General features: G+C 70.8%; 52 protein-coding genes and 2 tRNA genes (1 of these 54 running past the window's edge). 24 read left to right on the forward strand and 30 right to left on the reverse strand.

Annotation, left to right across the window (positions count from 1 at the left end):
* From ACIQNU_RS35300 to ACIQNU_RS35340, 9 genes are all read right to left on the reverse strand, one after another.
* A partial coding sequence (locus tag ACIQNU_RS35300; protein WP_401374202.1) for a condensation domain-containing protein occupies positions 1-876 on the reverse strand: 876 nt, incomplete at its 3' end.
* A 21-nt stretch (positions 877-897) separates the two neighbouring features.
* Positions 898-1,695 carry an alpha/beta fold hydrolase gene (locus ACIQNU_RS35305; protein WP_401374204.1) on the reverse strand — a complete coding sequence of 266 codons (798 nt, stop codon included), beginning with the start codon at positions 1,693-1,695 and terminating at the stop codon, positions 898-900.
* Between the two features lie 14 nt (positions 1,696-1,709).
* The gene (locus ACIQNU_RS35310; protein WP_401374207.1) at positions 1,710-1,931 is read right to left on the reverse strand and encodes an MbtH family protein; all 222 of its coding nucleotides are present in this window, start codon (positions 1,929-1,931) and stop codon (positions 1,710-1,712) included.
* A 93-nt stretch (positions 1,932-2,024) separates the two neighbouring features.
* A complete protein-coding gene (locus ACIQNU_RS35315; RefSeq protein WP_401374210.1) occupies positions 2,025-3,830 on the reverse strand; it encodes an ABC transporter ATP-binding protein in 1,806 nt (601 codons plus the stop codon).
* Between the two features lie 366 nt (positions 3,831-4,196).
* Entirely contained in the window at positions 4,197-4,898 is a 702-nt protein-coding gene (locus ACIQNU_RS35320) for a response regulator (protein WP_401374212.1), read from the reverse strand.
* Positions 4,895-6,139 carry a sensor histidine kinase gene (locus ACIQNU_RS35325; protein ID WP_401374214.1) on the reverse strand — a complete coding sequence of 415 codons (1,245 nt, stop codon included), beginning with the start codon at positions 6,137-6,139 and terminating at the stop codon, positions 4,895-4,897. Before ACIQNU_RS35325 ends, ACIQNU_RS35320 begins: the two co-directional genes overlap by 4 nt.
* A 127-nt stretch (positions 6,140-6,266) precedes the next feature.
* Positions 6,267-7,382 carry a capreomycidine synthase gene (vioD, locus tag ACIQNU_RS35330; protein WP_401374217.1) on the reverse strand — a complete coding sequence of 372 codons (1,116 nt, stop codon included), beginning with the start codon at positions 7,380-7,382 and terminating at the stop codon, positions 6,267-6,269.
* Positions 7,383-7,466: 84 nt separating this feature from the next.
* Positions 7,467-8,468, reverse strand: a complete 1,002-nt coding sequence (gene gntD, locus ACIQNU_RS35335) for a guanitoxin biosynthesis L-enduracididine beta-hydroxylase GntD (RefSeq protein WP_401374219.1) — start codon at positions 8,466-8,468, stop codon at positions 7,467-7,469.
* A gap of 264 nt (positions 8,469-8,732) precedes the next feature.
* Positions 8,733-9,773 carry an ornithine cyclodeaminase gene (locus ACIQNU_RS35340; RefSeq protein WP_401374222.1) on the reverse strand — a complete coding sequence of 347 codons (1,041 nt, stop codon included), beginning with the start codon at positions 9,771-9,773 and terminating at the stop codon, positions 8,733-8,735.
* 336 nt (positions 9,774-10,109) lie between these two features.
* On the opposite strand from ACIQNU_RS35340, the gene dpgD reads away from it, so the two are divergent.
* From dpgD to ACIQNU_RS35365, 5 genes are all read left to right on the forward strand, one after another.
* Positions 10,110-10,913 (forward strand): enoyl-CoA-hydratase DpgD, encoded by an 804-nt coding sequence (gene dpgD / locus ACIQNU_RS35345; RefSeq protein WP_401374224.1) that lies wholly within the window; start codon positions 10,110-10,112, stop codon positions 10,911-10,913.
* 105 nt (positions 10,914-11,018) lie between these two features.
* Positions 11,019-13,103: an ArnT family glycosyltransferase gene (locus tag ACIQNU_RS35350; protein WP_401374227.1), complete on the forward strand. Its 2,085-nt coding sequence runs from the start codon at positions 11,019-11,021 to the stop codon at positions 13,101-13,103.
* A 117-nt stretch (positions 13,104-13,220) separates the two neighbouring features.
* Positions 13,221-13,610: a cold-shock protein gene (locus ACIQNU_RS35355; RefSeq protein WP_401374229.1), complete on the forward strand. Its 390-nt coding sequence runs from the start codon at positions 13,221-13,223 to the stop codon at positions 13,608-13,610.
* A gap of 69 nt (positions 13,611-13,679) precedes the next feature.
* Entirely contained in the window at positions 13,680-14,222 is a 543-nt protein-coding gene (locus ACIQNU_RS35360) for a GNAT family N-acetyltransferase (RefSeq protein WP_401374231.1), read from the forward strand.
* 168 nt (positions 14,223-14,390) lie between these two features.
* On the forward strand, positions 14,391-14,582 hold the full coding sequence (locus ACIQNU_RS35365) for a hypothetical protein (RefSeq protein WP_401374233.1): 192 nt from the start codon (positions 14,391-14,393) through the stop codon (positions 14,580-14,582).
* Positions 14,583-14,676: 94 nt separating this feature from the next.
* Here ACIQNU_RS35365 and ACIQNU_RS35370 read toward each other — a convergent pair whose 3' ends face one another.
* The 3 genes from ACIQNU_RS35370 to ACIQNU_RS35380 all read right to left on the reverse strand — a co-directional run bounded on the left by ACIQNU_RS35370 (position 14,677) and on the right by ACIQNU_RS35380 (position 16,419).
* Positions 14,677-15,561, reverse strand: coding sequence for a hypothetical protein (locus ACIQNU_RS35370; protein ID WP_401374236.1), 885 nt, complete (start codon positions 15,559-15,561; stop codon positions 14,677-14,679).
* A 10-nt stretch (positions 15,562-15,571) separates the two neighbouring features.
* A complete protein-coding gene (locus ACIQNU_RS35375) occupies positions 15,572-16,021 on the reverse strand; it encodes a papain-like cysteine protease family protein (protein WP_401374238.1) in 450 nt (149 codons plus the stop codon).
* A gap of 324 nt (positions 16,022-16,345) precedes the next feature.
* Positions 16,346-16,419, reverse strand: a tRNA-Pro gene (locus ACIQNU_RS35380).
* Between the two features lie 139 nt (positions 16,420-16,558).
* On the opposite strand from ACIQNU_RS35380, the gene ACIQNU_RS35385 reads away from it, so the two are divergent.
* Genes ACIQNU_RS35385 through ACIQNU_RS35395 form a run of 3 tightly spaced genes read left to right on the forward strand, consistent with a single transcriptional unit; the run spans position 16,559 to position 20,055 of the window.
* Entirely contained in the window at positions 16,559-17,068 is a 510-nt protein-coding gene (locus ACIQNU_RS35385; protein ID WP_401374240.1) for a DUF309 domain-containing protein, read from the forward strand.
* A 37-nt stretch (positions 17,069-17,105) separates the two neighbouring features.
* Positions 17,106-17,891 carry a precorrin-6A synthase (deacetylating) gene (gene cobF / locus ACIQNU_RS35390; RefSeq protein WP_401374242.1) on the forward strand — a complete coding sequence of 262 codons (786 nt, stop codon included), beginning with the start codon at positions 17,106-17,108 and terminating at the stop codon, positions 17,889-17,891.
* Positions 17,892-17,931: 40 nt separating this feature from the next.
* The gene (locus ACIQNU_RS35395; RefSeq protein WP_401374245.1) at positions 17,932-20,055 is read left to right on the forward strand and encodes an MDR family MFS transporter; all 2,124 of its coding nucleotides are present in this window, start codon (positions 17,932-17,934) and stop codon (positions 20,053-20,055) included.
* A 9-nt stretch (positions 20,056-20,064) separates the two neighbouring features.
* Here the strand turns inward: ACIQNU_RS35395 and ACIQNU_RS35400 are convergent, their stop codons facing one another.
* The 5 genes from ACIQNU_RS35400 to ACIQNU_RS35420 form a co-directional block, all read right to left on the reverse strand.
* Positions 20,065-20,859 carry a cobalt-precorrin-6A reductase gene (locus ACIQNU_RS35400; RefSeq protein WP_401374248.1) on the reverse strand — a complete coding sequence of 265 codons (795 nt, stop codon included), beginning with the start codon at positions 20,857-20,859 and terminating at the stop codon, positions 20,065-20,067.
* Positions 20,856-21,614, reverse strand: a complete 759-nt coding sequence (locus ACIQNU_RS35405) for a sulfite exporter TauE/SafE family protein (protein ID WP_401374250.1) — start codon at positions 21,612-21,614, stop codon at positions 20,856-20,858. The genes ACIQNU_RS35400 and ACIQNU_RS35405 overlap by 4 nt, the downstream gene beginning before the upstream one ends.
* 171 nt (positions 21,615-21,785) lie before the next feature.
* Positions 21,786-22,763, reverse strand: coding sequence for a zinc-binding dehydrogenase (locus tag ACIQNU_RS35410; RefSeq protein ID WP_401374253.1), 978 nt, complete (start codon positions 22,761-22,763; stop codon positions 21,786-21,788).
* A 103-nt stretch (positions 22,764-22,866) separates the two neighbouring features.
* Positions 22,867-25,074: an MMPL family transporter gene (locus tag ACIQNU_RS35415; protein ID WP_401374256.1), complete on the reverse strand. Its 2,208-nt coding sequence runs from the start codon at positions 25,072-25,074 to the stop codon at positions 22,867-22,869.
* Between the two features lie 12 nt (positions 25,075-25,086).
* Positions 25,087-25,887, reverse strand: a complete 801-nt coding sequence (locus ACIQNU_RS35420) for a TetR/AcrR family transcriptional regulator (RefSeq protein ID WP_401374259.1) — start codon at positions 25,885-25,887, stop codon at positions 25,087-25,089.
* Between the two features lie 279 nt (positions 25,888-26,166).
* Here ACIQNU_RS35420 and ACIQNU_RS35425 point away from each other — a divergent pair, with 279 nt between their 5' ends.
* The 6 genes from ACIQNU_RS35425 (at position 26,167) to ACIQNU_RS35450 (ending at position 31,268) form a co-directional block, all read left to right on the forward strand.
* Positions 26,167-27,216, forward strand: coding sequence for a helix-turn-helix domain-containing protein (locus ACIQNU_RS35425; protein WP_401374261.1), 1,050 nt, complete (start codon positions 26,167-26,169; stop codon positions 27,214-27,216).
* Between the two features lie 119 nt (positions 27,217-27,335).
* Positions 27,336-27,569, forward strand: a complete 234-nt coding sequence (locus tag ACIQNU_RS35430) for a hypothetical protein (protein WP_401374264.1) — start codon at positions 27,336-27,338, stop codon at positions 27,567-27,569.
* A 101-nt stretch (positions 27,570-27,670) separates the two neighbouring features.
* Positions 27,671-28,243: a MauE/DoxX family redox-associated membrane protein gene (locus ACIQNU_RS35435; RefSeq protein ID WP_401374266.1), complete on the forward strand. Its 573-nt coding sequence runs from the start codon at positions 27,671-27,673 to the stop codon at positions 28,241-28,243.
* 102 nt (positions 28,244-28,345) lie between these two features.
* Entirely contained in the window at positions 28,346-28,888 is a 543-nt protein-coding gene (locus ACIQNU_RS35440; RefSeq protein ID WP_401374267.1) for a TlpA family protein disulfide reductase, read from the forward strand.
* On the forward strand, positions 28,885-30,774 hold the full coding sequence (locus ACIQNU_RS35445; RefSeq protein WP_401374270.1) for an ABC transporter ATP-binding protein: 1,890 nt from the start codon (positions 28,885-28,887) through the stop codon (positions 30,772-30,774). The genes ACIQNU_RS35440 and ACIQNU_RS35445 overlap by 4 nt, the downstream gene beginning before the upstream one ends.
* Complete coding sequence (locus tag ACIQNU_RS35450; RefSeq protein WP_401374272.1) at positions 30,771-31,268, forward strand: S26 family signal peptidase; 498 nt, start codon at positions 30,771-30,773, stop codon at positions 31,266-31,268. Before ACIQNU_RS35445 ends, ACIQNU_RS35450 begins: the two co-directional genes overlap by 4 nt.
* Positions 31,269-31,284: 16 nt before the next feature.
* On the opposite strand, the gene ACIQNU_RS35455 is transcribed toward ACIQNU_RS35450, so the two are convergent.
* From ACIQNU_RS35455 to ACIQNU_RS35470, 4 genes are all read right to left on the reverse strand, one after another.
* Positions 31,285-32,475 carry a thiolase family protein gene (locus ACIQNU_RS35455; protein ID WP_401374275.1) on the reverse strand — a complete coding sequence of 397 codons (1,191 nt, stop codon included), beginning with the start codon at positions 32,473-32,475 and terminating at the stop codon, positions 31,285-31,287.
* 129 nt (positions 32,476-32,604) lie between these two features.
* Entirely contained in the window at positions 32,605-33,039 is a 435-nt protein-coding gene (locus tag ACIQNU_RS35460) for a cupin domain-containing protein (RefSeq protein WP_401374278.1), read from the reverse strand.
* 74 nt (positions 33,040-33,113) lie between these two features.
* Positions 33,114-34,118 carry a helix-turn-helix domain-containing protein gene (locus tag ACIQNU_RS35465; RefSeq protein ID WP_401374280.1) on the reverse strand — a complete coding sequence of 335 codons (1,005 nt, stop codon included), beginning with the start codon at positions 34,116-34,118 and terminating at the stop codon, positions 33,114-33,116.
* 127 nt (positions 34,119-34,245) lie between these two features.
* Positions 34,246-37,995, reverse strand: a complete 3,750-nt coding sequence (locus ACIQNU_RS35470) for a S8 family serine peptidase (protein WP_401374283.1) — start codon at positions 37,993-37,995, stop codon at positions 34,246-34,248.
* A 249-nt stretch (positions 37,996-38,244) separates the two neighbouring features.
* Here ACIQNU_RS35470 and ACIQNU_RS35475 point away from each other — a divergent pair, with 249 nt between their 5' ends.
* Positions 38,245-38,673 carry a cold-shock protein gene (locus ACIQNU_RS35475; protein ID WP_401374469.1) on the forward strand — a complete coding sequence of 143 codons (429 nt, stop codon included), beginning with the start codon at positions 38,245-38,247 and terminating at the stop codon, positions 38,671-38,673.
* A 110-nt stretch (positions 38,674-38,783) separates the two neighbouring features.
* On the opposite strand, the gene ACIQNU_RS35480 is transcribed toward ACIQNU_RS35475, so the two are convergent.
* Positions 38,784-40,142, reverse strand: coding sequence for an aspartate aminotransferase family protein (locus tag ACIQNU_RS35480; RefSeq protein ID WP_401374285.1), 1,359 nt, complete (start codon positions 40,140-40,142; stop codon positions 38,784-38,786).
* A gap of 109 nt (positions 40,143-40,251) precedes the next feature.
* Here ACIQNU_RS35480 and ACIQNU_RS35485 point away from each other — a divergent pair, with 109 nt between their 5' ends.
* From ACIQNU_RS35485 to ACIQNU_RS35510, 6 genes are all read left to right on the forward strand, one after another.
* A complete protein-coding gene (locus tag ACIQNU_RS35485; protein WP_401374288.1) occupies positions 40,252-41,157 on the forward strand; it encodes a LysR substrate-binding domain-containing protein in 906 nt (301 codons plus the stop codon).
* Positions 41,158-41,390: 233 nt separating this feature from the next.
* On the forward strand, positions 41,391-42,146 hold the full coding sequence (locus ACIQNU_RS35490; protein ID WP_401374290.1) for a (5-formylfuran-3-yl)methyl phosphate synthase: 756 nt from the start codon (positions 41,391-41,393) through the stop codon (positions 42,144-42,146).
* An 8-nt stretch (positions 42,147-42,154) separates the two neighbouring features.
* Positions 42,155-43,561 carry an aldehyde dehydrogenase family protein gene (locus ACIQNU_RS35495; protein WP_401374472.1) on the forward strand — a complete coding sequence of 469 codons (1,407 nt, stop codon included), beginning with the start codon at positions 42,155-42,157 and terminating at the stop codon, positions 43,559-43,561.
* Between the two features lie 25 nt (positions 43,562-43,586).
* Positions 43,587-44,696: an NAD(P)-dependent alcohol dehydrogenase gene (locus ACIQNU_RS35500; protein ID WP_401374474.1), complete on the forward strand. Its 1,110-nt coding sequence runs from the start codon at positions 43,587-43,589 to the stop codon at positions 44,694-44,696.
* Between the two features lie 26 nt (positions 44,697-44,722).
* Positions 44,723-45,646, forward strand: a complete 924-nt coding sequence (locus tag ACIQNU_RS35505) for a class I SAM-dependent methyltransferase (RefSeq protein ID WP_401374293.1) — start codon at positions 44,723-44,725, stop codon at positions 45,644-45,646.
* Between the two features lie 83 nt (positions 45,647-45,729).
* The gene (locus tag ACIQNU_RS35510; RefSeq protein WP_401374477.1) at positions 45,730-46,257 is read left to right on the forward strand and encodes an NUDIX hydrolase family protein; all 528 of its coding nucleotides are present in this window, start codon (positions 45,730-45,732) and stop codon (positions 46,255-46,257) included.
* An 86-nt stretch (positions 46,258-46,343) separates the two neighbouring features.
* Here the strand turns inward: ACIQNU_RS35510 and ACIQNU_RS35515 are convergent, their stop codons facing one another.
* A complete protein-coding gene (locus tag ACIQNU_RS35515; RefSeq protein ID WP_401374295.1) occupies positions 46,344-48,158 on the reverse strand; it encodes an ABC transporter ATP-binding protein in 1,815 nt (604 codons plus the stop codon).
* Between the two features lie 263 nt (positions 48,159-48,421).
* Positions 48,422-48,495: transfer RNA gene (locus ACIQNU_RS35520), tRNA-Pro, on the reverse strand.
* Between the two features lie 180 nt (positions 48,496-48,675).
* Here ACIQNU_RS35520 and ACIQNU_RS35525 point away from each other — a divergent pair.
* The 3 genes from ACIQNU_RS35525 (at position 48,676) to ACIQNU_RS35535 (ending at position 50,884) form a co-directional block, all read left to right on the forward strand.
* Positions 48,676-49,383 carry a transketolase gene (locus ACIQNU_RS35525; RefSeq protein WP_401374297.1) on the forward strand — a complete coding sequence of 236 codons (708 nt, stop codon included), beginning with the start codon at positions 48,676-48,678 and terminating at the stop codon, positions 49,381-49,383.
* Between the two features lie 33 nt (positions 49,384-49,416).
* The gene (locus ACIQNU_RS35530; RefSeq protein ID WP_401374300.1) at positions 49,417-50,316 is read left to right on the forward strand and encodes a transketolase family protein; all 900 of its coding nucleotides are present in this window, start codon (positions 49,417-49,419) and stop codon (positions 50,314-50,316) included.
* Positions 50,317-50,413: 97 nt separating this feature from the next.
* Positions 50,414-50,884, forward strand: a complete 471-nt coding sequence (locus ACIQNU_RS35535) for a carboxymuconolactone decarboxylase family protein (protein ID WP_401374302.1) — start codon at positions 50,414-50,416, stop codon at positions 50,882-50,884.
* A gap of 34 nt (positions 50,885-50,918) precedes the next feature.
* Here the strand turns inward: ACIQNU_RS35535 and ACIQNU_RS35540 are convergent, their stop codons facing one another.
* The 6 genes from ACIQNU_RS35540 to ACIQNU_RS35565 form a co-directional block, all read right to left on the reverse strand.
* Complete coding sequence (locus ACIQNU_RS35540; RefSeq protein ID WP_401374304.1) at positions 50,919-52,238, reverse strand: MFS transporter; 1,320 nt, start codon at positions 52,236-52,238, stop codon at positions 50,919-50,921.
* Between the two features lie 258 nt (positions 52,239-52,496).
* Entirely contained in the window at positions 52,497-52,856 is a 360-nt protein-coding gene (locus tag ACIQNU_RS35545; RefSeq protein ID WP_401374306.1) for an MmcQ/YjbR family DNA-binding protein, read from the reverse strand.
* 77 nt (positions 52,857-52,933) lie between these two features.
* Positions 52,934-53,467, reverse strand: a complete 534-nt coding sequence (locus tag ACIQNU_RS35550; RefSeq protein WP_401374308.1) for a GNAT family N-acetyltransferase — start codon at positions 53,465-53,467, stop codon at positions 52,934-52,936.
* Positions 53,464-54,066, reverse strand: a complete 603-nt coding sequence (locus tag ACIQNU_RS35555) for a helix-turn-helix domain-containing protein (RefSeq protein ID WP_401374311.1) — start codon at positions 54,064-54,066, stop codon at positions 53,464-53,466. Before ACIQNU_RS35555 ends, ACIQNU_RS35550 begins: the two co-directional genes overlap by 4 nt.
* Before the next feature lie 39 nt (positions 54,067-54,105).
* Entirely contained in the window at positions 54,106-55,023 is a 918-nt protein-coding gene (locus ACIQNU_RS35560; protein WP_401374314.1) for a LysR family transcriptional regulator, read from the reverse strand.
* An 83-nt stretch (positions 55,024-55,106) separates the two neighbouring features.
* Positions 55,107-56,003, reverse strand: partial view of a glycine C-acetyltransferase gene (locus ACIQNU_RS35565; RefSeq protein ID WP_401374316.1) — the 3' portion only. The gene runs 309 nt beyond the window's last position; the window shows 897 of its 1,206 coding nt (coding positions 310-1,206); its start codon lies off the right edge, out of view; its stop codon occupies positions 55,107-55,109.

Genomic DNA, 56,003 nt, shown 5'->3' on the forward strand with positions numbered 1-56,003 from the left:
CTCAGCAATCAGCTCATGCACACCACCCACCGACGGCAACACCACCACCTCACCAACCCCACCACCCACCAACTCCTCACGCTCACCCACAGACAGCACCGACAGCTCACCCACCCGCTGCCCCGCATCCCCAACAGCCACAGCCTCCAACACCGACACCAGATGACCCGCCAGCCGCTCCACCGTCGCCGCATCGAACAGCGCAGTGCTGTACTGAACCTCCCCCACCAGGCCCTCATCGCCAACCCCACCCCCGGCCCCACCCCTGACCCCATCCCTGACCCTGACCACCAAGTCGAACTCCGACTCCAACCCGCCGGAAAGCCCGTCCCCCTGCCCCTCCGCACCCACATAGCCGAAGTAGACCTGGAACAGAGGGCTACGCGAGCCGGAACGCTCGGCGGCCAATGAGCGCAGCACGTCCTCGGAAAGCGATTCCAGGCCCCCGTCGGCGTCGTCGACAGCGGCGGACCCACCCGCACCACCCCGCCGCATCCGCTCCAGCAGCTCCGCAAACGTCGGATCCCCGGACAGGTCCGCCCGCTGGACCGTCACACCGGAGCCGGAGCCGGAGCCGGGGCCCGAGCCCTTCGCGCCACGCGCCGCATCAGCGATACCCGCGGCGACCACCGCCACGTCGTCCGACCGCGTGTACCGCCCGATGAGCACGCTGAGCGCCGCGAGCATCGTGTGGGGAAGCGTCACTCCCCTCTCATCGGCCAGTGCGCGCAACCGCTGGGCGGTCGGCGCCGGTACCCCGAACCCGACGGTCGCCACCTCGGTGAGCTGGCCTGGCATGTGCGGCCGATCCGTGGGCAGCTCAAGTGCCGGCAGCTCGGCCACTCGGTCACGCCAGTAGTCCAGTTCACCGTTCATAACGCCCCCCACACGGTTCCGCTAGTTCTTGTCCAGAAATTCGATGATTGCCGCGTTCACCTCGTGTGGACGTTCCAGATATCCGAAGTGACCGCTCTGGGGAATCTCCACGTAGTCGCAGTCCGGGATCGCATCGGCGACCTCGGCCGCAAGATGCGGCGGGGTGATGAAGTCATCGCTGAACGCGATGACACGACACGGTGCGGAGACTTCCCGCAGAGCATCGCGGCGGTCGGCATCCGTCTCGATCCACGACTGCCCGACCGAACTCTCGCCGCCCGAGAGCCGGAAGGTCTCCAGCCACAGCGAGACGTCCTTGTCGTCGTTGAGAGTGGAAGGAGAGAGCATTTGCAGCGCCGACATGGCCGCGTGGTGATCGGCGGGCAGCGTCGCTCCGCTCTGCATCAAAGCCCGTTCGGCCGATCCCAGCGCGGCGCGAATGACATCGGAACGCGATTTGGTGGCGATCAGTACGGCACACCTGACCAGGTGTGGCGAGCGGATAGCCAACTCCTGCGCGATCATCGCCCCCAGGGAAACACCCACGATGCGGCAGGGCGCCGCATCCAGGGCTTCGATCAGACCCTGAGTGTCCGCGACCATGTCATCGAGGGTGTATTTCCCCGGGGGAATGTCCGAGGGAGCGATCCCTCGGTTGTCGACCGTGATGGTCTGGTAGCCGGCCTCGTTCAGCGCGGGGGTCTGGTGCAGGGTCCAGACCCGTCCCGCGGCTGAGGATCCCATGATCATGAGGACCCGTTCACCGCGGCCCGAACGTTCGTAGGAAAGCCGAATGCCGTTGGTGAATACGTGCGGCATCTCCGCGCGGCCCGCTACTTACCGTCGAGCGCGATACGGAGGCTCTTGGGCCGCATATCGGTCCAGGTCTCCTCCAGATAGGCATCGCATTCGGCCTTTGACGCACAGACACCCGTCTCGGTCCAGCCGCCCGGAACCTCCAGGTCGGCCGGCCAGATCGAGTACTGCTCCTCGTGGTTGATGAGCACCTTGAATCGGGCTTCGGCGCTCTCGAAGTCGAAAGTGACGGTACGCATGACGTCTCCTCTTCAGGTGTTTCAGGCAAGGAACAGCAGGGACAGAAGGACCGGAAGGTGTCAGGAAAGGATCGGGTGCCTGGGCCGCGAATGTCAGCTGGAGGGACCGGCCGTGCCGAGCACGACGTCGTCGCTCTCCTTCGCCTGCCGCGCGAACTGCGTGTGGTAGAGGTCGGCGTAGAGGTCTCCCGCCGCGAGCAGCGTCTCGTGCGTCCCGCACTCGCGGACCTGCCCACCGTCGATGACGAGAATCTGGTCGGCCTCGCGGATGGTGGAGAGCCTGTGAGCGATCACGACTGACGTACGGCCCTTGAGGGCGGTCTTGAGCGCCCGTTGAATTGCCGCCTCCGACTCGGCGTCCAGGTGCGCGGTCGCCTCGTCGAGCACGACCACGGGCGGCGCTTTGAGGAGCAGTCTGGCCAGGGCTACGCGCTGTTTCTCGCCGCCCGACAGCCGGAATCCGCGGTCCCCCACGACGGTGTCCAGACCGTTGGGGAGCGATGCGACGACCTCCCAGACCTGTGCGGCCCGGCATGCCTCGATCAGTTCCTGCTCGGTGGCGTCGGTACGGGCGTACAGCAGGTTGGCTCGGATGGTGTCGTGGAACAGGTGGGCGTCCTGGGTGACCACGCCGACCGTGTCCTGGAGGGACTGCATGGTGAGGTCGCGAAGGTCGTGGCCGCCGATGCGTACGGCGCCGGAGACGGGGTCGTAGAAGCGGGGCATCAGGTTGGTGAGGGTCGTCTTGCCCGCGCCGGAGCGGCCGATGAGAGCGGTGAGTTTTCCCGCGGGTGCGCGGAAGCTGATGCCGTCGAGTACCCATCCCTTGTCGTCCCGCTCCGGACCTCTGTGGTTGGTGGACTCCAGGGAGGTCAGGGCGACTTCGTCGGCCGAGGGATAGCGGAAGGAGACGCTGTCGAAGGACACGTCCGGTGCCGCGCCGGCCTCGGACGGCAGGTCGATCGCTCCGGGCCGTTCCTTGACGAGCGGGTCGAGATCGAGGATTTCGAAGACCCGGTCGAAGCTGACGAGGGCGGTCATGGCGTTGGCCTGGACGCTGGAGAGCTGCTGGATGGGTGTGTACAGGCGGCCGACGAGGGTGACCAGGGAGACGAGGGTGCCGAGGGCGATGACGTCGTTGACGACGAGGGCCCCGCCGAATCCGAACAGCAGAGCGAGCGTGACGGAGGCGGTGACTCCCATGATGATGCCGAGCATCTGGGCGGTGACGTTGGTCTTCACTCCGATGTCCCGTACGGCACGGGCGCGTTCGGAGAAGTACGCCGTTTCGTGAGCGGGGCGTCCGAACAGTTTGTTGAGCATGGCGCCGGCGACGTTGAAGCGCTCGTTCATCAACGAGCCCATTTCCGCGTTGAGTTGCATGGTGCCGCGGGCGAGGTGCTGCATACGCCGGCCGATGACCTTCCCCGGGAACAGGAAGAGCGGAACCATCAGCAGCGCCACCAGGCTGAGCTGCCAGGACAGGTAGAACATCGCGGCGAGCACCAGGGTCAGCGTCAGTACCGTGTTCACCGTCTCGGCCATCAGCACGGTGACCGCCTGCTGGGCGCCGATGACGTCGGTGTTCAGCCTGCTGACGAGGGAACCGGTCTGGGCGCGGGTGAAGAATCCGAGTGGCTGCGCCTGAACGTGCTGGAAGACCTGTGTACGCAGGTCGTAGACGAGACCTTCGCCGATCTGGGCGGAGAGTTTCGCCTGGAAGTACTGCGTCATGGCGTCGACCAGAGCGAGTGCGAGAAGAGCGCCCGCGACCCACATCACGATATCCATCTTGCCCGGCGTGATGCCCTTGTCGATGACTATCCCGAACAGCAGCGGACTTGCCGCGGTGACGAGTGCGCTGAGCGCGGAAGCACCTACGAGAAATGACAGCCGCAAGCGATACCGCTTTGCATAGGGGACAATTCTCCGGATGGTGCCGGGACGAATTCCTTCGTTTCCCTCCGGGCCACCGCCTCGATGGCCGTCCTCCGACGGGTCAGGGAATTCTCCGTCGTCCGGCGCCCGCACCGTCACTCTCACAGCGCTCTTCTCCTCACGGGAATTTTCACACGGTGTTCCATGCGGCACAGCTTCGCTCGGCCGCAAGCATCCATGAGAGCGCCCAGGAGTGGCAATAGTTCCGATGGCAGCGCGGGGCCGGGGTCACCGCAGCGGTATTCAACTGACGCGGGGCCGCAGTTGAACACCTCATGGCGTACGGCAAAGCGAAGTCCGGAAAAACGGGGCGACCCGCAGCAGTCGCTATTCGGTCCTGCGGAATCCCGGGACGACGAGTCCCGCCTCGTACGCCGCGATCACGGCCTGGGTGCGGTCCCGTAGACCGAGTTTGGTCAGGGTGCGGCTGACGTGTGACTTCACCGTCTCCTCCGTGACCACGAGGCGCGCGGCGATCTCCCCGTTGGACATGCCTTCGGCGACGAGCAGCAGTACCTCGGTCTCCCGCGCCGTGAGCACCTTGAAGCCGGGCGGCGGCTGGGCCGGGGTCCTGGCGGGGAGTTGCGTGAACTCGCTGATCAGCCGGCGGGTGACCCCGGGGTCGAGCAGGGCCTCTCCGGCGGCGACGACGCGCACGGCGTCGAAGAGCCGCTCCGCGGTGGCGTCCTTGAGCAGGAAGCCGCTGGCTCCGGCGCGCAGGGCGTCGTAGACGTACTCGTCCAGGTCGAACGTCGTCAGGATGAGGACACGCGGCACCTTCGCCCCGTCGGGTGCGTCACCGAGGAGCCTCCGGGTGGCCTCTATTCCGTCCATCTCGGGCATACGGATGTCCATGAGGACGACGTCGGGTGACACCTCGCGGCAGACACGGACCGCGTCGACGCCGGTGGTGGCGGTCTCCACGATGGTGAATTCCGGCTGGGAGTCGAGGAGTGCGGCGAATCCGGTGCGGACGACCAGGTGGTCGTCCGCGATGACGACGCGGATGGGTGTCGGCGGGGAGGTCATGTGGTCCGTTCCGGCTCGGCGGGGAAACTGGCTTCGACGAGGAACCCACCGGAGTCCGCGGGACCCGTGGTGATCAGCCCGCCGGCCGCGGCTACCCGCTCCCGCATCCCGAGCAGGCCGTAGCCACCGTCCGGTGTCGTGGGCGGCGCTCCGGGGCCGTTGTCGCGGATGCTGAGGTGCAGGGTGTCGTGGGCGTAGTGCAGCTCCACGTCGACCGGTGCGCCCATGGCGTGCTTGCGGGCGTTGGTGAGGGACTCCTGGACGATGCGGTAGGCGGCCAGCTCGATCCCTGGACCCATGGGGCGCGGGATGCCGCTGAGGATGAGCCGGATGGTGGCGGTGGAGGCTTTGCGGGCCTCGTCGAGCAGGTCGTTGAGCTGGGTGAGGTCGGGTTGCGGCCGTCGTTCGCCGCCGGTGGCGGGCTCGTCGTCGTCGCGCAGTACGCCGAGCAGGCGGCGCATTTCCGTGAGGGCGGCGCGGGCGGTGTCGCCGATGCCGAGCAGCCGCTCACCGCCTGCGGCGGGCATGCCGGGGGTGGCCACGCGGGCCGTCTCGGCCTGCACGGCGATCATGGAGACGTGGTGGCCGACGACGTCGTGCAGTTCGCGGACGATACGGGCGCGCTCCTCGCGGGCGGCGTTCTCCCATTGGCTGCCGACCATGACTTCGCGGATGGCGTTGTGTTCCCGGTCCCCTTGTCGCGCGCGTCGGGCGAGACCGGTGAACGCGGCCATCGGGGCCAGTGAGGCGAGGAGCACCGTGCGCACCCGGTAGTCGGTGTCCGAGGGTTCGGCGAGGGCCAGTGCGAGGAACGGTGTGGTGAAGAGCATCGCCGTCAGGGTGTGTCCGCAGCGGCCGAGGCGGTACTGGGCGATCAGCTGGGCGGCGAAGCCGGCGAGTGTCAGGGTGTGGAAGATCGTGAGCGAGCCGAAGCTCGCGGCGGTCACCGTGAGTCCGGCGAGGACGGGCCGCAGGAGGGCCAGGGGCAGTGCGGTGCACAGGCACAACAGGCCGATGACCATGGCGAGTTGGACACCGCCGACGCTTCCGTTCTGCGTCGCGTGCTGTGAGGTGTCCGCGAACATCCGGGGGATCGAGCCGCGGACGGCGACCAGCTCGGCGAGCGATTCGGCGACCGCGAGCACGCACAGTGTGGAGATGAACACGGCGTTGCGCGGGAGCGCCGAGGCCCGCCGTAGCACTCCGGGCCAGCTGTCACGCCAGGCTGTCGCACGGTTCACGCCGGTCATTATGGCAGTCGGCCCACCGCGCGGCCGTCCCTCCGCACAGTGATCGGTCGCTCCCTCGCGCGAGGGACACGCGAGGACAAAGGCGTCGCTCGCGCGAGGGAGCAGGGTTGCGTACGGCTCAGCGGCGGGCCTCCTTCAGGGCGTCCGCCAGGCGTTCCAGGCCTTGGGTCAGCTGGTCCGTCCGGCCGCCGAAGCCGACCCGGATGTGCTGAGGGCTGCCGAAGCACGATCCGGGGATGACGAGCACCCCTCGTTTCTGGAACAGGGCGTCGCAGAAGGCGTCGACGTCCGGTACGTCGATGAGCCGGGGGAACGCGCTGACACCGCCGTCCGGCGCGGTGAGCGAGACGAGGTCGGAGTGGGTGGCCGCCCAGTCGAGCAGCAGTGCGCGGTTGGCGCGGGCCTGGTCGAGCCGTGGCTGGATGAAGGACTGGGCGTTTTCCAGTACGGCCTGGGCGAGTAGTTCGTTGAGCGGCGACACATGGAGCGTGGTGTAGTCGCGGATGTGGACGCAGTCCGTCAGCAGCTCGGGTGGGGCGACGCACCAGCCGAAGCGGAGTCCGGGGAGTCCGAACGACTTGGAGAAGCTGCCGAAGCTGACGGCCCGCTCGTAGAGCGCGGAGACGTCGGGCAGGGGCGGTGTGCCGTAGGTGAGGTCGTTGAAGGCGCCGTCCCACAGGAGGTAGGCGCCGGTGTCGCGGGCCAGGGCGACGATGCTGTGCAGGTCGGCCTCGGAGACGGTGGTGCCGGTCGGGTTCTGCGGGAAGTTGACGATGATCGCCTTGGTCCGCCCGGTGACCAGGCCGGCCAGCTCGTCCAGCGACGGCCGCCAGTCCCGCTCCGGGTCGAGGCGCCAGTTCTTGATCGTGGAGCCGAGCGCGACCGCGTACTCGACGAGAAGGTGGTAGCCGGGCTGGACGACGACGACCTCGTCGCCGGCCGTCAGCAGTGCGGACATCACCAGGGACAGTGCTTCGCCGGAGCCGCTCGTCGTCATGACCCGGTCCGGGTCGACGCCGCCCCTGTGCCGGCTGACGGCGGCCCTCACGGCGGGAGCACCGAGGGAGTAGCCGTCGTCGAAGACGAGGCGGTCGAGGTCCTCGTGGCGCAGCGCCGTCAGGTCGCGCAGCTCCGCCATGGAGTACGAGTGGACGCCGCTGGAACTGATGTCGATGTCCGCGGTGAAGTAGGACTCGCGAAGCCAGTCCTCCAGGGGCGCGGGCCGGAGCCTCATGAGGTGCCCTCCCTCTTCGCGGGCTCCGTGCCCGACTCGGTCACGTCCGATGTCATCGGATCGGGTTCCCGTGGTGTCATCGGCTCACGCTCCCGCTCGGATCGCCCTGGCGTCCCGGGCGGCGCGTGACTTGCGCAGGTCGCCGGTGACGTTGATCCGCTTGAGCCAGCGGTCCGTCCCGTCGTGGCGTGCGGTGAAGGGCTTGCGGCCGTGGACGACGCGGAAGTTGTCGAGGAAGCAGAAGTCTCCGCCGGCGAGAACGACGTCGAACATGGCCTCGTCCATCGCCTTGCACAGCGCGTCCAGGGCGAAGCGCGCCTCGTCGTCGTCCTCGGGAACGCCCATGAAGTAGGGGTCGGCCCGGATGTAGGGCTGGTCCGGGACGCCGAAGAGCACGGCCACCCGCTCGGGGTTGCTCTGCATCTTCTCGATGTCCTCGAACGCTTCCGCGTCGGAGACGGAGTTGTTCTTGCTGAGGTGGGACTCGTCGGGGCGGATGGTGAAGCGCTGCTGGAAGAGCACGTCCCTGACGTCGTCGGGCAGGTGCAGGTCGTCGGCGTATCCGACGGTCGTCGCGGCCTGGTAGGGGTTCCTGAGGCAGGCGAACGACAGGAAGTCGCCCCTGAGCGGGTGGAAGGCGTCCTCGGTGTGCCAGGTCAGCAGTGCCTGGCTGCTGGAGCCGAGCTGCTCGTGTTCGTGGCCCTGGATCGGGACGATGTCGTGGATCAGCCGCCCGTCCTGCTGGGTCGCCCAGCAGAAGGGGTCGCCGAGCAGTGAGCTGTACATCATGAGGAGGAGTTCCTCCCGGTGGCTCGGCGAGGGCTGCGCCTGTCCGCGCCAGTGGGCGGGGGTGCGCCCGAGCCGGTTCTCGTCGACCTGGTAGCCGGATATGCACAGCACACCGGGGAGCTGCTCCAGCCGGAACGCGTTGAGATGATGCCTTATCCGGCGGGGCAGTTCGTGGGCGAGCAGGGTGGCCCGGTGCATCGCGCTCTCGGAATCAAGGGTTTCGAAATCTTCCTCGATCGAGTCGAGGAGTTCCGTGACCGCGCTGATTTCGGTCGCGTCGAGTGTCAGTTTTTCCATGCTGGAATTACCTCTCCGTGCTCTGCGGGGGATGACTGCTTTTCGGATACGCCATCGAGAATTTCTCTCCGGCCCGTTGAGAAGGTGCTGGCCGAGCCGTGCCTCAGGGGCACAGCCGGTCGCGATCCTTCGACATCGACATCCGCACATGGGATTGCTGCTGTGTGCTCTGCGCTGCCGCAGCGAACGCTGGTTCGCACTCCTCACCGGGCGATGGGCGCGTCTGCGCAGGTACATCGCCGGTCAAAGCAGGAGCTGGCTGTGTCATGTCATGGCGGCTCCCACGGGGGGAGTCGGCGCCGTGCCGAGATGTGCTGTGTAGATCTGGCCCGCGACCGCCACGTCGTGCAGTGACATCCCGAACGGGTTGATCACGACGCGGTCGGTGGCGGAGGTGCGGGGTGTCGCGGTGCCGCTGATGATGTCGCAGAGTTCGGCGGCGACCTCCACGGCGTGGGGGCCCGCCGTATCGGCGGCGCGTCGGCGGGGCGGCGGCAGTACGTCGCCGTCGCGGTACATCCTGCCGAGCAGCCGGGTGGTGTCGGCCGCGACGAGGCTCCAGTCGTCGACGATCACCTTGTCGGCGGCCGTGAACGCGTCGGGCAGCAGGTCGTCGAGGGACACGTTGACGACGACGGCCCCCCGCGCGATCCATTCCGCGGGGATGTATCCGGTCGTGGTCGTCGTGGCCGGGATGACCAACTCCGCTTCACGTACGGCCTGTTCGGCTGTCCCGGTGACCTCGAAGGCGGCCCCCGGGTGGGCGGCTGCCAGGCGTTCGGCGAGGAGCGCCGCGCGTGCGGGGACCCGGTCGTGGAGCCGGACCGTCCGCAGGGACGGCCAGCGCCGCAGCGCCAGGGCGAGATGGGCCTCGGCGAGCGCTCCGGCGCCCACGACCGCGACGGATCGTGCGGGGCGGGCCCAGCACAGCTCCGCCGAGAGCACGCTCACCGCCGCGGTGCGCGCGGCCGACACGCGGGCCGCCGGCATGAGGCAGACCGGCCGGGCGGTGGTGAGATCGAAGAGGAGGACGACGCCGTCGGCGCGCGCCAGGCCGCGGTCCGGGTTGCCCAGACTCGCGTTGATGATCTTCGTGCCGGCGAAGCGTCTGCCGCCGATCTCGACCAGGCCGGGCATGTTGAGGCTACGACAGGACTCACCCTGGTCGTTGGTCCAGCGCAGGCAGCTCTCCTCGGGGAGCACCGTGCGCTGTGCCGCGTGCGCCAGGAACACGTCACGTACGGCGGCTACGACATCGACCGTTTCGATGAGTTCGTCCACGTCACCATCGGTGAGCTGGAGCACGGCCCCTCCTGCACATTGCTCGCGTACCACGGACAGGCGCCGACAGCGCGGAATGCGCTCGCCGTTGCACTATGACCCGGCCGTGCGCCGAATATCAATATGCGATTCCGGCGGTACGCGCGTTCAACTGCGTCCGCGCTCCGGTTGAACATTCGGGCGCATCGATTACTTGACGTACGCTGCTGGAACGTGGGCGGCTCGCTGCTCGTGAGCGGCGCGCGGGGTGACCTGTCGCGAGCGACGGGGTATCCGCCGGGCCCACTCCGGCCATTGTCAGGACCACTCCGACCATTGTCGGGCCCACTCCGGCCATTGAGGATCTCTACAGTGGCCGTTATGAAGAATCTGTCGCGAGTGCGCTACGAAAAGGCAGGGCACGTCGCCCGGATCACCATGAACCGGCCGCATGTCCTCAATGCCATGGATCTGCGTATGCACGAGGAACTCGGCGAGATATGGGACGACTTCGAAGCCGACGACGACATGTGGGTGGCCCTGCTCTCCGGCGAGGGCACCCGCGCCTTCTCCGTGGGCCAGGACCTCAAGGAACTGGCCGTCAGGGAGCAGGCAGGGCTCGCCGCGCCCTCCACCTTCGGAAGCCGGGGCAGACCCGGCTGGCCACGGCTCACCGAACGCTTCGACCTGACCAAGCCCGTCGTCGCGAAAGTGCGTGGCTACGCCCTGGGTGGTGGTTTCGAACTCGCCTTGGCCTGCGACATCGTGGTGGCCTCCGAGGACGCGAGCTTCGCCCTGCCCGAGGCCACGCTCGGACTTGTCGCGGGAGCCGGAGGTGTGTTCCGGCTGACGAGGCAACTGCCGTGGAAGACGGCGATGGGGCATCTGCTGACCGGGCGCCCGATGGATGCCCGGCGGGCCTACGCACTCGGCCTCGTCAACGAGGTCGCACCACCCGAGGATCTTGACGACTGCGCGGAGACGTGGGTGGCCGACCTGGTGCGCAGCGCTCCGCTGGCGGTGCGGGCCATCAAGGAGGCGGCCACGCGGTCCGCCGGTCTGTCCTTGGAGGAGGCGTTCGCGGCCCGCTACCCGTGGGAGGAGCGGCGTATGCACAGCGCCGACGCGATCGAGGGGCCGCGTGCGTTCGCCGAGAAACGGAAACCGGAATGGCGGGGACGCTGATCGGCCAACCTGCTCGTCGGCTTCCGCCGAGCCGTGGTGGACAACGCGACGAACACCCTAACTTTCCGCCATGGACACTTCACGCGGCAGCGAATGCGGCCCGGTATGAGTACCTCGCTGGACCTCCCCGACGCACGATCGCCGGAGCACGAACCACCCTCGACCGGCGGACGCAGCCGCTGGGAGGTGTGGAAGTCCCCCGCGGATCAGCCCCGTTGGGCACGACCGGCGCTGCTGGGCATCGCCGCCCTGGCAGCCCTGCTCTACTCCTGGAACATCACCACCAGCGGCTATGCCCCCTTCTACGCGGTCGCGGCCCGCAGCATGTCGGAGAGCTGGCCGGCCTTCTTCTTCGGCGCCCTGGACCCGGGCGCCACCGTCACTCTCGACAAGATCGGCGGCTTCCTCTGGCCGCAGGCCCTGTCCGCGCGCGTCTTCGGCTTCCACGCCTGGTCGCTGACGCTCCCCCAGGTCATCGAGGGCGTGATCAGCGTCCTGGTGCTCTATCGCGTGGTACGTCTGTGGGTGGGCGTCGTACCGGGTCTGCTGGCCGCCGGCATCATGACGCTGACCCCCGCCGTCGCCTCGATGTTCGGGCACACCATGGGGGACGGGGCGATGACCATGTGTCTGGTCCTGGCCGCCGATGCCTGCCAGCGCGCCATGTTCAGCGCACGGTTGCGCCCGCTCCTGCTCGCCGGGGTGTGGATCGGCCTCGGCTTCCAGGCCAAGATGCTCCAGGCGTGGCTGATCCTGCCCGCCCTCGCCATCGGCTACCTCCTGGTGGCTCCCGCGCCGCTGCGGCGGAGAGTGGGCCATGTGCTGGCCGCGGGTGCGGTCACCCTCGCGGTCTCCCTGTCCTGGGTCGCCGTCCTGACGTTCACTCCGGCATCCGAACGGCCGTACGTGGACGGGACCACCAACAACAGCGCCTTCAGCATGGTCTTCGGCTACAACGGTCTCAACCGCTTCTCCAGCGATCTGATCCCGGGCTCCGTCAGCCAGATGAACGACACGGTGGGTCCCCCGCAGGGCGAGGGCGCACCGGACGCGGCACCGGACCCGGCAGCGGCGCCCGGCACACCGCCGGGCACCGGACCCTCCGGCGGTGGAGCGGTCCCGGGCAAGCTCCTCGGCAGCCGCTTCGCCCCCCAGGTGGGCTGGCTGTATCCGCTGGCGCTGACGAGCCTGGTGCTCTGCGCGGGCTGGCGGCGCAAGGTCCCGCGTACGGACCGGTTGCGCGGCGGATTCGTCCTGTGGGGAGGGTGGCTGATCATCAGCGCCCTGGTGCTGAGCGCCATCGAAGTGCCGCACACCGCCTATGTCGCCATGCTCGCTCCCGCCCTGGCGGCGCTGTCGGGGGCCGGCCTGGTGGCCTTCTGGAAGGCGTACCGGGAGGGCCGGAGGGTGTGGGTGCTGCCCGCCGTGATCGCGGTGGAAATGGTGTGGAGTGCCTTCCTCTGCTTCCTGTATCCGGACTTCCTGCCGTGGCTGCCGTGGCTGCTCATCCTGGCGGGCGCGGTCGCGGTGACCGCGCTTCTCGTGGCGCACCGGAAGGACCTGCGGACGGGCAGGGCGGCCGTCGTCGGACTGGCGGCGGGGCTGGTCGCCATGTTCGCGGGGCCCGCGGCCTGGTCCCTGTCGGTGCTCGATCCGATGTATGCGGGCAGCGCGATGGACGCGTCGGCCGGGCCCTTCGCCACGGGTGGCAGCGCGGTACGCCGGGCGGCCAACGTCGTGGGGGTGGGCAACGCGCCGAGTGGCACGGCCGCCGCGGCGGCGTCGCTCAACGAGCACGACGTCCTCACCGACAGCCAGCACAAGCTGCTCGCGTACACACAACGGCACAGCGACGGGGCGAAGTTCGTGTTCGCCAACGACTCCGCCGTCATGTCCTGGAACTACATCCTGGCCACCGGCGCCTATGTGATGCCGATGGGCGGATTCAGCGGCGGTTCGCCGATGCCGGCGCCGGAGGAGGTCAGGAAGCTCGTGTCCGAAGGGCAGTTGCGCTTCGTCCTGCTCAGCGCCGACGGCTGGCAGGGATACGCGCAGACCCAGGGCGAGAAGAACGCGGCCGTCGACGCCGTACGCGCATGGGTGAAGTCCGACTGCACGGCGGTTCCGGCCTCCGCGTTCGGCGGCAACGACGAGTACACCCAGGGCACCCTTTACCGGTGCGGCGACTGACGGGCCTGTTCATCTACGAGCCTCGCCCGGACGGCACGGTCGTGGCTACGCTCTCCACCGGAATCGCCGGGCAAGGGGCCCGCGTGGGCAAGGGGCCCGATTCCGGTGGGAGGTGTCATGGTTGCCGGTCGTGTGGTGCGTTTTGACAGTGCGCGGGGTTATGGATTCATCGCGCCAGAAGGCGGCGGGGACGATGTGTTCCTGCACGTGAACGATATGCATGTGGCGGAGGAGTACGTACGCCCCGGTGTGCGGGTGGAGTTCGAGATCGAGGACGGTGACCGCGGGCCGAAGGCATCCGCGGTCCGTCTCGCCCCGGGAACGGAAGGCAAGCCGCCGACCCCGTACGACGATTCGCTGTGCGACGTACTCAGCGCGGAGGAGTTCCTTCGGGAGGTCACCGAGGTCCTTCTGGAGTCGGACCCGTCGCTCACCGGCGAGCAACTTGTGCGGACCCGCGTCGGACTGGCCCAGTTCGCGAAGAACCACAGCTGGACCGAGGGCTGATCAGTCGATCCGGGACGGTTTCTCATGGGAGTACTTCCCAGTGGCACACAGCCCTGGAATCCTCGTCCGGTGCAGATTGAAACTTCACGGCTCCGGCTCCGACGTTTCCTTCCACGCGACGTTGCGGATTTCGCCGCCTATCGCTCGGATCGCGAAGTCGCCCGCTATCAGAACTGGGATTTTCCGCTCCCTCTCGCATCGGCGCGTCGCCTCGTCGGTGAATACGCCCGCCGCGATCCCACCCGTCCGGGTTGGTTTCCCTACGCGGTCGAGCTGAAGCAGGACGAACGCCTCATAGGCGATATCGCGGTGAATCGGCATCCGGGCGGCGTGAAAGCCGAGTTGGGCTTCAGTATCGCCCGTGCCCGGCAGGGGCAGGGCTTCGCGTCCGAGGCCGTCCGTGGCGTGCTCGCCGAGCTGTTCGCCCAGGACCTGCGGACGACCCTGGCGGAATGCGACGTACGCAACACGCGTTCCGCGCGGCTTCTGGAGCATCTCGGGTTCCTGTATGTGCGGCAGCACAGCGTCTTCGAACGGGAGAAACAAGAAAGAATCGAAATCAGCGAGTTCACTCTCTCCGCGGAGCGATGGGCAAAGCTGAAACAGCAGTGAACAGGCCGCAGCGCGCCCACTGTGACGAAGATTGGCCGAACTCTGCCGGTGTGCGTCACCGAATTCGGGGGGCTGCTGTTCCTGATCCATACACTGGAGGGAGAGTTCACGTTGCCGGGTGATGCGGTGTCGTCCGCCCGGACTCCGATGAGGCAGAGGGAGTGACGCATGGCCAAGATGTCCCGTCCCGGATCTTCGCGTCGGCACACCATCAAGGCAGGCGTGGCGGTGTTCGCCCTGGTGGCCGCACTGAGCGCATGCGGCAGCAACGACAAGGAGAAGGCCCCCGACCAGAGCGGGACACCGTCACAGAGCACAAGCCCGACACCTTCCGACAGCACCTCGGCGACGCCTTCCTGAGAGTGCGCGGCGGGCAGCGGGAGCGGGGGTGGTTCCGGAATCTTCCGGAACCACCCCCGCTCTGTAATTACGTGGCCGTCGGGTCTCCCCCGGTTCAGCCGGTGCTTGTACGCCGGCGCCGACGGAGCACGGCGGCTCCGCCCACGAGGGCGAGTGCCGTTCCGGAACCGCCGGCGAGGAGCAGGGTGGAGGACGAGGCGTCGTCATCCTCCGTCCCCCGGAGGCTGTAGCCGCTGGAGTAGCCCTTGGCGTCGTACTCGGAGCCGGGCTGCTTGTCGGCGTAGCGGGCCTTCACCAGTTTCTGGTACTCGCTGAGCGACACCGACGTCTTGCCGCCCAGTCCTTGCCGGGCTTGGTCGTTGAGTGGCTCGACGGTGAGGAGCTTGAGCTGGTACCAGCCGCGGATCTGCGGCTCGGTGAAGACCAGAGTGCCCGCGGTGGCCTTGCCCGCGTAGGTGGCGTCACTGTCGCCGTCGCGCACGGCCGCCAGGTGCCAGCCGCCGCCCCGGGTGGGGGCGAGCATGACGGTGGCGTTGCGGCCGTTGACGGTGGTGCTCAGCGAGGAGACCAACTGTGTCAGCTTGACCGCCTCGGTGGGCAGCGGTTGGGCAGTGCCCGCGGCGAACCCGGGGGTGATCTCGTTCCGCGCCAGTGGGTCCTTGATCGTGAAGATCGGAAGGCCCTGACAGGGCTCGGCCGTCTCGGGGATCGGCTGCACCGGGGTGCCGGCGTCGCCGGTGGGCACCGGAGTGCGCAGGAAACGGCAGACGGCGTTGCGGACGTCGGTGGACTTCACCGCGTCGAGGGCGGCCTGGTAGTCGGGGATGTCGGCCGGGAGGGGGTCCTTGGCCGGGGCCGCGTACGTCGGACCGACGACGGACAGCAGCGCGGACGCGCTCACTGCGATGACGACCGACAGACGGGAGAGGCGAGAGGCAGCCCGCTCGCTGGGCATTCCGGTACCGCTGATGTCGCGCATGTCGCCTGCCTTAGCCGGAGATACCGATGCGGGAGTGGGTCCACTTGGACGAGCTGTTGCTCACGTAGTCGTTGTAGTTCCACCACGTGTAGGTGGTGGTGTCCGGCCACGGGTCGGCCACGGCGATCGTGTTGTTCGACGTGTCGAAGCCGTAGACCACGTTCATGTGGCCACCACCGGACGTCCATCCGATGCGGGCGCCGATCGGCCGGGCCGCCTTGACGTCGGTGTACACCTGGTTGAACGTGGCCGCGCTGTTCAGGCCCGAGCCCGGGTGGGTCATACCGAGGCTGTTCCAGCCCCTGGCCATGTCGTCGAGTGTGGCGGGCTGGTTGTCGCAGCCGTAGTAGGGCTGGGCCCGGCTGCAGAAGTCCGTCTGTGTGGAGCCGAAGCCGTGGAACTTGGCGATGGTCAGCCCGGAGGCGACCCAGCACCACTGGGACTTCTCCTGCTTCAGCATGGTGATGGTGTCCTGACCCGCTTCCGCGTGAGCAGTGCCTCCCGCGGCCACGAGCGATCCCAAGGCGGCCAGTGCGATGGCCGAACCTGTAGTTCCGTACCTGAATCTGCCCATTTTCCTGCCTTCCCCTGATGGGTACAACGAGATGAACGGGGCAATCTGGCAGGAATATGACAGCGCATCATGTCGTAGGCATATAGAGGGCTTGCAGGAAATTGCCCCCTACTGATTACTTGTCAGGTAATCACCCAATGGGTCCCCAAAACGACCAAGGGGTGGTTTCGGAAGATTCCGAAACCACCCCTGATCTGCGACTCTCACGAGTCGGGACGACAGGATTTGAACCTGCGACCCCTTGACCCCCAGTCAAGTGCGCTACCAAGCTGCGCCACGTCCCGTCGTGATCCGGTGCGGTGTCCCGCGTGATCACGCGAACAGAACTTTACCCCACCCGAGCGGATGCCCGAGCCGGTGCGGACGGGGGTGCGGGGCGGTGGTGCCGGACGGTACGGGGCGGTGGTGCGGGACAATCGCCGTATGAGGGACACAGCAGGCGGGGCCCGGGACCGTGACGCCGAGGGGCGGGCGCGGAACGCGCGCCCACGCGACGGTCTCGGGCGCCCCCTGCCCTACGGCGCGGAGGGCGTGGCCCGGCAGCCGGAGGGAGTGGTCCGCGCACCGGAGGCGACGGTCTCGGAGGCGCAGCGGCTGCTCGACGCGGGCAGGCCGTTCCACGCGCACGAGGTCTTCGAGGACGCCTGGAAGAGCGGGCCCGACGGCGAAAGGCAGCTCTGGCGGGGCCTGGCACAGCTCGCGGTCGGCCTGACCCACGCGGCGCGCGGCAACGCGACCGGCGGTGCCCGGCTGCTGCGGCGCGGGGCGGGCGCGGTGGAGGAGTGGTGCGTGGCGTCCGGGACGACGTGTCCGTACGGGATGGACGGCGTCGGACTCGCCTCCTGGGCACGGGAGTTGGCCGACCGGGTGGAGCGAGGCGAGTCGCCGGTGGACCCCGTCGCGGCGGCGCCCCGGCTGCGTATCCGCACCTGACCACCGGCCGTACGTCGCCGTACGGAAGACTCGACCCGTGCGAAAGATCCACGTAATCGGCATCGGTGCGGGCGACCCCGACCACCTCACCCTCCAAGCCGTCAAGGCGCTGCGGAGCACCGAGGTGTTCTTCGTGCTCGACAAGGGTGAGGAGAAGGCCGACCTGGTGGGGCTGCGGCGCGACATCCTCGCCGCGCATCTGCCGGACCCGGCCGCGTACCGGCTGGTCGAGGCGCGCGACCCGGAGCGGGACCGGAAGGCGGAGGGCGCCGCGTACTCCCCCGCCGTCGGGGACTGGCGCAGCCGCCGTGCCGATCTGTACGAGCGGCTGATCGCGGAGGAGGTCGGCGAGGACGAGTCGGGGGCCTTCCTGGTGTGGGGCGATCCCGCGCTGTACGACAGCACGCTCGGCATCCTGGACGAGGTCCTGGACCGGGGCACGGTCACCTTCACCTACGACGTGGTGCCCGGGATCAGCAGTGTGTCGGCGCTCGTGGCGCGGCACCGGACGGGTCTGAACCGGGTGGCGCGGCCCGTGCAGATCACCACCGGGCGCCGGCTCGCGGAGGGGTTTCCCGAGGGCGTGGACGATGTCGTCGTGATGCTCGACGCGCACCAGGCGTTCCGGCGGTACGCCGATGAGGACCCCGATCAGGACCTGTACATCTACTGGGGTGCCTACATCGGTACGCCCGACGAGATCCTGGTGTCCGGGCCGCTCGCCGAGGCCGGGCCCCGTATCGAACAGGTGCGTGCCGAGGCCCGGGAGCGGAAGGGCTGGATCATGGACACCTACCTGCTGCGCAGGCATCCCCGGGAGTAGAACCTGCCGCAGGGGGTGTCACCGGTGCGGATGGTCCCGCATGCGGGTGACCGCCGGTGGTGTGAAGGTGTGGGATGTGACCACCACCGCTGACGCGGCTCCGGCCGCCACCGGGGGCGCTGCGACGGCGCCGCCGGTCCTGGACCGCCGCCGCCGCAATGTCGTCTTCGTGACGATCATGCTGGGCATGCTCCTTGCCGCACTCGACCAGACCATCGTGGGTACGGCACTGCCGACGATCGTGTCGGATCTCGGCGGGGCCGCCCATATGTCGTGGGTGGTGACGTCGTATCTGCTGGCGGAGACCGTCGCGACGGTGCTCGTGGGCAAGTTCGGTGACCTGTTCGGCCGCAAGGTGATCTTCCAGATCTCGGCGATCGTCTTCATCACCGGGTCGTTCCTGTGCGGTCTGGCAACGAACATGACGCTGCTCATCTCCTGGCGGGCGATGCAGGGGATCGGCGCGGGCGGTCTGATGGTGACCGCGATGGCGCTGATCGCCGATGTGATCCCGCTGCGTGAGCGCGGCAAGTACCAGGGTGCGATCGGGGCCGTGTTCGGGGTCGCCACCGTGATCGGGCCGCTGCTCGGCGGGTTGTTCACAGACCATCTGACCTGGCGCTGGGCGTTCTACGTCAATGTGCCCATCGCGATCCTGGTGGTCATCGCGGCGGCCCGCACCATCCCGGTGGTGAAGTCGGCGGTGCGGCCCGTCATCGACTATGTGGGCATCGCGCTGGTCGCGGTCGGCGCGAGCGCGCTGATCCTGGCGACGAGTTGGGGCGGCAACGAGTACGCGTGGAACTCCGCCGTCATCATCGGGCTGTTCGTGGGCGGTGTCGTCGCGCTCGGCCTGTTCTGCTGGGTGGAGACCCGCGCGGAGCAGCCGATGCTGCCGATGCGGCTGTTCCAGAACCCGGTGTTCACCGTCTGCTCGGTGCTCAGTTTCATCGTCGGCTTCGCGATGCTCGGCGCGATGACGTTCCTGCCGACGTTCCTCCAGTACGTCGACGGGGACTCGGCGACCATCTCCGGTGTGCGCACGCTGCCGATGGTCATCGGGCTGCTCATCGCCTCGGTGTTCAGCGGCAATGTGGTCAGCAAGACGGGCGCGTACCGGATGTTCCCGATCGTGGGGGCGCTGGTGATGGCGGCGGGCCTGTATCTGCTGTCCCTGATGGGTCCCGGTACGAGTACATGGCTGTCGTCGCTGTACATGTTCGTGCTCGGTACGGGCATCGGCCTGTGCATGCAGGTGCTGACGATCGCCGTGCAGAACACCGTCGAGTACGCGGATCTGGGCACCGCCACCTCGGGTGTCACGTTCTTCCGGACCCTGGGCAGCTCGTTCGGCACGGCCGTGTTCGGCACCATCTACACCAACACACTGAAACCGAACCTCGCCGACGGGGTGTCTTCGGCGGTCCGTACGGGAGACGCGGGTCCGGCGGTGATCGCCAAGGCGTCGCAGAGCCCGGAGGGGCTGCACCGGCTGCCGCCGACCGCGTCGGCCCCGATCATCAACGCGTACGCGGACACCCTCCAGACCGTGTTCCTGTGGACGGTTCCGGTGGCGCTGGTGGGCTTCGTGGTGGCGCTGTTCCTGAAGCAGGTGCCGCTCCGGGACAGTGCCAGGATGGGGTCGGCGGACATGGGTGAGGGGTTCGCGCAGCCGTCGTCCGGCGATTCGCAGAAGGTCCTTGAGGGCTCGGTCGCGGGCATCCTGAGCAGCGCGGGCCCGGACACCGCCCGCCATATCCTCGCGGAGTCGGACACCCGGCTCGACACGGCGGGGGCGTGGGCCGTGATGCAGGTCGAGATGTTCACACGGCTGGTCGGGCACGCGAGTCTGGGGCTGATCGCGGCCCGCCGCCAGATGCCGCCCGAGGTGCTGGTGCCCGTCTTCGACCGGATGGTGCAGGAGGGGTACCTCACGCGCGCCGGCTCGCTGTTCTCGCACACGGCGGCGGGCGAGCGGGAGGCGGAGGTCATCACGAAGGCGTGGGCCCACTGGCTGAACGGCCGGCTTGAGCAGGACAGGGGGCGCCCGCCGGGCACGGATCTGCGGGCGGCCGTGGACGTGATCGCGAAGCGGCTCCTGGCGGAGGATCTGGCTGCGAACCTGCCGTCGGGACGGCCGGCAACGGCCACCGCGTCGGCGTGAACCCGGTTCTCAGTCCGGCAGTCCGTGCGCCCTGAGCAGCGCGAGAACCTGGGGCACGTCATCGGCGACGGTCGCGCCTGCGGGTGGCGGCGGTCTCCGTACGACGAGGACGGGTACGCCGAGTGTGCGCGCCGCGGTGAGTTTGGCGGCCGTGGCGGTGCCGCCGCTGTCCTTGGTGACGAGCACGTCGATCCGCCGGTCCCGCAACAGCGCCGTCTCACCCTCGACGGTGAACGGGCCCCGCGCCAGCAGGACTTCGGCGTGCCGGGGCAGCGGCGGCGCGGGCGGCTCGACGGAGCGTACGAGGAAGCGGAGGCCGTCGAGTGCGGCGAAGGCGGCAAGTCCGGTGCGCCCGGTGGTGAGGAAGACCCGGTTGCCGAGTGCGGGCAGCCGGCGGGCCGCACCGTCCAGGGACGCGGCGTCGTGCCAGCGGTCGCCGGGGCCGGGCAGCCACCCTGGCCTGCGGAGCAGTACGGCGGGGACGCCGGCGGCGTCGGCGGCGCGTACGGCGTGCTCGCTGATGGTGGCGGCGAAGGGGTGCGTGGCGTCGACGAGGGCGCTCACCCGGTGCTCGCGCAGCCACGCGGCCAGTCCTTCGGTGCCGCCGAAGCCTCCGACGCGGACCTCGCCGGGCAGGTCACCGGGGCGGGACACACGGCCCGCGAGCGAGGTCGTGACCCGTACGCCCGATGTGTCGCCGGATGTGTCGCCCGATGTCTCGCCAGGTGTCCCGGTGAGGGTGGCGGCGAGTCGGCGGGCCTCCGTGGTGCCGCCGAGTACGAGGATGTGCGCCGGCGGTCTCATCGGACCAGCAGTTGGACGCCGCCCAGGACCGTCGCGCCGATCACCAGGCGTTCGAACAGCCGCTGATTGATGCGGTCCACGCACAGCTTGCCGACGAGCGCGCCGGGCAGGACGAACAGGACGAGGGCCGCGTCCAGGAGCAGCGAGCGGGCGTCGATCAGGCCGAGGCCCACGCTGAACGGGAGCTTGGAGGTGTTGACGATGAGGAAGAACCACGCCGACGTCCCCAGGAAGCCGAGCTTGCGGAAGCCCGCCGAGAGGAGATACATCGACATGACGGGCCCGCCGGCGTTCGCGACCATCGTGGTGAACCCGCCGAGCACCCCGTACGAACGCGCCTTGACGCGACCCGCGCGTGAGCCGACCGTGTCCGGCTCCTCGTCGGCGTCCGCCACCCGGCGCCGCCACACCGTGACCCCGGCCATCAGCAGCAGGATCGCCCCGATCGACGTCCGCACCTGGGCGTCGTCCGCCCACATCAGGAACACGGTGCCGACGAGCACGCCCACGCCGACCGCGGGGAACAGCCGCCACAGGGTGGGCCAGTGGGCGTGCCGGCGGTAGGTGAGGACGGCGAGCACGTCTCCGAAGATGAGGATGGGGAGCAGGACCCCGGTGGACTCGCGGGCGGGCAGGACGGCGGCGAAGACGGCGAGGCTCACGGTGTTGGCGCCGCTGACGGCGGTCTTGGAGAAACCGACCACTGCGGCGGCGACGGCGAGCGCGGCGAATTCGAGCGGTGTGATGGCGTACATGCGGGGACCGATGGTATGCCCATTCAACTCAATGGCGTAAGGGCCTTCTCGCCACCACCCGCCGCCCCGGTCACCCAGCGATCTGCACCACCCGCCACCCGCCACCCCTCACCCGCCGTCCGTCACCCCTCACCCCTCACCCCTCACCCCTCACCCCTCACCCCTCACCCCTCACCCGCCATCCGGAACAAGCACCACCTTCCCCGTCGTCGCCCGTGCCTTCAGCGCGGTGTGTGCCGCGCCCGCCTGCGACAGGGGGAAGGTCTGGACGGCGGGCACCATGGTCCCGTCGGCGGCTGCCGCCAGCGCGCGGGCCTCGTCGGCGGGCCCGTCCTGCCCTGCGATGAGCAGGGCCAGGGCGTCGGTGAACGTCACCCCTCGCCGGGTCAGCTCCGCCTCGTCCGGCCGGAACGGCTCGCGCGACGACGCCCCGATGGTGACGTACCGCCCGCCCTCGCCCAGCAGCTCGAAGGCCGCCCGTCCCTTCTCCCCCTCGACGCCGTCCACCACGACGGTGACGTGCCGGTCGCCCAGGGCCTCGCGGACGGTGTCCGGCCAGTCGGGACGGTTGTAGTCGACGGCGAGATCGGCGCCCAGTTCCCGTACCGCCGCGGTCTTCGCCGGTCCGCCGGACGCGCCGACGACCGTGGCGCCGATGCGGCGGGCGAACTGGAGGACCAGGCGTCCGACGCCGCCCGCGGCCGAGGTGACGAGGACGACGTCGTCGCGGGTGAGTGCCGCGATGTCGAGGAGGCCGACGGTGGTGGAGCCGGTGACGACCATGGCGACGGCGGACGCGTGGTCCAGTCCGTCCGGGATGCGGTGCAGCGCCGAGACATCGGCGACGGCCCGCTCGGCGTAGCCTCCCGGCGAGCCGAGCGCGGTGACCACGTCGGCGCCCACCCAGGCCGCGTCCACGCCCGTCCCGACCGACTCCACCACGCCCGCCACCTCGCCGCCGAAGATCGCCGGGAGTTCCGGGAGCGGCGGCCCGATCGGCAGCCCTTCCCGCATCGCCGTCTCGATCTGGTGGACGCCCGCCGCCTTCACCGCGATACGGACCTGGTCAGGGCCCGGCACGGGGTCGGGCACGGTCTCGAAGCGGAAGTTCTCCGGTGGACCGAACTGGTACAGCACGACAGCACGCATGGCCGTTCCTTCCGAGGTGATCTCCAGGACGGTTCCAGCCTCATACCTCAACCATGATTCAGGTCAAGGGCACACTGCAGGTGCGGACGTTTTGCGGACGTTTTCATGTGCGGACGTTCATGAGCCCTCGTCGGTCGTCCACCCCGTCCGGCCGGTCCAGCTTGGCGCCCTCGATGTCCAGGTCGGGCAGCAGCCGGTCGAGCGGGCGGGGCAGCCACCAAGCGCCCTTGCCGACCAGCGCGAGGACGGCCGGCACCAGTGTCATCCGGACCAGGAACGCGTCGACCACGATGCCGACGGCGAGGCCGAAGGCGATGGGCTTGAGCGTGAGGTCGTCGGCGGTCACGAAGCTCGCGAACACCGCGAACATGATCAGCGCGGCGGCCGTGACGACCCGGGAGGCGTGCCGGGACCCGGCGATCACCGACTCGTACGGCTTGCCCGTGTGGACGTAGTCCTCCCGCATCCGGGACACGAGGAAGACCTCGTAGTCCATCGCCAGCCCGAACAGGACGGCGATCAGGACGATCGGCATGAAGCTGAACACCGGTCCCGCGGTCGGCACACCGATCAGGTCGGCGAGCCAGCCCCACTGGAAGACGGCGACGACCGCGCCGAACGCCGCCCCCACCGAGAGCAGGAACCCGAAGGCCGCCTTGAGCGGGACGACGAGCGAGCGGAAGACCAGGAGCAGAAGGAGCAGCGCCAGGCCGACGACGATCGACGCGAACGGCAGCAGGGACGCGCTGAGCCGGTCCGAGACGTCGATCGCCGCGGCGGTGGAGCCGGTGACCAGGATCTCGGTGTCCGTCTTCGCGGCGAGTTCCGGTGTCTCGGCGCGGATGTCCCGGACCAGTCCCTCCGTACGCTCGTCGCGCGGACCGGCCTTCGGGACCACGGTCAGAATCGCCGTACTCCCGTCCTCGCTCACCTCGGGCGCGCTGACCGAGACGACTTCGGGCAGGTCGAGTCGCTTCAGGCCGGTCGCTACCTCGGTCGCGGCGGGTGCCGGGTCGCCGTCCGCGCTCTGGACGAGGACGAGGAGGCGGCCGTTGCGGCCGGGGCCGAAGGCGTCGGAGATCAGGTCGTACGCCTTGCGCTGGGTCGAATCGGGCGCGGCTGTTCCGTTGTCGGGCATGGCCAGGGCGAGTTGGGCGGCCGGGAGCGCGACCACGCCGAGCGCGACGACCACGGTGATCACAGTGGCGAGCGGCCTGCGGGTGACCAGCCGGGCCCAGCGCTCGCCGCCGGACATCCGCCGGCCGCCGGCCACCGCGCGCTCGCGGCGCTCGGCCCGCGAGCCGGGCCTCGGCCGCAGCCGCGTCCCGGCGAAGCCGAACAGCGCGGGCAGCAGAGTGATCGCCACGGCCACCGCCATCAGGACGGTGCCGGCGGCGGCCAGCCCCATGACGCTCAGGAACGGAATGCCGACGACGGACAGCCCGGACAGCGCGATGATCACGGTGAGTCCGGCGAAGACCACCGCGCCGCCGGCGGTCCCCGTGGCGCGGGCCGCGGACTCCTCGGCGTCCATCCCGTCGGCCAGTTGGGTGCGGTGCCGGGAGAGGATGAGCAGGGCGTAGTCGATACCCACCGCGAGGCCGACCATCAGGGCCAGGCTCGGCGCGGTGGAGGAGACCGTGGCGACGTGGGAGACCGGGAGCAGCCCCATCAGCCCGACGGTCAGCCCGATCAGGGCGGTGAGCAGGGGCAGTCCGGCGGCCAGGAGGGAGCCGAAGGTGAGGACGAGCACGAGGATCGCCACACCGAGGCCGATCACCTCGCCGATGCCGACGGCCAGCCCGGCGGTGCTGTAGATCGTGCCGCCGACCTCGGCCCGGAGGCCGTCGGTCCGCGCCGCACCGGCGATCTTCTCCAGGGCGGTCACGCTGGAGTCCTCCAACGCGTCGCGTGTGACCGGGTAGAGCACCTGGGCGAGCGCCGTACGCCGGTCGGCGGAGACGGACTTCGCGTCGAACGGGTCGACGGCGGTCTGGACCTGGGGCGCCTTCGCGGCATCGCGTACGGTCCGCTGGATGACGGCGCGGACTGCGGGGTCGTCGACGGTCGCCCCCTCAGGCGCGACGAAGACGAGCTGCGCCGTGACACCGGTCGCCGCGGGCTGCGACTTCTCCAGTACGTCGATGCCCTGCTGCGACTGGGAGCCGGGGATGGTGGCCTCGCTGTCGCGATGCGAGCCGAAGGTGGCGAGGCCGCCGACCGCCAGCGCGATCAGGAGCAGCCAGCCGATGAGGAAGCCGCCTCGGTGCCGGAACGCCGTCCGGCCGAGGGAGTGGAGCAGGGTGGCCATCGAAAGGTTCCTTCAGCCGTGGGAACGGTCGGAGTGGGCGGACGGTTGTGCGGGTTCCGCTTCGGGTGGCGCGGAGGGCGCGGCCGACGGGGCGTACGGGTCGATCAGCGCGGTGAGGACGGCGGCGAGCGCCTCCTCCACGGTGTCGGCGCCGACCCCCTCCGGATCGGCGATGCACTCGTTCGACAGGCCGTTGCACAGGCAGTGCAGGATCAGGGCGGCCAACTCGGGCCGTACGGCGGGCCGGATTCCGGTGCGGGCGGCGACGGTCTCGATCGAGCGGGCCGCGGCGGCGCGCTGGGCCCGGCGCAGCGGAGTGAGGACGGCCCTGGTCCGCTCGTCGCGGGCGGCGCGCGCCGCGAACTCAAGTCCGAGCTGGCCGCGTTCGGCGTCGCCCACGATGCGGCGCGCGACCGTACGGGCGGCCAGGCCGACCGCGTCGGCCGGTTCCTCGGCGTCGCCGATCTCCGCCATGACGGCGGTGAACTCGCTGTCGGCGCCGTCGCCGAGGATGGCGCCGAACAGCTCCTGCTTACCGGCGAAGTTCGAGTAGACGGCGCCCTTGGTGAAGCCGGCGGCGTTGGCGATGTCCTCCAACCGGCTGTCCGCGTAACCGCGTTCGGCGAAGGAGCGCGCGGCGGCCGTCAGCAGTCGGCGCCGGACCTCGTCGCGCGGCACGCGCGGGACCGGGCCCTCGTACGCGACGGGCTCCGGCTCCGGCTCCAGCTCCAGCTCCGGAGAATCTGGATACCCGGGGTACTCGATACCCGAAGTACCGGGCTTCGGCGGGACTCCGCCGGACGGGGAGTGCATGGGACGTCCCTGGGGTGAGGTGCGATCGGGTGGACCCACGACGCTACGGAGGGATCCCCGCGCCTTCGATCCGGTGCGCCCCCTGCCTCAAAGGGGGTTAACCCCCTGCCTGTTGGTAGGGTCCACCTCCCCTGGTGGCGCATATGCGCACAGAGGGCGACAGACACCCCGCCGAGCCTGTCCCGGACATGTCCCGGACAGGTCTCTTCGTGTGCCGGGACGGACTTCCGCAGCAGCCTGGAGGGACATCACACGGCCCCCTGACATCAGGAGCGATGGATGCCTCTGTCCGCATGTGGTTTACCCGCCGCACCGCACCGCGCGGTGCTGGACGAGATCAACGCGCTGTGGCACGTAGCCGTCCTGAAGCCCGAGGGGCGGGGCCGACCTCGTACGGGCGTGCGGGCCCTGCACCTCGGCGGGGTGTGGGTCGCGGCACTGGGATGTCCGCGCACCAGCTTCGCCCGTACCGCGCCGCTCATCCGCCGACGCGACCCGCAGGCCTTCCACGTCCTCCATATGACAAGGGGCCAGGCGACCGTGAGTGTGGGGCGCCGCCAGGCGCGGGTCGGGGCCGGGCACCTGGTCCTGGTGGACAGCTCCCGGCCCTACAGCGGGTACTTCGACGACCCGGCCGGGGTCCACTCCTTCGTGATCCTCCAGTTCCCGCGCGCCGTACTGCGGTTGCCGCCGCGCGCCGTCCAGCGGCTGCACGCCGTTCCCGTCCCCCTCGGGCCGGGCATGGGTGGCGCGCTGTCGCGCTGGCTGGCGGACGTCACCGGCCGGGCCGAGGAGTTCGCCCGAGCCGACGGCCCCCTGCTCACCGAGGTCACCACGACACTGGTCGCGTCGGTGCTCGGCGACGCCGTCGCTCCCGCTGATGGCCCCGGCATCGAAGACCGGCGACGGGCCCTGCGGACACAGATCCAGCGGTTCATCCGCCACCACCTCGCCGATCCGCTCACACCGGAGGGCATCGCAGCCGCACACCAGCTCTCCCGCCGCTCCCTCTACACCCTCTTCGAGGAGGACGGCCACAGCGTGGCCGCCTGGATCCGGCGGGAACGGCTGGAGCGATGTCGGCGCGATCTGTCGGATCCACTCCTCGCGGATCAGCCGATCCACTCCATCGCGGCGCGCTGGGGGTTCCCGGACAAGGCGCACTTCAGCCGCGCGTTCCGGTCCGCGTACGGCGCGCCGCCACGCGATTTCCGCCGCCGGGCGACCCGGCACGAACCGACAACCACCCCGCACCCGGGGACAACGACAGGCGCCCGGCCGGCCAGCACTCTGGTGGTCGGAGGCACACCTCGCGGCGAAGGGCCGTGAACCTCGTGCCTCACCGTCCACGGCCAAGTGGCCACGCCCCGCAGGATGTACGGGGTCCTGCGGACAGCCACATCGGCGCATCGGGGACGGTCTTCCCATCGATCACGAAGGAGTGAGACATGCTCACCAGCCTTGAGGCGCTGGGCAGCAGGATGCTGGACCTGCTCGTACCGCGCGTGGACGCGTCCGCGGCGGGAGCCGCCTGCATGTGTTACGAGTGCGTGCAGGGCGGCGCGTCGTCCGGCTGCGCCGCCACCGGACACCGGTGGTACCGGAAGCAGCCGTGCGGCGGCGGTCCCTGGACCTTCGACCGCTGCGCGAACTGCAGCGCGGGCTCCGGCTACTGCATCTGACGGCAGTTCGTCACCTCTCCACCGCCGTGCGGCGGGTGATCTCCCGCCGCACGGCTCCGTCCCCGCCCCCTGTCCACATCTACGCGTCCGGAGGCAGTTCGATGGAGTACCTGGCCGTGGGAGCCCGCGCGTTGCTGGGCCTTGTGTTCCTGGTGTCCGTCGCCGGCAAGGTCGTCGGGCGCTCCGCGTACACCGCCTTTGTCGGGTCCGTCCGGTCCCTCGGTGTGGTGCCGCCCGTCCTCGTCCGCCCGGTGGCCCGCACGGTGATCGCCGGAGAGGCCACGGTGTGTGTCCTGATGGCCGTGCCGGTGCGGGGTGCCGCGACCGCCGGGTTCCTGATCGCCGCCGCCCTGTTGGCGGCCTTCACCGCCGGTGTCGCGTCGGCCGTACGCCGGGACGCCACCGCGCCCTGTCACTGCTTCGGCCCGTCGACGACACCGCTGGGCACCCCGCACGTCGTGCGCAATGCCGTGCTCTGCGCCGCCGCCGTGGCCGGGGCGCTCGCCGTACAGGTGTCCACGACCGCCCGACCGGGCGGTGCGCTGGTGGCCGGGGCCGCCGGGTTGCTGGCCGGTGCCGCCGTCACCCAACTCGACCATCTGCTGGCCCTCTTCCGTCCGCTGCCCACCGCCGCGCGTGCGGGGACGGCCGACCCGCACCACCGGTCGGCCTGACGGGCCGATCCGCAGCCGATCCGCGCGGCCGGCAGCCGTCCGTACAGCAAAAGCCCAGCAGCCGTCCGTACAGCAAACACACCCCTCAGCCAAGGAGCCCTCATGCCTCTTCTGATCGCCGTCGTGGCCCTCGTCGGCACGCTGTGCACGGTGAATCTGGTCCTCACTCTCGGCGTGATCAGACGACTGCGGGAGCACACGGAACTGCTCGGCGCCGTGCAGGGGGAGCCGTTGCGCCTCGAAGTGGGCCAGGAGGTCGGGGACTTCGACACGGCGAGCACTCTCGGGGAGCCGCTGGTGCGCGACCTGGTGACCGGGCCGGTTCTCTTCGGGTTCTTCTCGCCGACCTGTGAGCCCTGCCGGGACAAACTCCCCCGCTTCGTCGAGCACGCCCGGCACGAGCCCGGCGGTCGCTCATCGGTGATCGCGACCGTCGTCGGAGACGCCGACGCGGCGGCCGAGTTCGTGTCCGAGCTGAGCGAGGTCGCGCAGGTCGTGGTCGAGGACTCCGACGGTGTGATGGGCACCGCGTTGGGCATCCGGGCCTTCCCGAGCGTCCTGCGGGCCGAGCACGCGGCGGACGGACGGCTCGTCGTCGTGGACGGCGATGTGGCGCTCGGCCGCCCGGCCGGCCTGACCGCGTGACCGGGGCCCCGTCCTCCGCTCCCGCGAACCGCCGGGCGGGGCCCGCACGCTTCGCCCGGCACGCGGCGGCGGCGATCGCCCTGGCGGCGCGGGCGGCTCCGGCGGTCTTCACCGGCTATGTGCTGCTGACGCTCGCGACGGGCGCGCTCCCCGTGGCGGCGGCGTGGCTGACCAAGCTCGCCCTGGACGGCCTGACGGACGGCGCCGCTTCGACGGCCGCGCTCGTCGGCCTGGCGGCGGGGCTCGCGGGCGTCGGAGTGGCGTCGGCGGTGACCACGCACACGAACCAGTACCTCCAGTCCCAACTGGAGCGCGCGATCGGCCTGTTGACGCAGGACCGTCTGTTCACGGCCGTCAACGGGTTCGTGGGTCTGGAGCGGTTCGAGAGCCCCGCCTTCCTGGACCGGCTGCGGCTGGCGCAGCAGGCGAGCGCCGTCGGGCCCGGCCAGGTGGTCAACGGGATCCTGGGGCTGGCCCAGGCCACGATCACGGTCACCGGCTTCCTGGGCTCCCTCTTCGTGCTCAGCCCGGCCATGACCGTGCTGGTGCTGGCGGCCGGGGTGCCCGCGCTCGTCGCCGGGCTGATCCTGTCCCGGCAGCGGGTGCGCCTGCAGTGGGACCTCGGGCCCACGGAACGGCGCGAGATCTTCTACAGCCAGTTGCTGTCGACCGTCGAAGCCGCCAAGGAGGTACGCCTGTTCGGCATCGGCGCCTTCCTCCAGGGCCGGATGCTCGCCGACCGGCGCACGGCCAACGCGGCGAGGGCGCTGCTCGACCGGCGGGACGCGCTCGTCCAGTCGGGGCTCGCACTGCTCGCCGCGCTGGTCTCCGGCGGTGGGGTGGTGTGGGCCGTGGTGGCGGCGCGGTCCGGTCAGCTCTCGGTGGGCGACATCGCGATCTTCATCGCGGCGGTGGCGGGCGTGCAGGGCTCGCTCACCGCCGTCGCGGGCCACCTCGCGGGCTCCCACGAGGCGCTGATGCTGTTCGCGCACTACCTGGACGTCGTCCGCTGCGAGCCGGACCTGCCGGTCGCCGCCCCTCCGGCCCGGCTGCCGGCTCTGCGGGAGGGCATCGAGTTCCGGGACGTGTGGTTCCGGTACTCCGACGGGCACCCGTGGGTCCTGCGCGGGGTCAGCTTCCGGCTGCGGCACGGGGAGGCGCTCGCGCTGGTCGGACTGAACGGTTCGGGCAAGTCCACCCTGGTCAAGCTGCTCTGCCGGTTCCACGACCCGACGCGGGGCGCGATCCTCTGGGACGGCGTCGACCTTCGTGACGTCGACCCGGCGCGGTTGCGCACCCGGACCGGGGCGGCGTTCCAGGACTACATGGCCTACGACATGACGGCGGCGGAGAACATCGGGCTCGGCGATCTGGACGCCTTCGCCGACGCGAAGCGGATCAGAGGGGCGGCCGAGCGGGCGGGCATCCACCGCAAGCTGTCCACGCTGCCGCGGCGCTACGACACGCTGCTGTCCCGCCGCTTCCCGACGGCGCCGGAGGACGGCGAGCCGGGCACCGGTGTCGTGCTCTCCGGTGGCCAGTGGCAGCGGCTCGCGCTGGCTCGGGCGTTCCTGCGGGACGAACGGGACCTGATGATCCTGGACGAGCCGGCGTCCGGGCTCGACGCGCAGGCGGAGGCGGAGATCCAGGAGGCGCTGCGGACCCACCGGCGCGGCCGGACCAGTCTGCTGATCTCGCACCGGCTCGGCTCGGTCCGCGATGCCGACGTGATCGTGGTACTCGCGGCGGGACGGGTGGTCGAACAGGGCAGCCACGCGGCCCTCATGGCGGCCCACGGCGAGTACGCACGGCTGTTCGCCCTTCAGGCGTCCGGCTACCGGGCGGAGGACGACGTGCCCGGCCTCGGGGAAGCGGCCCACCGGTGACCCCCGCATCCCGCCGGACCATGTCCGCCGCCGCCCTCGGCGTCGCGGGCGCCGCCGTTCTGCTGCGCTACAGGCTGGTCCGGGTGACCGTGCGCGGCGACAGCATGGTGCCGGTGTACGAGGACGGTGCCCGGGTCCTCGTACGCCGGGGCGGACGGATCGCGCCGGGCCGTGTCGTCGTGCTGGAGCGTCCCGCGCGGGGAGTGAGGTGGCCCCTTCCGCCGGTGGACCGCGCGGCCCCGGCCGACGAGGTGGCGGCCCGGCGGTGGATCATCAAACGCGTGGCTGCGGTCCCGGGCGACCCGGCCCCGCTGGACCGTATGCCGGCCCTGGACCGTACGGCGGGCCCCTTCGTACCGCCCGGCCGGCTCGTCCTCCTCGGCGACAATCCGCTGAACAGCTACGACTCGCGCCACGCGGGCTACTTCCCGAGGGAACGGGTGCTGGGCACGGTGATCGGTGCTGGGCACGGTGATCGGTGCCCGGCGCCATGATCGGTGCCCGGTCGCGTCACGCCTCGCGGCTGACCAGGACCGCCGTGCCCTGGCCCACGCCGACACACATCGTGGCGAGGCCGCGTGCCGCGCCGGTGCGGCGCATGCGGTGCAGGAGGGTGGTGAGGATACGGGCGCCGGAGCAGCCCAGCGGGTGGCCGAGCGCGATGGCGCCGCCGGTGGCGTTGACCCGGTCGGGGTCGATGCCGAGCTGGTCCACACAGGCGAGCGCCTGCGCGGCGAACGCCTCGTTGAACTCGGCCTCCTCGATGTCCCCGATCCCCCACCCGCTGCGGCCGAGCACCTTCCGCGTCGCGGGCACGGGACCGATGCCCATCACATCCGGGTCCACCCCGGCGGAGGCCCCGGCGACATACCGACCCAGGGACTCCATGCCCAGGTCGCGCAGGGCGTCCTCGCTGACGAGGAGAAGCCCCGCTGCGCCGTCGTTCATCGGCGACGCGTTGCCCGCGGTGACGGTGCCGCCCGCCCGGAACACCGGCTTCAGCCGGGCGAGTTTCTCGTACGAGGTGTCCTCGCGGACGCATTCGTCGGTGGCGACGACGACTCCGTCCGGGCGGGTCACGGGGATGAGTTCGGCGTCGAAGTGGCCGTTCTTGCGGGCGTCGGCGGCGCGTTGGTGGCTGCGCAGCGCGAACTCGTCCTGCCGCTCGCGCCCGATCCCGTACCGCTCGGCGACCTCCTCGGCGGTCTCGCCCATCGACAGGAGGCCGTGCAGGTCCTTCATCGCCGGGTTGACGAGGCGCCAGCCGAGCCGGGTGTCGACGGTCTCGATGCGGTGCGGCAGGGCCTCGTCGGGGCGGGGCAGGACGAAGGGGGCGCGGCTCATGGACTCGGAGCCGCCCGCGAGGACGATGTCGGCCTCGCCCGACGCGATGGCGCGGGCCGCGGTGGTGACGGCCTCAAGACCCGAGGCGCACAGCCGGTTCACGGTCGCGCCGGGCACCGATGCGGGCAGCCCGGCGAGCAGGGCCGCCATCCGCGCGACATTGCGGTTGTCCTCGCCCGCCTGGTTGGCGGCGCCCCAGTAGATGTCGTCGATCCGCGCCGGATCGAGACCCGGGGCGTCGCCGATGAGGCCGCGGATCACGGTGGCGGCGAGGTCGTCGGGCCGTACGGAGGAGAGGGCTCCGCGCAGTTTTCCGATAGGGGTGCGGCGGGCGGCGGCGAAGTGGACGGGGCGCACGACAGACTCCTCGGGGCGGGACCGGCTGGTCAGCACTGCCGACTGTTAACTGACACCACTAATTAACACTGCTAGTTTTCGACTATAGCGGACGGTCCCTCGGGCGGTCTCTCGGACGCCCTCGGGCGGTCACTCGAATCCACAGCCCGGGTTGGGCGCGTCCTGCGAGAGGGGCGCGCCGTGCGGCAGGACGTACAGGACCTCCAGGACGAGGGGTTCCGTGCCGAGGTTGCGGCCGATGTGGGTGTAGTCGGGGCGCTCGGTGATCGAGGTCCCGGCCGGGTACACGCCGTCCGAGCCGCAGGTCGCGTCGTAGTGGCTGAGGGTTCCCTGTCGTACGAATCCGTGGATGGTCCCGTCGTGGTAGTGCCAGCCGGTGGCCTGCCCCGGCGGGATGGTCAGTACCCGCAGGACGTAGTCGGTGTCGCCCACGGTGGTACGGGAGATCACGGTGCCGACGACACCGGGACCCGGCGGGGTCGCGTGCGCGGTCCCGGCGGCGGCTGTCAGGCCCAGCAAGGCGGCGGCCGTGGCGGTCAGTTTCGTACGGTGCGTCCGGTGCATCGGGAGAGTCGTCCTTCCGTCGCGTCTCGTCTCCCCTTATCCAACCCCTTGTCCAACCCCGGAGGGACCGCTCGCTACATCCAGCCCCGGCGCGCCGCCTGCCAGGCGAGTTGCATACGGGTCGCCGCGCCGGCGAACGTCATCAGGTGCTGGATGTGGCGCTGCACCGTGCGCCTGCTGAGGCCCATCTGCGAGGCGATGGCCTTGTCCGTGACGCCCGCGACCAGCAGCGAGAGCAGCCGTCGGTCCGTGGAGGAGAGGGCGTCGGTGCCGGCCGCTCCGTCGGTGCCGCTGACGGCTCCGGTGTCGTCGACGTGCAGCGGCACGGCGTCGTCCCAGTACCGCTCGAAGAGGGCGACGAGGGCCGCGAGGAGACTGCTGTCCCGGAGCAGGGCGGCGGTGGGTTCCTCGGGGCTGCCGTGCGGGCCGCCGGGGACGAGCGGGCAGATGGCGATGGCGCGGTCGGCTATGGCGAGCCGCAGCGGCAGATGGGCGACCGCGCGGGCGACCTCACCGGCGCGCACTCCCTCGATGACGTTGTCCACGGCGCCCTCGTCGTCGAAGAACGCCTTCTCGTAGAGGACCCGGTACCGCACGCCCCGCGCCAACGCGTCGAACTCCGCGCTGTTGCTGCCCGAGGGCATGGCCACGTACTGGGCCTTGCAGAACCACAGCATCTCGTCGCGGGTGTCCGCCTGGATCCGGCGCAGATGCTGGCGCAGCGCGTCCGCGCCTGTGATCACCTCGATGAGTTGGCCGGCGTCGCGCCGCCGCATGGTGTCCTGGTAGATCTCCAGCAGATCGGTGGCCGTGGCGCGGGCGGTGTCGAGGGCGTCGGCGTTCTGTTTGAGCCGGGGCATGAGGGCCACGTCGGGCGGTGTCGCCCGGTATCGCCTCGGTGTTCCGTCGCTGTGGCTGGCCAGGCCCTTCACCGTCAGCACGGTGAGGGTCTGTTCGGCCTCCTTCGGGGTGAGCCCCGCGCGGGACGCGAAGTCGTGCGCGGAGACCCGGTCCATCGTCACGAGGATCCGGTACGCGGCCTCCTCGGCATCACTCACCCCCGCTGCCTCCAGCGTCACGGCGCACCCCCCTGATACCGCCCGACTCGCTGGTTGCCCACCGTACTGCACCGGTCCAGGGGCAGAGCGGACAAGCGGGAGGGCCCCGGCCGGTACGCCGACCGGGGCCCTCCCGTTGCCGTCGGGTCTACCCCCGGTGCAGGTAGGCGCGTTCCACGGTCTGCCGGACGGTGTTGCCCTGGCTGTCCCGCGCGGTGACCCGCAGGGTCACATACCGGTCGCCGTGGCCGGACGGCCGTACGACGGTCGCCGTGAACCCGCGGCTCCCCCGGTCCTTCACGGGCGCGCCGCTCCAGTGCCTCCCGTCGTCGTAGGACGCCTCCACGCGGACGGAGACCCCGCGCGGCGCCGGGAGTCCGTTCTGTGCGCGGACGGAGAGCCCGATGGTGTGCGAGCGTCCGGCGCGTACGGCGTTGTCCGCGTCGACCGGTACGTCGTAGTCGAGTTGGAGCAGCGGCAGCGGTGCGGCCTTGTCCGTGGTGCCGGACCGGAAGGACCAGGACGTGTCGGTACGGGTGCCGAACGCCCACTCGCCGGACGCGCGCGAGGTCGTCAGGTCGAGCCGGTAGTCGGCTGTGCCGGGTTGTACCTCGAAGTTCGCCCAGGCGCCTTCGGCCTCGCCGGTCTTCACTCCGTCGCGGTAGAGCACGGCGGCGGCCGAGTCGTCGGGGGCGCCCAGCTGCCGGGTCCAGTGGCGGCCGGTGGAGTCGGTGAACTCCGGGATGCGCAGGGCGAGCAGGTCCCCCTTGCGGACCGACGGGTTGCTGGTGTCCTTCGGGATCGCGGGCCGGATCACGGCCCCCTGCCACCGCTCGTCGAGCCGTTCGCCCGCCCGATAGGTGCGGGGCGCGTCGTTCATGCCGGCGAACAGCGGCCAGTCGACGTCGAAGGTGGTCTCGTGGTGCACCCGGTGCTGCCACTCCGTGTCATTGGCGCTGATGTACTCGGTGCGGGCGAACCCGGTCGGTACGAAGCGGGTGTACTGGAGCCAGGCCGCGTCCTGGTAGGGCCGCCGGCCGAACCGCTGCTCGGCCGCCCACGGCAGGCCGCCGTTGTCGGCGTAGGTGGCCCGTACGACGGCGCTGTTCTTCTCCGTCACGGTGTGCACCACGCGCTTCGGGACCTGCTGCTCGGACACCTGCATCACGTCGTAGAGGTACGGGCTGCGGGCGGTACCGGTGAATCGGACGGTGGTGGGGCGCTTGTCGAGCCGGTCGAGGAGCGCGGCGCCCGCCTTCGCTCCGGTCCAGACGACCGGCAGGGCGATACGGTCGCCGTCGGGCCGCCAGCGGGTCCAGGCGATGTCCGACGAGGAGACCATCAGCAGGCCCTTCACGCCCGCTCGGGCCGCCTTGCCCGCCAGCTCCGCCTCGACGAATCCGTCTTCCTCACGGACGATCGCGAGCTTGCCGCGCGCCCTGCCGAAGTCGGGCCTGGCCGCGCCGCCCGCGTCCACGGGGGTCAGGGTGGTGCCCTTCTCCGGGAACAGGGGCGAACTCCCCGAGTAGTAGGGGGTGAGGTCGAGATCCGTGCCCGAGACCTTCGCCCTGAGCATCGGGGCGACGAGCTGCCAGCGCGAGGAGAACTCGAAGGTGCCGTCGGTGACCTTCTCGGTCGGACTGATGTACAGCCGCTTGGCGAGGTCGAAGTACATCGTGCCCTCGATCAGGCCGTGTCCGTCGATGCGGCGGTACGTCTGGTAGTTGAGGATGCCGCGCTGCTCCGCGGGTTTCGGGGTGCGGATGTCGACCAGGGTCGTCTTGCGTGCGTCGAGGGTGACGGCCGTGTCCTTGGTGACCTTCACCTCGGGCAGGACGACATGGCGCAGCTCCTGGCCGTCGGCGGCGTCGTCCAGGCTGGAGTAGTCCACCTGGTAGGTGCCTTCCTCGACCTCGGCGACGGCGGGCGAGGTGCCGGTGTACTCGACGAAGCCGTCGGGGCCCCAGATGATCGGCAGCGCGTCGACCTGCTTGCCCTGGAGGTCGAGGGTGGTGACGGTGAGCCGGTGCGTGGGTCCGTGCACGACGAGACTCACCGTCGTGTGGACCTTCACCTTGCCGTCGGCCGACACGGCGGTGACATAACCGTAGTAGTCGCCCCGGCCCGCACGGGAGGGGTCCGCCGTCAGCGGTACGTCCACGGTGGCGCCGGGGGCGATCCGCACCGAATCGGAGCCGAGCCGCAGGGCACCGTCGGGGAGGGCCCGGCCGCCGGTGGTGGCGAGGCGGGCGGTGAGAGCGAGGGTGATCTCCCGGTCGGAGTTGTTGGTGTAGCGGACGGTGCGCCCCGCGCCGCCGCCGTCGTCACCGGTCTGGAACGGGCCGAGCGCCACGGTGCCGGTCGCGCTGACCGGTCCGAGAGCCGCCGCCGCCACATCGATCCGGCCACCGCCCTGCTCGGTGGGCTGCTGCCCTTGCACCGTGTTGGCCGAACTGATCAGCGCGTCCTTGATCCGCTGGGCGTCCCAGGTCGGATGCGCCTGGGCGAGCAGTGCGGCGGCGCCCGCGACATGCGGGGTCGCCATCGACGTACCGGAGGCCGCGACGTAGTACTCGTCCACCGGGTCGCCCATGGTGGTGCCGGCCGCGCGGGCCGCCACGATGCCCACGCCCGGCGCGGTGACGTCGGGCTTCACGGCCCGGTCGCCGTAGCGCGGGCCCCGGCTGGAGAAGGAGGCGAGCGAGTCGTCGCGGTCCACGGCGCCGACGGTAAGCGCCGCTTCGGCGGCGCCCGGTGAACCGACGGTTCCCGGGCCCTGGTCGCCGATGTTCCCGGCGGCCACCACGAACAACGCTCCGCTGCTGCGGGTGAGTTCGTTGACGGCGAGGCTCATCGGGTCGGTGCCGTCGGTACGGATGTCCGCGCCGAGGCTCATGTTGACGACCTTGGCGCCCTCGGTGGCCGCCCACTCCATACCGGCGATCACCTGGGACTCCGTGCCGTAGCCGTCGTCGCCGAGCACCTTGCCGATGAGCAGGTCGGTCGCGGGGGCCACGCCCTTGCGGCTGCCGCCGGAGGCCGCGCCGCTGCCGCCCACGGTGGCGGCGACATGCGTGCCGTGCCCGAAGGCGTCCCCGGTCCCCGTACTGCCGGAGAAGTCCTTGGCCTTGCCGATCCGCCCGGCGAGGTCGGGGTGGGTCTGGTCGGCGCCCGTGTCGAGGACGGCGACCTTGACGGACCTGCCGTCGTATCCGGCCTTCCACAGGGCGGGGGCGTTGATCTGCGCGGTGCTGCGGTCCAGGGCGGCGTCCACCCGGCCGTCCAGCCAGACCTTGGGCGCCACGGCCGTGCGGGCGGTGCTCAACGGCTCGGTGGAGGGGACCAGTCGCTTCCAGAACCGGCCCAGGTCGTCCGCCGGGACGCGGACCGCCTGCGCGTCGATGCTGGCGAGGCGGCGGGCCGGCGAGGCGTCGTCGCTGAGCACGGTGAGCTTGTTCACGGCCGAGGCCGGGGTGCCGTCGGGCTTGCTGATGATCAGGGGCAGGGTGTCGCCGTGCGCCTCGTCGTATCCCTGCTCGATGAGCGAGGTCACATTGAAGAGCTGGCGGTCGAGGCGCCCGGTGGAGACCAGGTCGAGGGCGTCGGACGGCAGTACCGACAGGTCGCCGTCCTGTTCCATGGTCCGGAACAGGACACCGCGCCGGCCGCTGCCCGGCTCGACGGAGGCGACCGGCTTGCCGCCCGCGTCCTTCGTGACGGTGACGCGGTCCCCGGTGATCAGGCGCACGGTGGCGCTGCCCTTGCCGGGCTGGGGGGTGGCGGCCGTGGCGCCGTTGCCTTGCGCGGCCGTCGTCCCGTTCGCGGCGACCGGCGTGACACCACCGACGGTGAGCGCGAGTCCGGCCGATATCACCGCCGCACAGCGGATCCGTCTCATTTGTTCAGCACCTTTCCGTGCACGCAAGGAGATGTTCATGCGTGCTGCACAGAATCAGGTGGCGCCGGACGCGCTGTCATCGCTTCGGGATGGCGCAGGTGGGACATGTCGCAATCGCGACACCGGGACACCCGGAGACTGGGACACCGGGACACGGAGTAGGCTTCCGCTTGGACGGGTCGCGTGCGTACCCTTCCTTACTTGGTGGAGATGCGGGCAACGGGCCCGGTGGTTTTGGGGGTTGGTGGCATGGTTACTGGTCGTGTGCTGCGGTTCGATTCTGTGAGGGGTTATGGGTTCATCGCCCCCGATCACGGCGGGGAAGACGTCTTCCTGCACGTCAACGATCTACAGATTCCCGAGCACCAGTTGCGCTCCGGGCTCGCCGTGGAGTTCGAGATCGAGGAAGGGGACCGCGGCCTCAAGGCATCGGCGGTACGACTCGCCGAGGGAGCCGATCACCGGCCGCCGGCACACTCGGGGGCGGTGCTCTCCGGGGCGTCGAGGCAGGCGGACGGCGACGACTCGCTGTGCGACGTACTGACCTCCGCCGAGTACCTTCACGAGGTCACCGAAGTCATGCTGTCCTCGGCACCCACGCTCACCGGCGCACAGATCGTGCAACTCCGGGGCGCCCTGCTCCAGTTCAGCAAGAACCACGGCTGGACCGAGGGCTGACACTCCGAACACATCGGCGCCCGGGGCCCCCGACTTCGAGGGGGCTTCGGGCGCCGACGCATGTCCGCGAGTGTCGGAGGACCCGGGCGGGCAGTCGCCATCGGTCTCCCTCAGACGACGCCGCCACGCGCCGCGTAATCCGCACACGTGTCGCCGATCGCTTGGTCCAGGATCGTCAGGCCGAGGGAGAGTTCGTCCTCGGTGGCCGTCAGTGGCGGGGCGATACGGAACACGCCGCCCATGCCGGCGAGCTGGACGATGTTCATGTGCAGGCCGAGTTCGAGACAGCGGCGGGTGACCCGGGCGCCCAGTTCGTCGGAGGTCCGCTTCGTGTCGCGATCGGTGACGAGTTCGAGCCCGGCCAGCAGGCCCCGCCCCCGGATGTCACCGACGACCTCATGGCGCTCGGCGATGTCCGCGAGGCCCCGGCGGAGGAAGTCGCCGAGGAGCCGTGCGCGCTGGTCGAGCTTGTCGCCGATCAGGACGTCGAGGACGGTGTTGCCGACGGCGGCCACGAGCGGGTCGGCCGCGTGCGTGGTGAAGAACAGGAACCCGCGCTCGTACGCCTCCTGTTCGATCTCGGCGCTGGTGATCACGGCCGCGAGGGGCAGTCCCGCGCCGAGCGTCTTCGACAGCGTGAGGATGTCGGGGACGACGCCGTCGCGCTCGAACGCGTACCAGGTGCCGGTGCGGCACAGGCCGGTCTGGGCCTCGTCGAGGATCAACAGCATGCCGCGCTCCCGGCACTTCTCCTTGAGCGCCGCGAAGTACCCGACCGGCGGTTCGATGATGCCGCCCGAGCTGAGGATCGGTTCGACCAGGCACGCGGCGAGGCTGCCGGTCGACTGCGCGTCGATCAGGTCGAAGGCGAAGTCCAGTTGGCGGCGCCAGTCCAGCGAGCCGTCGGCGGTGGTGAAGTCGGGGCGGTACGCGTTCGGTACGGGGATGGCGAAGTTGCCGGGCGCTGCCGGTCCGTACCCCTTGCGGCCCGCGCTGTAGGTGGCGGACGCGGCGGCCTGCGTCATGCCGTGCCAGGAGCGGGCGAACGAGACGATCTCGTGCCGGCCTGTGACGAGCTTGGCCATCCGGATCGCGGCCTCGTTCGACTCGGCGCCGGTCGTCAGGAGCAGCGCCTTCTCCAGCGGCGCGGGCAGGGTGCCGGCCAGCCGCCGCGCGAGGTCGACCACCGGGCGGCTGAGCATGCCGCTGTAGAGGTGGTCGAGGGTCGCGATCTGCCGCTGGACGGTCGCGACGATCTCCGGGTGCGAGTGGCCGAGGATCGCGCTCATCTGGCCGGAGGTGAAGTCGAGGATCTTCCGGCCGTCCGCCGTGTACACGAAGCTCCCGGCGGCACGGTCGATGATCTCGCGGGTGAACTCTCCGCCGTAGCGCACGAGGTGCTTCCCGGCGTCGGCCCAGAAGGAGTCGGCGGAGGGCGGTTCGGGCGAGGGAGTGGTCGAGGCAGCCATGTCCTCGACGGTAGGTCGCGCCGGAGCGACACGTCCATCTCACGATTCCGGCCGCCCTGTTCGGCGCAGCCGCACAACATCGGCACGGCCGCACGACAATGGCGGGGTGATGAACCCCTGGAGGCTGCGGCTGCTGAGCCTGCTGGACACCCTCGGTACCGTCCGGGCGGTCGCCCAGGCCGCCCATCTGAGCCCGTCGAGCGTGTCCCAGCAGCTCGCCGTGCTGGAGACCGAGACGGGCACCCAGCTCCTGGAACGGACGGGACGCCGGGTGCGGCTGACGTCCGCCGGGCTGATCCTCGCCCGGCGGGCGCGGGCGATCCTCGATCACATGGACGGCGTCGAGGAGGAGCTGCGCGGTTTCGGCGAGGAGCCGGCCGGGCTGGTGCGGCTGGGGGCGTTCCAGAGCGCGATCCACACCCTTGCCGTACCGGCGGTGACCCGGCTGGCGCGCGAACATCCGCACCTGGACGTCGAGTTGCTGGAGCTGGAGCCGCACGAGAGCGTGCCCGCGCTGCGGGTCGGCGAGGCGGACCTCGTGATCACCACGACGGACTTCGGCGAGCTGCCCCTCGGTCCCGACCTCGACCTCGTACCGCTGGCCACGGACCCGATCGTGCTGGTGGTGCCGCCCGAGCACCCGGCCGCCGGGCGCGGCACTGTGGACCTCGCGGCCTGCGCGGACGAGCCGTGGGCGTTCGACATGCCGCAGTCGTACATGGCGAATCTCGCGCTGCGGCTGTGCCGTCGGGCCGGGTTCGAGCCACGGGTGGCGTGCCGGTTCAGCAACTACATGCTGGCCCTTCAGCATGTCGAGGCCGGCCTGTCGATCGCGCTGCTGCCCAAACTGGCGGTCGACCGCCGCTACCGCGTCGCCACCAGGGAACTCACGACCCCGGTGACCCGCACGATCACGGCGGCGATCCGCCGCGCCGCACCCCCACGCGCGGCGGTACGGGCCGTACTGGACGCCCTGCGCCACCCTCCGGACCTGCCACCGACGGGGCACGAGTGAGGGCCGCGCGCCCGAATTGCTGAGGACTGGCTGTGGGAACAGCGGTTCGGACGGGAGCCGGTTCGAACCGGCGTGCACGGCGCGCTCGGTGAGCCGTGGCAATACCGAAGGGACTCCGCACGCCCTACCGATGCCCACGCACCCGCCCTGATGATGAGCAAATCGCACCGGATGCAAGCGGTTCCGCTCACCTGAGCATCGGCCAGGTGGACAGGCGGTGGAAGGAGTCCACGTTGTTGCTTCTCATCTCCCCGGACAGCGTCGAGGAGGCCCTCGACTGCGCGAAGGCGGCCGAGCATCTCGACATCGTCGATGTCAAGAAGCCCGACGAGGGCTCGCTCGGCGCGAACTTCCCGTGGGTCATCAGGGAGATCCGCGACGCGGTCCCGGCGGACAAGCCGGTGTCCGCCACCGTGGGAGACGTACCGTACAAGCCCGGCACGGTGGCTCAGGCGGCGCTCGGCGCTGCGGTCTCCGGAGCCACGTACATCAAGGTCGGCCTCTATGGATGTACGACGCCCGCCCAGGCCATCGATGTCATGCGGGGGGTCGTCCGGGCGGTGAAGGACTATCGGCCGGACGCGTTCGTCGTCGCGTCGGGCTACGCCGACGCGCACCGGATCGGCTGCGTCAACCCGCTCGCCCTGCCCGACATCGCCGTCCGCTCCGGCGCCGACGCGGCCATGCTGGACACCGCGGTCAAGGACGGGACCCGCCTGTTCGACCACGTACCGCCCGAGGTCTGCGCGGAGTTCGTCCGGCGGGCCCACGCGTCCGATCTCCTCGCCGCCCTCGCGGGCAGCGTGAAGGCGGGAGACCTCGGCGAACTGACCCGTATCGGCACGGACATCGTGGGGGTGCGCGGCGCGGTCTGCGAGGGGGGCGACCGCACCAGCGGAAGGATTCAGCCGCATCTGGTGGCCGCCTTCCGGGCCGAAATGGACCGGCACGCCCGCGAATGCGCGGCTGCCGTCGCCACCGCGAGCTGACCGCCCGCATGGCGACCCGCCGGTCCCGTCGCACACCCGGAACCCTCCGCGGACACTTCGCCGTCCTCGACCCCGCGACGGGTGAGGCGTTCGATGAGGCTCCCGACCAGCGGCCGGACGAGCTGGACGCCGTCGTCGACCGGGCCCACGAGGCCGGGCGGAGCTGGCGCGCCGATCCCGTCGCCCGTACGACCGCGCTGCGCGCGGCGGCCGACGCCGTGGAGGGGGCGGCGGCGGACCTCGCGCCGCTGCTCACCCGGGAACAGGGCAAACCCCTGGCCGAGTCGTACGCGGAGATCGCCCGCACGGCCGCCCGCCTCCGCTACTTCGCCGACCTCGACCCCGCGCCGCAGCCCCTCACGGACGGTCGGCCGGTCCGCAGCGAGATCCGCTGGCGACCGCTCGGGACCGTCGCCGCGATCGTCCCGTGGAACTTTCCCCTCCAGCTCGCGTCGGCGAAGTTCGCGCCCGCGCTCGCCGCCGGCAACACGGTGGTGCTCAAGCCCTCTCCCTTCACCCCGCTCGCCACACGGCTGCTGGGGTCCGTCGTCTCGACCGCCCTCCCCGATGACGTACTGACGATCGTCACCGGTCACGAACCGCTCGGCGCACGTCTGGCCTCCCATCCGGGGATCCGCCATGTCACCTTCACCGGTTCGATTCCCACCGGACGGGCTGTCGCCCGGGGCGCGGCGGCCTCGCTGGCCCGGACCACGCTGGAGCTGGGGGGCAATGATGCCGCCGTCCTGCTGGAGGACGTCGATGTGGAGCGGATCGCGGACCGGCTGTTCTGGGCGGCGTTCCGCAACTGCGGTCAGGTCTGCATGGCGGTCAAACGCGTCTACGCCCCGGCCCGGCTCTACTCCGACGTGGTCGAGGCGCTCGCCCAGCGCGCGAAGACGGCGGTCGTCGGGGCCGGCCTCGACCCGGGCACGCAGATGGGCCCGGTCAACAACGCCCCCCAATTGGCCCGGGTCGAGCGGTACACGGCCCAGGCACTCGCGGACGGCGCCCGAGCCGTGGCCGGTGGCCACCGGCTGGACCGGCCGGGCTACTTCCACGCCCCGACGATCCTGGCCGATGTGCCGCCCAACAGCCCGGTGGTGACGGCGGAGCAGTTCGGACCGGTCCTGCCGGTACTGCCGTACGGGAGCCTCGACGAAGCCGTCCACGCGGCCAACGACACCGGCTTCGGTCTCGGCGGCTCGGTGTGGGGCACCGATCTCGACCGGGCCGAGGCGGTCGCCGACCGGCTGGAGTGCGGGACGGCGTGGATCAACCACCACGCCGAACTGTCCCTCGCCCAGCCCTTCGCGGGCATCAAGGAGAGCGGTGTGGGTGTCGCGGGCGGGCCGTGGGGCTTCTACGGGAATCTCAGGCCGTTCGTCGTGCACCGCCTTGAGGAACCGTCTTGAGGAACCGTCTTGAGGAGGCGTGACGATGAGGTTCGGCGCCGCCGTACTGCGCGCGTACGACAGCCCGTTCGCCGTCGAGGAAGTGGTCCTGGACGCGGGGCCTGCCGACGGCGAGATCCTGGTCGGGATCGCGGGCTGCGGGATGTGCCGGACCGATCTCGCGGTCCGGCGGTCGGCGGGCCGCTCACCGCTGCCGGCGGTGCTCGGTCACGAGGGGGCGGGGGTCGTGGTGGAGACGGGCGGCCCGCACACCGGTCTGAGCGAAGGCGACCATGTCGTGCTGAGCTTCGACTCCTGCGGGTCCTGCCGGAACTGCCTGGGCGCGGCCCCCGCCTACTGCGACTCCTTCGCCTCGCTCAACCTGTTCGGCGGGCGCGAGGAGAAGCCCGCGCGGCTCACCGACGCGGCCGGGGGCGAGCTGGCGCCCCGGTGGTTCGGCCAGTCCTCGTTCGCCGAGTACGCGGTGGTCGCGGCCCGCAACGCCGTCCGGGTCGACCCCGCGCTGCCCCTGGAACTGCTCGGGCCGCTCGGCTGCGGCTTCCTCACCGGCGCCGGATCGGTCCTCACCACCTTCGGTGCCGGGCCCGGCGACACCCTCGCCGTCTTCGGCGCGGGAGCGGTGGGCCTGGCCGCGGTGATGGCGGCCGGCGCCTCCGGCGCGGTGACCGTGGCCGTCGACCGGCACCCCGAACGGCTGGCCCTCGCCGAACGCTTCGGCGCGATCCCGCTGCACGCCGCGTCGACCGACCTGCCCGGCCGGATCCGGCGGCTGACCGACGGCGGCGCCCACTACGCGCTGGACACGACCGCCTCCGCCCCGCTGATCAACGACGCGCTCCGGGCCCTGCGCCCCCGGGGCCACCTCGGTCTGGTGGCACGGCTGCACACCGCGCTGCCGATCGAGCCGGGCGCGCTGGACCGGGGCAGGAGGATGTCCCACATCTGCGAGGGGGACGCGGTGCCGGGGCTGATGATCCCGCGCCTGACCGGGCTGTGGCGGGCCGGGCGGTTCCCCTTCGACGAGCTGATCCGTACGTATCCACTCGCCGCCGTCAACGAGGCCGAACGCGACTGCGAAGCGGGCCGCGTGGTCAAACCCGTGCTGATTCCGGAGGAGCGGAGCCGATACCGATGAGCAACCACTCGCCCAGGGGAGGGCACATGAAGGAGGCACGGGGCGTGGAGGGCGTGGAAGTCGTGGACGGCATGGACAGCGTGGAAGGCGGTGTCGGCCTGACCGCTCTGCTGGTCGCGGCGGCACGGGCGATCGAGACCCACCGCCACGACACCCTGGCACGGGACGTCTACGCGGAGCACTTCGTGCTCGCCGCGCCCGCGTGCGCGGACTGGCCCGTCCGTATTCACCAGGTTCCGGACGGGGACGCGAACCCGCTGTGGGGGCGATTCGCGCGCTACTTCGGTCTGCGGACGAGAGTCCTCGACGACTTCGTCCTCCGGTCGGTGCACACGGGCGGCGCCCGCCAAGTGGTCCTGCTCGGGGCGGGGCTGGACACACGGGCGTACCGGCTCGCCTGGCCTCCCGGCTGCGTGGTCTTCGAGATCGACAGGGAAGGCGTACTGGCGTTCAAGCACAGGGTGCTCGACGGGCTGTCGGCCGCGCCCAAGGCGGCGCGCGTGCCTGTCCCGGTCGATCTGCGCGCGGACTGGGTCGGGGCGCTGGCCGACGCCGGCTTCGACCCGGCCGCACCGAGCGTCTGGCTGGCCGAGGGGCTGCTGTTCTATCTGCCTCCCGACGCGGAGACGTTCCTCATCGACACGGTGGACCGGTTGAGCAGGCCAGGAAGCGCGCTGGCGTTCGAGGTCAAGCTCGAAAAGGACCTGCTGGAGTACCGCGACAGCCCGCTCTACACCTCGACGGCCCGGCAGATCGGCATCGACCTGCTCCGTCTGTTCGACAGAGGGACACGGCCCGACTCGGCCGGTGATCTGGTCGCCAAGGGCTGGTCCACGTCGATCCACACCCCCTTCGACTTCACCCGCCATCACGGGCGCGGCCCGCTGCCCGAGCCGAACGACGCGCTGGCGGGCAACCGATGGGTGTTCGCGAACAAGCCCCGGCCGTGACACGGCCACCGACCGCCCACGTCCGATCACGCCGAACAGGGGCGCGCGGCACACCCGGAAAGTATGATCAAGCAATGTCTGACATGACCGACACCACGCCCGGCTGGCTGACCAGCGACGAGTTGGAGGTCGCCCGCGCCCGCATGCCGATCCTGTACGTCGAGGCCGTGCCCGTGCGCGTGGACGAGAGCGGCGATGTCACCAGCATCGGTCTGCTGCTGCGCATCGGGCCTGACGGCACGGTCAGCCGGACCCTGGTCTCCGGCCGGGTCCTGCACCACGAGCGGGTCCGCGACGCCCTGCTGCGCCATCTGGAGAAGGACCTCGGTCCGGTGGCGCTGCCGGCGGTGCCGGTCTCGCTCCAGCCGTTCACGGTCGCCGAGTACTTCCCGACGGCGGGGGTCACGCCGTACCACGACCCGCGGCAGCACGCGGTGTCCCTCGCCTACGTCGTTCCGGTGGCCGGGGACTGCCGGCCCCGGCAGGACGCGCTGGACCTGGTGTGGTTCACACCGCAGGAGGCCGCGTCCGAGGCGGTGCGGAGCGAGATGCCGGGCGGGCACGGGGCCCTGTTGAAGCAGGCACTCGCTTATGTCGGCCACGTGTCCTGAGGTTTTCAGCGCGTCCTGTGGGTGTGCGGCGCGTCCTGGCGGTGTGGGGCGCGGGCCGAGCGGTACTCGGCGCGGTCGACCCGTGTTCAGCGCAGGTCGAGTGGCTTTTCGTGCCGGTCCGCCGTCGGCGGGGTGCCATCGAGGAAGCCGCCCGACTGGTGCTGCCACAGTTTGGCGTAGGCGCCGTCCGACATGAGCAGTTCCTGGTGGGTGCCTTGCTCGACGATCCGGCCGCGGTCGAGGACGACGAGCCGGTCCATGGCGGCGACCGTGCTCAGCCGGTGCGCCACCACGAGCGCCGTCCGCCCCTCCATGAGCTGCCACAGCGCCTGCTGGACCAGGATCTCGCTCTCGGAGTCGAGGGCGCTGGTCGCCTCGTCGAGGAGCAGGATCGGCGCGTCCCGCAGGATCGCCCTGGCGAGGGCGACCCGCTGGCGCTGGCCGCCGGACAGCTTGACGCCGCGCTCGCCCACCAGGGTCTGGAAGCCGTCCGGCAGGGCGTCCGCGAACTCCGTGACGTGCGCGGCCTCGGCCGCGCGGCGGATCTCCGCGTCGGTGGCGTCGGGCCGGGCGAAGGCGATGTTGTCATGCAGCGTGCGGTGGAACATCGCCGGGTCCTGCGGGACATAGGCGATCAGGCTGCGCAGGTCGGCCTGGCGCAGCCGGTTGATCTCCTGGCCGCCGATCAGGATCCGCCCCGAGTCGACGTCGGTCATCCGCAGCAGCAGCCGGGACAGCGTGGTCTTGCCGCCGCCGGACCGGCCGACGAGCCCGATCCTCGTCCCGCTGGGCACGGCCAGGTCGAGGCCGTCGAAGAGGGGTCGGCCGCCCGCGTGGGCGAAGGTCACCTGCTCGAACCGGACGTCGGCGGGGCGGGACCGCAGAGGCTCGGGCGACGCGGGGTCGAGTACGGTCGGTGACGTTTGCAGCAGCTCGGTGAACTGCGCGGCCTCCGTCATCGAACTCTCCAGACGGCGGTAGATCTGGTTGAACTCGAACATGATCCGGGTCGCGTTGGTGTAGTAGGTGAAGGAGACCACGACGGCCTCCACACCGTGCCCGCCGCCGCCGAGCGTGACCGCGAGCAGGAGGCCCAGCGCGTTGGTCAGTACGGACATCGGCGCGACCAGGGTGTCGATGCGCAGATTGCCGTAGTCCCACGACCGCAGGGTGAGCCGGCGTGACGCGGCGACGCGGGAGCGGTGCTCGGCGGCCTCGCGTTCCTCGGCGGCGAACGCCCGGACCGTGTCCATGTTCATCAGGCTGTCGGCGACATGCCCGGAGACCCTGGCGATGGCCTCCTCGCGCCGGTCGACCAGAGCCTGGCGGCGGCGGATCAGGGGCACCACGCACACCCCGGTGAGCGCGATCATCGTCAACAGGCCGACCACGAGCAGTGGTTCGTAGCGCCACAGCACGACGGACCCGAACAGCAGGGGCACGAAGCTGCCCACCACGTTGAACGTCAGGCAGTCGACGAACGCCTCGAAGCGGGAGGCGAAGCTCAGCACCCGCTTGGTCAGCGATCCGGCGAAGTTGTCGTGGAAGAACGCGGCGTCCTTGGCGAACAGTTCGTCCATGCCGACCACGTACAGATGCTCGATACCGAGGGCGTCGAGGCGGTTCAGGCAGTGCAGCCCGATCCGCCACAGCGTCTCCGCGAGCAGCAGGACACCGGCGAAGCCGAGGACGTACGGCAGTGCCGGGCCGATGCCGACGTCGGCGCCGTCGGCCATGTCGGCGACGAGTTTGGCGACGATCAGCGGCGCGAGGTAGGCGATGCCGATGTTGCCGACCGCCGGCAGCAGCATCGCGGGCACCGTCAGACGGCGCAGCCGGGACAATTCCCGGCCGTAGTAGCGGAGTACGAGGAGCACCGCGCCCTTGCGCGGCGGAGTCACGGGTGATTCGGAGGAACCCATCCCATCCCTGAGGTGTCGTAGGACGGCCCGCACCGCCGCGCTGCCCACGAGGGGCCACGCGGGGGCACGGGCGAACAGGTGGGGAAGTGTCCCGCGGGCGCGCTCGCGGAGTCCAAGCGTTTTCCGGTGCGACGACCCGATCCGGCCGGGTCCCCGGAGGGGTCTCGGAGGGTCCTCGGGAACGACGGAAGGGCCGGTTGCGGATTGCTCCGTAACCGGCCCTGATCTGCGACTCTCACGAGTCGGGACGACAGGATTTGAACCTGCGACCCCTTGACCCCCAGTCAAGTGCGCTACCAAGCTGCGCCACGTCCCGTTGCTCGTCTGACCTGGGGTTTCCCCTGGCCGAACGACCACGGAAACAATACCGCACTCCGGCCGGTGATCGCGCACCCCTTTTGTCCTGCGGCTCGAACGGAGCGTCGACCGTCGCACGACACACCGTACGGTCGGCCCGCTTGACCCCAAGTGTGCTTGAGGTTGCACGCTCCCTTGTATGGCGACAACAGCGACGCACGCGTACGGCTACGCGGACCTTCCCCACCTCATGGGCCTGATGACCGGCGACGAGAAGCACGGCCCGGCGGCGACCTCGACCCTCGACGTCCTGTGGGTGCTCTACGACCGGGTCCTGCGGGTCTCCCCCGGCACGGCCGGCGATCCGGAGCGGGACCGGTTCCTGCTGTCGAAGGGGCACGGGCCGATGGCGTACTACGCGGTGCTCGCCGCGAAGGGTTTCGTACCGGAGGACTGGCTGCCCGGGTTCGGGGCGTACGACTCGCCGCTCGGGCACCATCCGGACCGGGTCCTTGTGCCGGGCGCCGAGATCGGCAGCGGGTCGCTGGGGCACGGGCTGCCGCTGGGGGTCGGCACGGCGCTGGGGCTGCGGGCCCAGGGTCTCGACGGGCCGAACGTATGGGTGCTGATCGGCGACGCCGAACTGGACGAGGGCAGCAATCACGAGGCGCTGGCCTACGCGGGTCCGGCCGGACTCGACCGGCTGCACACGGTCGTGATCGACAACGCGTCCGCGAGCCATGCCCGGCCGGGCGGCATCGCGGCCCGGTTCGAGGCCGCGGGCTGGTCCACGGTGACGGTCGACGGCCGTGATCACGAGGCTCTGTACGCGGCCTTCACCGCACCGCACCCGGGGCGTCCGCACGCCGTCGTCGCCCGGGTCGAGTCCAAGACCGCCACCGCCTGACCGCCGTCCGACCTTTGAAAGGAAAGAACCATCATGGACACGATGCGTGACCGTTTCGCCCCCGTTGTCTCACGGCTGCTCGACGAGGACCCCCGGGTCGCGGTCGTCCTGGCCGAGATCGGCAAGGACGGTTTCGAGGAGGCGATGCACCGCCATCCGGACCGGGTGATCAACGTCGGGATCCGGGAGCAGTTGCTCGTCGGCGCGGGCGCGGGGATGGCTCTGACCGGGCTCCGCCCGATCGTCCACACTTTCGCGAGCTTCCTGGTCGAGCGGCCGTTCGAGCAGGTGAAGCTCGATTTCGGGCATCAGGACGTGGGGGGCGTACTGGTGAGCGCCGCGGCGTCGTTCGACTGGCCCGCCGGTGGCTTCACCCATATGGCGCCCGGCGACGTGGCCCTGCTCGACACGCTGGACGGCTGGACCGTGCAGGTGCCGGGCCACCCGGACGAGGCCGAGACGCTGCTGCGGCACGCGGTCGCGGCCGACGACGACCGTGTCTACGTCCGCCTGTCGATCCAGTCGAACAAGGACCCGCTGCCGGTCGACGGTGAGCACTTCCTCACCGTCCGTGAGGGCCGCCGGGGCGTGGTCGTCGCGGTGGGACCGCTGCTCGACCAGGTCCTCGCCGCCACCGAAGGCCTGGACGTCACCGTGCTGTACGCGACGACCGTGCGCCCCTTCGACGCGGCCTCGCTGCGCCGGGCCACCGGCGCGGCGACGGCGGACGTCGTGCTGGTCGAGCCCTACCTCGCGGGCACGTCGACGCCCGCAGCGAGCGAAGCCCTCGCCGATGTGCCGCACCGGCTCCTCGCCCTGGGCGTCGGCCGCCGGGAGCTGCGGCGGTACGGCCAGGTCGAGGAGCACGTGGCCGCGCACGGCCTGGACGCGGTGTCGCTGCGGGAGCGGATCTCGGGGTTCCTCGGCAGGTAGGGGTTCCTCCGCAGGTAGGGGCCTGCGCGTCACATCTCGCCGGGCCCATCCGTCAGATGGGTGTAAGCATCAACAACGGCAGAGAGAGTTCGTCATCATGGATGCCCGTCTGAATCTCAGGACCCCGGGCTCGGGGAAGATCGTCAACCTCCTCAGCTCGGCGGACAAGGTCCTCAAGGACTCGACGCTGCCCGCGGCGACCCAGGAGCTGGTGAAGCTCCGCGCGAGTCAGATCAACGGCTGCGGCTTCTGCACCGACATGCACAGCAAGGACGCCGCGCTCGCCGGGGAGACCTCGGTACGCCTCAATCTGGTCGCCGCCTGGCGGGAGGCCACCGTCTTCACCGAGGCCGAGCGCGCCGCTCTGGAGCTGACGGAGCAGGGCACCCGGATCGCCGACGCGGCAGGCGGCGTCTCGGACGAGGCGTGGGCGGACGCCGCCAAGCACTACGACGAGGAGCAGCTCGGGGCCCTGGTGTCCCTGATCGCCCTCATCAACGCGTTCAACCGTTTGAACGTGTTGGTCCGCCAGCCCGCCGGCAGCTACCAGCCCGGCCAGTTCGGATAACCGGAAGCCGCAAGGGCCCTGAGCCGCAAGGTCCCTACGTGGCCGGGCCGCCCCCGGAACCCGAGTCGGCCCGCGATCTGCCGTCCCTCCCCGAGAGCCGCCCCGGCGGTCCGGGCGGGGACGGTTCGCGTGGCACCGCCGGGCTTCCGCCGGTCCGGGGCAGGCCGGTGTCGACGCGGACCAGGCCACGTATCGCCGGGACCGCGAGGAGGGCCGCCGCGACGAGCAGAGTCATCACACCCCCGAAGAGGAGGACCCGCTCGGCCCCGACCCATTGGGCCGCCGGGCCCGCGAGGGCCTGGCCGACCGGCATCATCGCGAGCGAACCGGCGACGTCGTAGGCGTGGATGCGGTTGAGGACGTCCGGTGGGACCTGGGTCTGGACGCTCGTCGCCCACATCACGCCCCAGAACGACATCCCGGCGCCGGCGATCGCCGCGCCCGCCGCCATCGCCTCGACCCCGAGCTGGGCGCCGACGGATGCGGGGAAGGCCGCGAACGAGAACAGTGCGATGGCGCCGGCACGGAGCATGTAGCGGGGGCGCAGCCGCAGGGCTATGAGCCCGCCGACGACCGTACCGGCGCCGAGCGCCGAGTTCACCAGGCCGTACGCGCTCGGCCCGTGTTCCTGGATGACCAGCGTCGCCACCAGCGGAACCGTCGGGCCCCAGACCGCGATCATGTAGACGCACCAGATCGCGATGACGCCCCACAGCCACGTCCTCGCTCGGAACTCCCGCCAGCCTTCGACGAGATCGGCCCGGAAGCCGCTGGTCCGCGCCTGGGTGCCGGGGGCGGCGGGGGGAAGTCTCAGCACGATCAGACAGAGGGCGCTCAGCGCGTACGTCCCCGCGTGGGCCGCGAAGACTCCCCCGGCCGACGAGAAGGCGACGAGGAGTCCGGCGAGGGCGGGTCCGGCGAGTTGGGCGGCCGACTCGGCGACGCGTATCGCGCCGTTGGCCGCCTGTACGTCGGCGGCCAGGCGCGGCACGGTACTGGCGACACCTGGCTGGAAGATCGCGGACGCGGCGCCGTTGACCGCGCCTATGACACAGATCTCCCACAGGACGACATGGCCGGTGAAGAAGAAGGCCGCCGCGAGTGCCTGGCTGACGAGTCGGACCAGGTCGGCCCCGATCATCAGCAGGCGGGTGCTGAAGCGGTCCGCGAAGACGCCGCCGAAGATGACGAGTCCGGCGAAGCAGGCGACGGACGCGGCCATCGCCAGACCGACGGCCCCCGCTCCGTATCCGTGCTGGAGCAGACCCGCGGCGAGCGCCACCGGCAGCATGGTGTCACCGAGTTTGGCGACGGCCCGCGCGGTGAAGAAGAGGCCGAAGTCCCTTGTCCACATGCGCTGTCGGTCGCCCCCGCCCCCGGCGATCCCGTCCGCCTTCTTACGTCGTCCTGACGGCGGCCACCATGACGACAACCCGGACCTCACAGCCCGCACCCCTCCCCACCCCTCACGGGGTCCCCTGTTCCTGTCCGATGCCCCGTCTGTTGCCCGGTCCGCAGCCCTGCGCGATCATCCGTGTTTCCCGCGCCCGCCGCTACAGGATTTCCGACCCCCCGGTCCTCCCGGTCCGCTCATGCCTGATCGCCCGCCCGCTCAACCCGTGGTCGGAAGCCCCAGCTCCGGGTGAGCCTCCAGAAGGCGGGTCGGTGCCGCCTGACGCCAGGAGTCGGCGAGGATGTCGGTCAGCTCCGCGTCGTCCTCCAGCGCCGACAGCCGTACCCGCACCCACGCGAACTGCGCCTCATGGCCGGCGATCCAGAACTTCCGCGGCTCCGCGAGGACCAGCTCCTCCCGCTCCTCCTTGGGGCAGCGCACCGCTATGGACGTCTCGTCCTCGGGCAGGGTCGCGAACATCTTCCCCGCCACCCTGAAGGTGGGCATGCTCCAGGCGGTCTTCTCGCTGGTGTCCGGCAGCGAGAGGGCGATACGGCGTACGGCGTCGGAGTCCGGCATGACAAGAACCGTAACCAACGCCACTGACAATCACCTCTCCCCGTCCCCCACTCGCCCCACCCCGGCCGCGCACCCCCTCACGCGGTGAGCGGCACCGTCCGCTTGTAGAAGAGGGTCGTGGCCTGCGGGATGCCGTACGGATCCGTCGCATAGTCGGGGATCATCCCTGCCCGCTGCCACCCGGCGGACCGGTACAGGCCCTCGGCGGGGCTGTCGGTCTCGGTGTCGAGGTGGAGCAGGGTGACGCCCGCGTCGGCGGCGCCGTGTTCGGCGGTGGCCAGCAGGGTCCGGCCGAGGCCCTGTCCCCGTGCGCGGCGGTGCACCATGAGTTTGATGATCTCGGCGCGGTGCCTGCCGTTGGGCATGGCGGCGAACTGGACGCCCACGGTGCCGGCGATCCCCTCGGCGTCTTGCGCGGCCCACAGCGCGAGCCGGCCGCTCTCGACGTCCCGTGCCAGCCCCCGCCACCAGTCGGCGGCGGTGGCGTGGTCGAGCGACTCCATGAAGCCGACCGATGAGCCGCCGCGTACGGTGTCGACGAGCAGGTGGCCCAACGCGTCGGCGGAGTCCAGGAGTCGGGCGGCCGTCAGCCGGTCCACTCGGGTCGTCATGGCCGCACCACCACCACGGCGTACCGTGCCGCGCCGGGTCCCGGGCAGTGGAAGCGGGTCGCGCCCCAGAGCCGGAAGCGCAGGCAGTCCCCCGCGTCGAGGAGGTGTTCGGTGCCCTGGACGGTGAGGTGCAGGCGTCCGTCGAGGACCCAGATGTGCTGTTCCATGCCCGGTACCGGCGGCCGGTCGTAGGGCACGTCGGCGCCGGGTTCGAGGCGGCCTTCCACCACCTCGCCGCGCAGACCCGGGTGCGGTGGGGACACCGAGCGCCGGACGAAGCCGGACGCCGGGTCCCGCCACACCGTCTGTGCGGCGGCCCGTACGACGTCGGCGGACTCGGTCTCCACCTCACTGAGCAGGTGGGACAGGGTCCGTCCGTACACGGCGCAGAGCCGGTTGAGGAGCGAGGCGGTGGGGCTGATCTCGGCGCGCTCGGCGCGGGAGAGGGTCGAGCGGCTGATGCCGCTGCGCTCGGCCAGCTCGCCCAGCGACCAGCCGTGTTCGGCCCGCAGCGCGGCGAGGCGTACGGCGAGGCGGGCGTCGACGTCCGTGGGTGGCCCGTCCGGTGCGACGGCTCCGGCCTGTTGCTGCTTTCCCATATTCGGGATGCTATCCCAGATTCGGGACGACAGAACCTCTCAAGAAGGGCCACCCGGAAAGTCCAGGACCCCGGCCAGCGCATCGAGAACGGGCCTGATCAGCGGATGCGCCTCCGTCCCGCGCCGCACGGCTGCGAACACCCGCCGGGTCGGAGCGCTGCCGTCCACCGGGCGGACCACGACCCCGCCGAGGTTCATGTCACGCAGCGCGGAGCGTGGGACGAGGGCGACGCCCGCGTTCGCCGACGCCAGCGCCACAACCGCACGGAAGTCGTCGGACTGGTGTGCGAGGCGCGGCTCGAACCCGGCGTGCTCGCAGGCCAGGACCACCACGTCATGGCAGGGGTTGCCGGGGTACGGCCCGATCCACGGGTCCTTGGCCAGTTCGGCGAGCGGGATGCGGTCCGCCCCGGCGAGACGGTGGCCGACAGGCACGACGGCGTCGAAGGGCTCCGCGTAGAGCGGAACGCGGGTCAGCCGGGGGTCGTCGGCGCCCGGCGCGCCCCGGTACTCGACGGCGACCGCGACATCGACCTGCCGGTCCAGGACCATCCGCAGACTGGCGTCGCCCTCCGCGTCCCGGACCCGTACCCGGATGCCGGGGGCGGTGCCCGCGAGCCGGGCCAGGGCGGGGGCGACGACCAGGCCGATGCCGGTGGCGAAGGCGGCGACCGTGACGGTGCCCGCGTCACCGGATCCGTACGCGGCCAACTCGGCCTCGGCGCGCTCCAGTTGGGCCAGCACCTCATGGGTGTGCCGGAGCAGGATCTCACCCGCCGGAGTGAGCCGTACGCCACGGGCGCTGCGCTCGACGAGGCGGTGGCCGGTCTCCTGCTCCAGCGCGGTGAGCTGCTGCGACACGGCGGACGGGGTGAGATAGAGCGCGGCGGCAGCAGCGGTGACCGTGCGGTGGTCGGCCACCGCACGGAGGATGTGCAGCCGCCGCGCTTCGATCATGCGACCGATTCTCCCAGGGTTTCCGGGTACCGGTACGCGGGGGTTTGACACCTTGGGTTTACGCGGCGATCAGGCGCAAAGGTTCACGCGGGCGTCTCCGCGTCGAGCTGGGCCCGCGCGGCGACAAAGGCGTTCACGGCGCGGTGCACGTCCTCGGTGGAGTGCGCGGCCGAGAGCTGCACTCGGATCCGGGCCTGCCCCTGCGGCACCACGGGGTACGAGAACCCGATGACGTAGACCCCGCGGTCGAGCAGCAGCTCCGCCATGCGCGCGGCGACGGCGGCGTCACCGATCATCACGGGCGCGATGGCGTGGTCGCCGGGGAGTACGTCGAAGCCCTCCTCGGTCATCCGGGACCGGAACAGGGCGGTGTTGTCGGCGAGCTTGCTCCGCAGGTCACCGGCCGACTCCAGGAGGTCGAGCACGGTGAGCGAGGCGGCGGCGATGACGGGCGCGAGAGTGTTCGAGAAGAGGTACGGGCGGGAGCGCTGGCGCAGCAGGGCGACGATCTCGGCGCGGGCCGCGACATAGCCGCCGGACGCGCCGCCGAGCGCCTTGCCGAGCGTGCCGGTGATGATGTCGACACGGTCCATCACGCCGTGCAGTTCGGGCGTGCCGCGTCCGCCGGGGCCGACGAAGCCGACAGCGTGCGAGTCGTCGACCATGACCATCGCCCCGTACCGGTCGGCGAGGTCGCAGATCTCGCGCAGCGGGGCCACATAGCCGTCCATCGAGAACACGCCGTCGGTGACGACGAGACGGCGGCGGGCGCCGGACGCCTCCTTGAGCTTCTGCTCCAGGTCGGCGAGGTCACGGTTGGCGTATCGGAAGCGGCGGGCCTTGGAGAGGCGGATGCCGTCGATGATCGAGGCGTGGTTCAGCGCGTCGGAGATGACGGCGTCCTCCTCGCCGAGCAGGGTCTCGAAGACTCCGCCGTTGGCGTCGAAGCAGGAGGAGTAGAGGATCGTGTCCTCCTGGCC

It is taken from the genome of Streptomyces sp. NPDC091292 (genome assembly GCF_044757265.1).
Lineage (GTDB): Bacteria > Actinomycetota > Actinomycetes > Streptomycetales > Streptomycetaceae > Streptomyces.

What these genes read in the sequence shown, in the direction of transcription:
- ACIQNU_RS35305 (WP_401374204.1), bottom strand. Translation starts at nt 1,695, where the DNA reads ATGCCGCACGTATTCACCAACGGCATTCGGCTTTCCTACGAACGTTCG.
- ACIQNU_RS35310 (WP_401374207.1), bottom strand. Translation starts at nt 1,931, where the DNA reads ATGCGTACCGTCACTTTCGACTTCGAGAGCGCCGAAGCCCGATTCAAG.
- ACIQNU_RS35320 (WP_401374212.1), bottom strand. Translation starts at nt 4,898, where the DNA reads ATGACCTCCCCGCCGACACCCATCCGCGTCGTCATCGCGGACGACCAC.
- vioD (WP_401374217.1), bottom strand. Translation starts at nt 7,382, where the DNA reads ATGAGGCTCCGGCCCGCGCCCCTGGAGGACTGGCTTCGCGAGTCCTAC.
- gntD (WP_401374219.1), bottom strand. Translation starts at nt 8,468, where the DNA reads ATGGAAAAACTGACACTCGACGCGACCGAAATCAGCGCGGTCACGGAA.
- dpgD (WP_401374224.1), top strand. Translation starts at nt 10,110, where the DNA reads ATGAAGAATCTGTCGCGAGTGCGCTACGAAAAGGCAGGGCACGTCGCC.
- ACIQNU_RS35350 (WP_401374227.1), top strand. Translation starts at nt 11,019, where the DNA reads ATGAGTACCTCGCTGGACCTCCCCGACGCACGATCGCCGGAGCACGAA.
- ACIQNU_RS35355 (WP_401374229.1), top strand. Translation starts at nt 13,221, where the DNA reads ATGGTTGCCGGTCGTGTGGTGCGTTTTGACAGTGCGCGGGGTTATGGA.
- ACIQNU_RS35365 (WP_401374233.1), top strand. Translation starts at nt 14,391, where the DNA reads ATGGCCAAGATGTCCCGTCCCGGATCTTCGCGTCGGCACACCATCAAG.
- ACIQNU_RS35370 (WP_401374236.1), bottom strand. Translation starts at nt 15,561, where the DNA reads ATGCGCGACATCAGCGGTACCGGAATGCCCAGCGAGCGGGCTGCCTCT.
- ACIQNU_RS35375 (WP_401374238.1), bottom strand. Translation starts at nt 16,021, where the DNA reads ATGCTGAAGCAGGAGAAGTCCCAGTGGTGCTGGGTCGCCTCCGGGCTG.
- ACIQNU_RS35385 (WP_401374240.1), top strand. Translation starts at nt 16,559, where the DNA reads ATGAGGGACACAGCAGGCGGGGCCCGGGACCGTGACGCCGAGGGGCGG.
- ACIQNU_RS35395 (WP_401374245.1), top strand. Translation starts at nt 17,932, where the DNA reads ATGCGGGTGACCGCCGGTGGTGTGAAGGTGTGGGATGTGACCACCACC.
- ACIQNU_RS35400 (WP_401374248.1), bottom strand. Translation starts at nt 20,859, where the DNA reads ATGAGACCGCCGGCGCACATCCTCGTACTCGGCGGCACCACGGAGGCC.
- ACIQNU_RS35405 (WP_401374250.1), bottom strand. Translation starts at nt 21,614, where the DNA reads ATGTACGCCATCACACCGCTCGAATTCGCCGCGCTCGCCGTCGCCGCC.
- ACIQNU_RS35410 (WP_401374253.1), bottom strand. Translation starts at nt 22,763, where the DNA reads ATGCGTGCTGTCGTGCTGTACCAGTTCGGTCCACCGGAGAACTTCCGC.
- ACIQNU_RS35415 (WP_401374256.1), bottom strand. Translation starts at nt 25,074, where the DNA reads ATGGCCACCCTGCTCCACTCCCTCGGCCGGACGGCGTTCCGGCACCGA.
- ACIQNU_RS35420 (WP_401374259.1), bottom strand. Translation starts at nt 25,887, where the DNA reads ATGCACTCCCCGTCCGGCGGAGTCCCGCCGAAGCCCGGTACTTCGGGT.
- ACIQNU_RS35425 (WP_401374261.1), top strand. Translation starts at nt 26,167, where the DNA reads ATGCCTCTGTCCGCATGTGGTTTACCCGCCGCACCGCACCGCGCGGTG.
- ACIQNU_RS35430 (WP_401374264.1), top strand. Translation starts at nt 27,336, where the DNA reads ATGCTCACCAGCCTTGAGGCGCTGGGCAGCAGGATGCTGGACCTGCTC.
- ACIQNU_RS35435 (WP_401374266.1), top strand. Translation starts at nt 27,671, where the DNA reads ATGGAGTACCTGGCCGTGGGAGCCCGCGCGTTGCTGGGCCTTGTGTTC.
- ACIQNU_RS35440 (WP_401374267.1), top strand. Translation starts at nt 28,346, where the DNA reads ATGCCTCTTCTGATCGCCGTCGTGGCCCTCGTCGGCACGCTGTGCACG.
- ACIQNU_RS35460 (WP_401374278.1), bottom strand. Translation starts at nt 33,039, where the DNA reads ATGCACCGGACGCACCGTACGAAACTGACCGCCACGGCCGCCGCCTTG.
- ACIQNU_RS35470 (WP_401374283.1), bottom strand. Translation starts at nt 37,995, where the DNA reads ATGAGACGGATCCGCTGTGCGGCGGTGATATCGGCCGGACTCGCGCTC.
- ACIQNU_RS35475 (WP_401374469.1), top strand. Translation starts at nt 38,245, where the DNA reads ATGGTTACTGGTCGTGTGCTGCGGTTCGATTCTGTGAGGGGTTATGGG.
- ACIQNU_RS35480 (WP_401374285.1), bottom strand. Translation starts at nt 40,142, where the DNA reads ATGGCTGCCTCGACCACTCCCTCGCCCGAACCGCCCTCCGCCGACTCC.
- ACIQNU_RS35485 (WP_401374288.1), top strand. Translation starts at nt 40,252, where the DNA reads ATGAACCCCTGGAGGCTGCGGCTGCTGAGCCTGCTGGACACCCTCGGT.
- ACIQNU_RS35495 (WP_401374472.1), top strand. Translation starts at nt 42,155, where the DNA reads ATGGCGACCCGCCGGTCCCGTCGCACACCCGGAACCCTCCGCGGACAC.
- ACIQNU_RS35500 (WP_401374474.1), top strand. Translation starts at nt 43,587, where the DNA reads ATGAGGTTCGGCGCCGCCGTACTGCGCGCGTACGACAGCCCGTTCGCC.
- ACIQNU_RS35505 (WP_401374293.1), top strand. Translation starts at nt 44,723, where the DNA reads ATGAAGGAGGCACGGGGCGTGGAGGGCGTGGAAGTCGTGGACGGCATG.
- ACIQNU_RS35510 (WP_401374477.1), top strand. Translation starts at nt 45,730, where the DNA reads ATGACCGACACCACGCCCGGCTGGCTGACCAGCGACGAGTTGGAGGTC.
- ACIQNU_RS35525 (WP_401374297.1), top strand. Translation starts at nt 48,676, where the DNA reads ATGGCGACAACAGCGACGCACGCGTACGGCTACGCGGACCTTCCCCAC.
- ACIQNU_RS35530 (WP_401374300.1), top strand. Translation starts at nt 49,417, where the DNA reads ATGGACACGATGCGTGACCGTTTCGCCCCCGTTGTCTCACGGCTGCTC.
- ACIQNU_RS35535 (WP_401374302.1), top strand. Translation starts at nt 50,414, where the DNA reads ATGGATGCCCGTCTGAATCTCAGGACCCCGGGCTCGGGGAAGATCGTC.
- ACIQNU_RS35540 (WP_401374304.1), bottom strand. Translation starts at nt 52,238, where the DNA reads ATGTGGACAAGGGACTTCGGCCTCTTCTTCACCGCGCGGGCCGTCGCC.
- ACIQNU_RS35545 (WP_401374306.1), bottom strand. Translation starts at nt 52,856, where the DNA reads ATGCCGGACTCCGACGCCGTACGCCGTATCGCCCTCTCGCTGCCGGAC.
- ACIQNU_RS35550 (WP_401374308.1), bottom strand. Translation starts at nt 53,467, where the DNA reads ATGACGACCCGAGTGGACCGGCTGACGGCCGCCCGACTCCTGGACTCC.
- ACIQNU_RS35555 (WP_401374311.1), bottom strand. Translation starts at nt 54,066, where the DNA reads ATGGGAAAGCAGCAACAGGCCGGAGCCGTCGCACCGGACGGGCCACCC.
- ACIQNU_RS35560 (WP_401374314.1), bottom strand. Translation starts at nt 55,023, where the DNA reads ATGATCGAAGCGCGGCGGCTGCACATCCTCCGTGCGGTGGCCGACCAC.